We start from the raw sequence: 54,370 nt of genomic DNA on the forward strand, positions 1-54,370 counted from the left end.
TTGCTCGATGTTGTCGGCCAAGGGGTCTGCATTGTCGAAGTCGTCGCCTTCTTCCTGGCGTTCGAGCATCGGATTGGACTCCAGGGCTTCCTGGATTTCCTGTTGCAGGTCGAGGGTCGACAATTGGAGCAGGCGGATGGCCTGTTGCAGCTGAGGTGTCATAGTCAGCTGCTGGCCCATTCTCAGGACTAGCGATGGTTTCATGGCAGGGGCTTAACACCTTATTCGCCGGCGCACATGGCGCCATCCACTACAGGGCGCGTGAGCGCCAAACATAAGCAAATTATATGCCTGAAACCGGTGCGTTTGCCTAGGGGGCGTTCTCAATTAGTTTCCACGGCGATGGGCAAACCAATTTAGAGCGCGCCAATGAGCGGCTGGGCAATAAAAATCATGGGGACTTTTTACTGCCCCTGGTGCTCTGGCAACACGCTCCATGCCTGGATTTACAGGCGGAACTCGTGGCCCAGGTAAACTTCTCTCACCAGTTTGTTGGCAAGAATCGTTTCTGCATCACCTTCAGCGATCAACTGTCCGTCGTTCACGATATAAGCGGTTTCGCAGATATCGAGTGTTTCGCGCACGTTGTGATCGGTGATCAGCACGCCAATGCCTTTGGCCTTGAGGTGATGAATGATTTGCTTGATATCGCCCACCGAAATCGGGTCAACCCCGGCGAACGGCTCGTCGAGGAGGATGAACTTGGGCGCAGTGGCCAAGGCGCGGGCAATTTCGACCCGGCGACGTTCACCACCCGACAGGCTCATGCCCAGGTTGTCGCGGATGTGGTTGATGTGGAACTCCTGCAGCAGGCTTTCCAGCTCTTTGCGCCGACTGGCCTTGTCGAGCTCCTTGCGTGTTTCGAGGATCGCCATGATGTTATCCGCTACAGACAGCTTGCGGAAAATCGAGGCTTCCTGCGGCAAGTAACCAATGCCGGCGCGTGCGCGGCCGTGCATCGGTTCGTGGCTGACATCCAGATCATCGATCAGGACGCGACCCTGATCGGCATGCACCAGGCCGACAATCATGTAGAAGCACGTAGTCTTGCCCGCGCCGTTAGGGCCGAGCAAGCCCACGATTTGCCCGCTGTCGATCGACAGGCTGACATCACGTACTACCTGACGGCTCTTGTAGCTTTTGGCCAGATGCTGGGCTTTCAGAGTTGCCATTACTGGGCCTTCTGCGGGTCGGTTTTCTTCTTGGGCTGGATCACCATGTCGATGCGTGGGCGAGGCGCTGTTACCTGGCTACCATTTGCACGACCGGCGTTGGCGACTTGTTTCACCGTGTCGTAAACGATTTTCTCGCCTTCGGTGGTGTTGCCGTCGTTGATGACTTTGGCCTTGTCGATCAGCACGATGCGATTTTGCGGCGCATGGTACTGAATGGTCACGGCGTAAGCCTGAACCGGTTTAGGATCTGTGGCTTTTTGCAGTTGCTCGAAGTAAGCCAGGTTGCCTACGGAGGTCACCACGTCGATTTCGCCCGCTGCGTTACGGGTGATGGTGACGGTGTTGCCGGTGATTTTCATCGAGCCCTGGGTGATGATCACATCGCCCTTGTAGGTGGCGATGCCTTGCTTGTCATCCAGTTGTGCTTCGTTGGCCTGAATGCGGATAGGTTGCTCGTTGTCGTTCGGCAGAGCCCAGGCGCTCACGCTTCCCAGTGCTGCGCTCAAGCTGAGCAATAAAGGGAGGGTTTTAACGAGACTCATACTGTCCTCTTACGTTGGACAGCAGGTCCATCCTGCCGTCTTTCAAATATGCTTTCATTCCCTTGCCAGTAGTAACGCCGCCAGCACCGTCGATTCTAACGTCTCGCTCGGTCTGCGCATATTGCTTCTGCGGGAATACAGTCATGCGTGTACTGGTAATAATAGTGGTGCGTTTTTTCTCGTCGGTACGGGCTATGCGCACCGAGTCGATCAGCTCGACCTCGGTACCGTCCGGATTGACTTCGCCGCGCTCACTTTTCACGTCCCATGGGTAAGCCGTACCGCGATAAAGCTGCATTTTCGGGTTGGTCAGTTGAGTAACCTCCGAAGCTTTCAAATGTTCAAGCTTCTCGGAGGTCATCTCGTACTGCAGCTTGCCGTCGGGCAGAAACTGTAGGCTGCGTGCGTTGGTTGCGAAATAGTCGATAGCATTTTCGTCAACGGCCACGGTCGGGGCGTCGAGAAAGCGTTCCGGCCTGATATTCCAATAGCCAACTGCTGCAAACAGCGAAGCAATGACCGCGAACAGCAGTATTTGGCGAATCTTTTTGCTCAGCATATAAAGCTCTATAGGTAGGCGGCGTGGGCTGCGTCCAGGCTGCCCTGGGCACGCAGAATCAGCTCGCAGAATTCGCGGGCGGCACCTTCGCCACCACGTGCCTGGGTAACGCCATGGGCGTGCTCGCGAACAAAACTTGCGGCATTGGCTACTGCCATGCCAAGGCCGACGCGACGGATAACCGGCAAGTCAGGCAAATCGTCGCCCAGATAGGCAACCTGTTCATAGCTTAGGTTGAGTTGGCCAAGAAGCTCGTCCAACACCACCAATTTATCTTCCCGGCCCTGATAGAGATACGGGATGCCCAGATTTTGCGCGCGGCGTTCGACTACAGGGGTTTTGCGACCGCTGATAATTGCGGTCTGAACACCGGCCGCCATCAGCATCTTGATGCCTTGGCCGTCGAGGGTGTTGAATGTTTTGAATTCGCTGCCGTCTTCGAGAAAGTACAGGCGGCCGTCGGTCAACACACCGTCAACGTCAAAAATGGCAAGCTTGATGCCCTTGCCGCGCTTGAGAAGATCCTGGGTCATTACATTACTCCTGCGCGTAGCAAATCGTGCATGTTCAAAGCGCCAACCGGGCGGTCTTGCTTGTCGACAACAACCAGTGCGCTGATTTTGTGGTCTTCCATGATCTTCAGGGCTTCGGCTGCCAGCATGTCGGCGCGGGCGGTTTTGCCGTGGGGGGTCATGACAGCATCGATGGTTGCGTTGCGGATATCGATTTCGCGGTCCAGGGTGCGGCGCAAGTCACCGTCAGTGAAAATCCCGGCCAGACGGCCATCTTCTTCAATGACGACAGTCATGCCCAGGCCCTTGTGGGTCATTTCCATCAACGCTTCTTTGAGCAGGGTGCCACGCATGACTTGCGGCAACTCATCGCCAGAGTGCATGACGTTTTCGACCTTGAGCAGCAAACGGCGGCCCAGTGCTCCACCAGGATGGGAGAAGGCAAAGTCTTCGGCCGTAAAACCACGGGCTTCGAGCAGTGCTATGGCCAGTGCGTCGCCCAGCACCAGGGTGGCCGTGGTGGAGGAGGTGGGCGCCAGGTTTAGCGGGCAGGCCTCCTGGGCCACGCTTGCATCAAGGCTCACATCGGCAGCCTTGGCCAAGGGCGACTGCGGATTTCCCGTCATGCTGATCAATTTGATGCCCAGGCGCTTGATCAAAGGCAGCAAGGTGACGATTTCGGCGGTTGAGCCGGAATTGGACAGCGCGAGGATGATGTCATCGCGGGTGATCATGCCCATGTCACCGTGGCTGGCTTCTGCCGGATGGACGAAAAAAGCCGTGGTGCCGGTGCTTGCCAGGGTGGCGGCAATTTTGTTGCCTATGTGCCCTGACTTGCCCATGCCGACCACGACTACCCGGCCTTTACTTGCCAAAATCATCTCGCAAGCGCGTACAAAATCTGCGTCGATATGAGTCAGCAAGCCCTCTACGGCTTCCAGTTCGAGGCGGATGGTACGTTGGGCAGATTGAATCAGGTCGCTGGATTGGCTCATGGTTGAAGTCGGGTAGCCTGAGAAAAGGCAACGATTATAGCGGTTATGTGGCGTTCCCTCACGCTTGATCGCAGTGCTTTATTGCCTGCATAGGTAAAGTGTTCGTGTGTTTACAGAAAAACCGTCTTTATTTCGCTGTATTGAGGCTTAACCGGCACTCCTTCGGTCTTGGGCGGTCACTATGAGCAGTGGTATAGTTCGCCGCCAGTTCGGCCCGCCAGGGAACGCGTGCTTCTTGATAAGAAGTTTGGTGTCCGGGTGAGAGGCAGAGGCTGCATCGCAAGGAGTTTAGATGAGCGCCGATAACGCCTACGCGGTCGAGCTGAAGGGAGTGTCCTTCAAGCGCGGTACGCGCAGCATCTTCAATAATGTCGATATTCGAATTCCCCGTGGCAAGGTCACGGGAATCATGGGCCCGTCGGGCTGCGGCAAAACCACACTATTGCGCCTGATGGGCATGCAACTGCGTCCCAGCAGCGGCGAAGTGTGGGTCAACAATCAAAACCTGCCGACTCTGTCGCGCAGTGATTTGTTTGATGCCCGCAAGCACATGGGTGTGTTGTTTCAGAGTGGTGCGCTGTTCACTGATCTGGATGTATTCGAGAACGTTGCCTTCCCGCTGCGGGTGCATACCCAACTGCCTGAAGAAATGATTCGTGACATCGTGCTGCTGAAATTGCAGGCGGTGGGCTTGCGCGGGGCTATCGATCTGATGCCCGACGAGTTGTCCGGCGGCATGAAGCGTCGGGTGGCCTTGGCGCGCGCGATTGCCCTGGATCCGCAAATCCTGATGTATGACGAACCCTTCGTGGGCCAGGACCCTATTGCAATGGGGGTGCTGGTACGGCTGATTCGTCTGCTTAATGATGCGCTGGGTATCACCAGTATTGTGGTGTCGCACGACCTGGCTGAAACCGCGAGTATCGCTGACTACCTATATGTAGTCGGTGATGGTCAGGTGCTGGGGCAGGGGACGCCTGAAGAATTGATGAACGCCGATAACCCGCGCATTCGTCAGTTCATGACCGGCGATCCGGATGGCCCGGTTCCGTTTCACTTTCCGGCGTCGGACTACCGAACCGATCTACTGGGGAAGCGCTGATGCGCAGACATTCATTAATGGACCGTATCGGCTTGTTTGGTCGAGCCGGAATCGACATCGTCTCGGTGCTGGGGCGGTCGACGATTTTCCTGTTTCATGCACTGCTTGGGCGGGGCGGTCTTGGCGGCGGGTTTGGGTTGCTGATCAAGCAACTGCACTCCGTTGGCGTCATGTCGCTGGTGATCATCGTGGTGTCCGGCATATTCATCGGCATGGTGCTGGCGCTGCAAGGTTTCAGTATTCTGTCCAGCTATGGTTCCGAGCAGGCGGTTGGGCAGATGGTGGCCCTTACTCTGTTGCGTGAGCTGGGGCCGGTGGTGACCGCTTTGCTGTTCGCCGGGCGGGCAGGTTCTGCGTTGACCGCTGAAATCGGCAACATGAAATCGACCGAGCAGTTGTCCAGTCTGGAAATGATTGGGGTCGACCCCCTCAAGTACATCATTGCGCCACGGTTGTGGGCCGGGTTTATTTCCCTGCCTGTGCTGGCGATGATTTTCAGTGTGGTCGGCATTTGGGGCGGTTCATGGGTTGCAGTGGACTGGCTGGGTGTCTATGACGGCTCGTACTGGGCCAATATGCAAAATAGCGTGACCTTCAGTGGTGACGTACTTAACGGGATCATCAAAAGCATCGTCTTTGCTTTTGTGGTGACCTGGATTGCCGTGTTTCAAGGTTATGACTGTGAGCCCACATCAGAGGGGATCAGCCGTGCCACTACCAAGACCGTGGTGTATGCCTCTCTGGCAGTACTCGGGCTGGACTTCATTTTGACTGCCTTGATGTTTGGAGATTTCTGATGCAAAACCGCACCATGGAAATCGGTGTCGGCCTGTTCCTGCTGGCTGGCATCCTGGCTTTGCTACTGCTCGCCCTGCGGGTCAGCGGACTGTCCCCGACCGCCAGTACCGACACCTACAAGCTGTATGCCAATTTTGACAACATTGCCGGCCTGACCGTGCGCGCCAAAGTCACCATGGCGGGCGTGACCATAGGCAAGGTTACGGCGATTGATCTGGACCGTGACAACTACATGGCCCGTGTCACACTGCAGCTCGAAAAAGCGGTGGATAACCTGCCGACCGACTCGACTGCGTCTATTCTCACAGCGGGCCTGCTGGGCGAGAAATACATCGGTTTGAGCGTGGGTGGCGAAGACACTGTGCTCAAGGACGGTGGCACCATTCACGACACTCAGTCGTCGCTGGTCCTTGAAGACCTGATCGGTAAATTCCTGCTCAATACCGTTAGCAAAGACGCCAAATAAGGAGCTTTAAGATGATTTCTCTCTTGCGCCGTGGCCTGTTGGTAATTATGGCTGCAGCCCTCCCTCTGGTGGCGAACGCGGCACCGGGGCAGTCTGCTCACGACATCGTTTCAGACACGACAACCCGGTTGCTGGCTGACCTGGCTGCTAATAAAGAGCAGTACAAGCAAAGCCCGAGCAAGTTCTACGATGCCTTGAACGGTATTGTCGGACCGGTGGTGGATGTCGACGGTATTTCCAAAAGCATCATGACCGTGAAGTACTCGCGCAACGCGACCCCCGCGCAAATGCAACGCTTTCAAGAGAACTTCAAGCGCAGCCTGATGCAGTTCTATGGCAATGCCTTGCTTGAGTTCAACAACAAGGGCATCACCGTTTCGCCCGCCAAGGATGAAAGCGGGGATCGCACCAGTGTCGACATGACCGTCAAAGGCGATAACGGTGCCATTTACCCTCTGTCCTATACCCTTAACAAGGTGAATGGCGAGTGGAAGGTGCGCAACGTGATCATCAATGGCATCAACATCGGCAAGTTGTTCCGTGATCAGTTCGCCGACGCCATGCAGCGCAACGGCAATAATCTGGATAAAACCATCGATAACTGGGCTGGCGAAGTTGCCAAGGCCAAGGAAACTACCGATGCGGCTTCGCCCAAGGCTGCAGGCCAATGAGTGAAGCGGCTGTAACCCTGGCCGGCGAGAGTGAGTTGCGCCTCAGTGGCGTGCTCGATTATCAGACCGGCCCTCGTTTGCGCACAGAAGGCCAGGCCCTGATCAAAAAAGCCTTGGCCAAGGCATTGGTCGTTGACTGCTCGGGTGTCACAAAATCCAGCAGCGTCGGTTTATCGCTGCTGCTGTGTTACATCCGTGATGCGCAAGCCCTGAACAAGCCATTGAGCATTCGTGACATGCCCGAAGACATGCGTGGAATCGCCCAGGTCTCGGGCTTGACCGAGCTGCTGGCACATCATTAATAGCCACGTGTAGAAAAGTCCCCCCGTCAGAGTCCTGTTGTACGGGGTTCGCAGGCGCGGGGCTTTTTTGTATGATGGCCGACCCGCGCGCGTTAGGCGCCGATTGAGGTTGAGCATGCAGGCCGTAGAAGTGAAGAGCTTTCTTGAGGGAAAGCTGCCTGGAACCCAGGTAGAAGTTGAGGGCGAAGGCTGCAACTTTCAGCTGAACGTGATTAGTGACGAACTGGTGGCCCTGAGCCCGGTCAAGCGTCAACAAAGCATCTATGCCCATTTGAACCCGTGGATTGCTGATGGCAGCATCCATGCGGTCACTATGAAATTCTTCAGCAGCGCGGCCTGGGCCGAGCGCACCTGAGCCCCCTGAGCCCATTGGCGTCGAGATTGTTATGGATAAATTGATTATTACCGGCGGTGTTCGTCTAGATGGCGAAATCCGCATTTCCGGGGCGAAGAACTCCGCCCTGCCGATTCTGGCAGCGACCTTGCTGTGCAATGGCCCGGTCACTGTGGCCAACCTGCCGCACTTGCATGACATCACCACCATGATCGAGCTGTTCGGTCGCATGGGCATTGAGCCGGTGATCGATGAGAAGCTCAGCGTCGAAATCAACCCGAACACCATCAAAACCCTGGTTGCGCCGTACGAACTGGTTAAAACCATGCGTGCTTCGATCCTGGTTCTGGGTCCGATGGTTGCGCGCTTCGGTTATGCCGAAGTTGCCTTGCCAGGCGGTTGCGCCATTGGTTCGCGTCCGGTTGACCTGCACATCCGCGGCCTTGAAGCCATGGGCGCAGTGATCGACGTTGAGGGCGGCTACATCAAGGCCAAGGCTCCGGAAGGCGGCTTGCGCGGTGCCAACTTCTTCTTCGATACCGTCAGTGTGACCGGTACTGAAAACATCATGATGGCCGCAGCTCTGGCCAATGGCCGCAGCGTTTTGCAGAACTCTGCTCGCGAGCCTGAAGTCGTCGACCTGGCCAACTTCCTGAACGCCATGGGCGCCAAGGTCAGCGGTGCAGGCACTGACACCATCACCATTGATGGCGTTAAAGAGTTGCACCCAGCAACTTACCGCGTGATGCCGGACCGTATCGAAACCGGTACTTACCTGGTAGCTGCTGCCGTGACCGGCGGCCGCGTGAAGGTCAAGGACACCGATCCGACCATCCTCGAAGCCGTTCTTGAAAAGCTCAAGGAAGCGGGTGCAGAAATCACCACCGGTGAAGACTGGATCGAGCTGAACATGCACGGCAAGCGCCCTAAAGCGGTGAACGTGCGTACGGCTCCGTACCCGGCGTTCCCGACCGACATGCAGGCGCAGTTCATTTCCCTGAACGCCATTGCCGAAGGCACGGGGGCAGTGATCGAGACCATCTTCGAAAACCGCTTCATGCACGTTTACGAGCTGCACCGCATGGGTGCCAAGATCCAGGTCGAAGGCAACACTGCCATCGTCACCGGTACTGAGACCCTTAAAGGCGCACCGGTAATGGCGACTGACCTGCGTGCTTCGGCCAGCCTGGTCATCTCGGCTCTGGTCGCTGAAGGCGATACCCTGATCGACCGCATCTACCACATAGACCGTGGTTACGAGTGCATCGAAGAAAAACTGCAAATGCTGGGCGCCAAAATTCGCCGCGTTCCGGGCTAGTTTTTGCTGTTTGGCATCATGGGCACAGGGATAGTGTCCAGCCGCCAGGTGACGTAATGGCTTGCAAGCGTTACCTTACCTGGCCTCGAATCGTTCAAGTCGAGCCTGATATCAGGCTCGATGCTTGTCCGGCGCCGATTGCGCCCGGGCAAAAGTACCCTGATAAGGACTTACGTTTCCCATGTTGACCATTGCACTGTCCAAGGGCCGTATCCTTGACGACACCCTGCCGCTTCTCGCTGAAGCGGGCATTGTGCCGACCGAGAATCCGGACAAAAGCCGCAAGCTGATTATTCCGACTACCCAGCCCGATGTACGTCTGCTGATCGTACGCGCCACTGACGTGCCGACGTACGTTGAACATGGCGCGGCAGACCTCGGTGTCGCGGGTAAAGACGTGCTGATGGAATACGGTGGCCAGGGCCTTTACGAGCCGCTGGATCTTCAGATTGCCCAGTGCAAGCTGATGACTGCCGGTGCCATCGGTGCCGTTGAGCCAAAAGGCCGTCTGCGCGTTGCCACCAAGTTCGTCAATGTCGCCAAGCGTTATTACGCCGAGCAAGGCCGTCAGGTCGACATCATCAAGCTGTACGGCTCGATGGAACTGGCCCCGCTGATTGGCCTGGCAGACAAGATCATCGACGTTGTCGATACCGGTAACACCTTGCGTGCCAATGGCCTGGAACCTCAGGAATTCATTGCCGCCATCAGCTCCCGCCTGGTGGTTAACAAGGCTTCGATGAAAATGCAGCACGCCCGTATTCAAGCCCTGATCGATACCCTGCGCAAGGCAGTGGAATCCCGACACCGCGGCTGACTCACCTGCGCGACCTTGAGTCGCGCCCATCTATCCGTGTAATAGCCAGAAATTTCAGCGACCTGCGCGGATGGCTTGGTAGTCTTGCTGCCTTCACTGTGTAACATCATCCATTCTAAGCATCCGCCCAATACCGAGGCCCTCGCTATGACCGCTCCCACTGCAATTCGCCGACTCAACGCTGCTGACCCGGATTTCGCGCAGCATCTGGATCATCTGCTGAGCTGGGAAAGTGTGTCTGACGACTCGGTCAACCAGCGTGTGCTCGACATCATCAAAGCCGTGCGCGAGCGTGGCGACGCTGCACTGGTTGAGTTCACCCAACGCTTTGACGGACTGAGCGTCAACTCAATGGCGGACTTGATCCTGCCCCGCGAGCGCCTGGAGCTGGCACTGACCCGCATCACCGCGCCGCAACGTGAAGCGCTGGAAAAAGCCGCACAGCGTGTACGCAGCTATCACGAAAAACAGAAGCAGGACTCCTGGAGCTACACCGAAGCCGACGGCACGGTGCTGGGCCAAAAAGTCACGCCGCTGGACCGTGCGGGTTTGTATGTACCGGGCGGCAAAGCCTCGTACCCGTCGTCGGTGCTGATGAACGCCATTCCTGCCAAAGTTGCAGGCGTTACCGAAGTGGTGATGGTAGTGCCGACCCCCCGTGGTGAAATCAATGAGCTGGTGCTGGCTGCCGCTTGCATTGCGGGCGTTGATCGCGTGTTCACCATCGGCGGCGCGCAAGCTGTTGCGGCACTGGCTTATGGCACAGAAAGCGTCCCGAAAGTCGACAAAGTGGTCGGCCCGGGCAATATCTATGTTGCCACCGCCAAGCGCCACGTGTTTGGTCAAGTCGGTATCGACATGATCGCCGGCCCTTCAGAAATTCTGGTGGTGTGCGACGGCCTGACCGATCCGGACTGGATCGCCATGGACCTGTTCTCCCAGGCCGAGCATGACGAAGACGCGCAAGCGATTCTGGTCAGCCCCGACGCCGAGTTCCTCGACAAGGTCGCGGCCAGCATCGCCAAGCTGCTGCCGACCATGGAGCGGGCCGAAATCATCGAAACCTCGATCAATGGTCGTGGCGCACTGATTCTGGTTAATGACATGCAGCAAGCCATCGATGTTGCCAACCGCATTGCTCCGGAGCACCTGGAGTTGTCGGTGGCTGACCCGCAAGCCTGGCTGCCGCAGATCCGTCACGCTGGCGCGATCTTCATGGGCCGACACACGTCTGAAGCCCTGGGCGATTACTGCGCGGGCCCCAACCACGTATTGCCAACTTCCGGCACGGCACGTTTTTCGTCGCCGCTGGGGGTGTATGACTTCCAGAAGCGCTCCTCGATCATCTTCTGCTCCGAGCAGGGTGCTTCCGACCTGGGCAAGACGGCGTCGATTCTCGCCCGCGGTGAATCGCTGACCGGTCACGCCCGCAGTGCCGAATACCGCATCATCGCCGACGACAAGGGGCAATAAGCATGAGCAAGTTCTGGAGTCCATTCGTTAAGGATCTGGTGCCCTACGTACCGGGTGAGCAACCTAAGCTGACCAAGTTGGTCAAGCTCAACACCAACGAAAACCCTTACGGCCCATCGCCCAAGGCGTTGCTGGCGATGCAGGCCGAGATCAACGACAACCTGCGTTTGTACCCTGACCCGAACAGCGACCTGCTCAAGCAGGCGGTGGCCGATTATTACGGCGTGCAGACCGCTCAGGTGTTTCTGGGCAACGGCTCCGACGAAGTCCTGGCCCATGTGTTCAATGGTCTGTTCCAACACGATAAACCGCTGCTGTTCCCGGATATCAGCTACAGCTTCTATCCGGTTTACTGCGGTTTGTACGGCATCGAATTTGACGCAGTGCCGTTGGATGAGCAGTTCCAGATCCAGCCTGCGGACTATGCCAGGCCTAATGGCGGGATCATCTTCCCGAACCCTAATGCCCCGACCGGCTGCCTGTTGGCGCTGGAGGCCATCGAGCAGATCCTCAAGGCCAGCCCTGATTCAGTGGTTGTGGTGGATGAGGCGTACATCGACTTTGGTGGCGAGACGGCCATCAGTCTGGTGGATCGTTACCCGAACCTGTTGGTGACCCAAACCCTGTCCAAGTCGCGCTCCCTGGCCGGCTTGCGGGTCGGTTTGGCGGTGGGCCATCCGGATTTGATCGAAGCGCTGGAGCGGATCAAGAATAGCTTTAACTCCTACCCGCTGGACCGCGTGGCGATTGCGGGTGCGGCGGCGGCGTTTGCCGACCGTGAATACTTCGAGCACACCTGCAAGCAAGTAATCGACAGTCGCGAACACGTGGTAGGGCAGTTGCAGGCGTTGGGTTTTGAAGTGCTGCCATCGGCGGCGAACTTTATCTTCGCTCGTCACCCGGAGCACGATGCCGCGGCGCTGGCGGCCAAGTTGCGGGAGCAGGGCGTGATCGTGCGCCACTTCAAGCATCTGCGCATTGCTCAGTTCCTGCGTATCAGCATCGGCACGCCAGAGCAGAATGCGGCGTTGATTGAAGGGTTGTCAGATATTTAACGCCCAATAACCACTGTGGGAGCGAGCCTGCTCGCGAAGACGCCCTATCGTGAACGACTTTCGCGAGCAGGCTCGCTCCCACAGTTAATTTACCGCTTACTCTTCTTTCTGCGGCGGCTGCTCCTGCGGCGGGCGCAGGCCCACTTCGGCGGTGAGCTTGAGCTCTTTGCCGTTACGCATGACCTGGATCGTGATCTTGTCCGAAGGTTTGATCCGCGCTACCTGATTCATTGATCGACGACCATCGCTGGCAGGCTCGCCATCGATGCTCAGAATCACGTCCCCCAGTTCAAGGCCGGCTTTTTGCGCCGGGCCACCACGGAAAATGCCCGCGACAACAATTCCCGGGCGTCCACTGAGACCAAACGACTCGGCCAGTTCCTGGGTCAAGGGCTGCACCTCAATCCCCAGCCAGCCGCGAATGACCTGGCCGTGCTCGATTATCGACTTCATGACCTCCATCGCCAGATTGATCGGGATTGCGAAGCCGATGCCTTGCGAGCCGCCTGACTTAGAGAAAATCGCGGTGTTGATCCCGGTCAGGTTGCCGTTGGCATCGACCAGTGCGCCGCCCGAGTTGCCCGGGTTGATCGCGGCATCGGTCTGGATAAAGTCTTCGTAGTTGTTCAGGCCCAGCTGGTTGCGGCCTGTAGCGCTGATGATGCCCATGGTGGTGGTTTGACCCACGCCAAACGGATTACCAATCGCCAGGGCAATGTCACCGATACGCAGAGTGTCCGAGCGGCCGATGGTGATTGCCGGCAGATTCTTGAGGTCTATCTTCAGCACTGCAAGGTCAGTTTCGGGGTCGCTGCCGATGACCCGGGCGTGTGTTTCACGACCGTCCTTTAGCGCCACCACAATCTGGTCTGCACCTGCGACCACGTGGTTATTGGTCAGCAAGTAGCCTTCGGGGCTCATAAGCACCGCCGAACCGAGGCTGGACTCCATGCGTTTTTGCTTGGGCTCGTTGTTACCGAAAAAATGCCTGAACTGCGGGTCTTCAAACAATGGCCTGGCATTTTTGTTCACCACCTTGGTGGTGTACAGGTTGGCCACGGCAGGCGCGGCACGCACCACCGCGTCGGCATAGGTCACCGGCCCCTGCTGTACGTAACTGGTTTGCGGGGCTTGTTGCAGATTAACGTCCAGGCTCGGCAGTCCAACCCATTGCGGGTAACGCTGAATAATCAGCAAAGCGATAAGCACGCCAGCCAGCAATGGCCAGCCAAAAAAACGCAAAGCCTTAAACATTGAACTCAGTCCTGAAGGTTGCAGAGCCATTCTGACGGCCCATAATGGCGCCATTATACGAGGGCCGCCCGGCTCTGAACGCTATATTTAGGAGTCTTTTATGGCTGTCGCTCTTAGCACGCTGGTAGAAGAAGCAAATCGTTACCTCAATTGCGCCGCCATCAGTGATTACTGCCCCAACGGTCTGCAGGTCGAAGGTCGCCCCCAAGTGATGCGCATCGTCAGTGGCGTGACCGCCAGCCAGGCTTTGCTGGATGCCGCCGTCGAAGCCCAGGCTGATCTGGTGCTCGTGCATCATGGTTACTTCTGGAAGGGTGAAGATCCCTGCGTGACCGGGATGAAGCAGCGTCGCCTCAAAACCCTGCTCAAGCACGACATCAGCCTGCTGGCGTATCACTTGCCACTGGATCTGCATCCCGAGGTGGGCAACAACGTGCAACTGGCGCGGCAACTGGATATCACCGTCGAAGGCCCGCTTGATCCTGGTAATTCGAAAGTGGTGGGGTTGGTGGGCTCTTTGGCCGAACCTGTGACCGCCCGTGATTTTGCGCGCCGTGTGCAAGAGGCGCTCGGGCGTGAGCCGCTGCTGATTGAAGGCAGTGAAATGATCCGCCGCGTGGGCTGGTGCACCGGTGGCGGGCAGGGTTACATCGATCAGGCGGTGCTGGCGGGCGTTGACCTGTACCTGAGCGGCGAAGCCTCGGAGCAGACCTTCCACAGTGCCCGGGAAAACGACATCAGCTTTATTGCCGCCGGGCACCACGCGACCGAGCGCTATGGCGTGCAGGCATTGGGTGACTACCTGGCGCGGCGCTTTGCCGTTGAGCACTTGTTTATCGATTGCCCAAATCCGATCTGAATCCTAAACGCGTGGGAACGAGCCTGCTCGCGAAGAGGTCATCAGTTGCATCGCTTTCGCGAGCAGGCTCGCTCCCACAGGCAATTACAGCCCAAACTCCGGGGTCTATTCTTAGACCGTTTCGATCTAGTTGGGGTCATCTATATAAGGGGGCGCTGTGCTAGCATTCCCCGCTCGAACACGGCCCGCAGGCCGTTCATAAGATAGCTTTCGTGAGTAGCCATGGTCGACAAACTGACGCATCTGAAACAGCTGGAGGCGGAAAGCATCCACATCATCCGCGAGGTGGCCGCCGAGTTCGATAACCCGGTGATGCTGTACTCGATCGGTAAAGACTCCGCCGTGATGCTGCACCTTGCACGCAAGGCATTTTTCCCTGGCAAGCTGCCGTTTCCGGTGATGCATGTCGACACTCGCTGGAAATTCCAGGAGATGTACAGCTTTCGGGACAAGATGGTCGCCGAGCTGGGTCTGGACCTGATCACTCACGTTAACCCGGACGGCGTGGCTCAAGGGATCAACCCTTTCACCCACGGCAGTGCCAAGCACACCGACATCATGAAAACCGAGGGCCTTAAGCAGGCTCTGGACAAGTACGGCTTCGATGCCGCCTTTGGTGGCGCCCGTCGCGACGAAGAAAAGTCCCGTGCCAAAGAGCGCGTGTACTCCTTCCGTGACAGCAAGCACCGCTGGGATCCGAAAAACCAGCGCCCCGAGTTGTGGAACGTCTACAACGGCAACGTCAACAAGGGCGAGTCGATCCGGGTTTTCCCGCTGTCGAACTGGACCGAGCTCGATATCTGGCAATACATCTATCTCGAAGGCATCCCGATTGTGCCGCTGTACTTTGCGGCCGAACGCGACGTGATCGAGAAGAACGGCACGCTGATCATGATCGACGACGAACGCATCCTTGAGCACCTGTCTGATGAAGACAAGGCTCGAATCGTCAAGAAAAAGGTCCGCTTCCGTACCCTGGGATGCTACCCGCTGACGGGAGCTGTGGAGTCAGAGGCTGAAACCCTGACCGACATCATCCAGGAAATGCTCCTGACGCGAACTTCCGAGCGCCAGGGCCGAGTCATCGACCACGATGGCGCAGGCTCAATGGAAGATAAAAAACGTCAAGGTTATTTCTAAGGGGTTGTCATGTCGCATGTATCTGATTTGATCAGCGAGGACATCCTCGCCTACCTGGGCCAGCACGAGCGCAAAGAGATGTTGCGCTTCCTGACCTGCGGCAACGTCGACGACGGCAAAAGCACCCTGATCGGGCGCCTGCTGCACGACTCCAAGATGATTTACGAAGACCATCTGGAAGCCATAACCCGCGATTCGAAAAAAAGCGGCACCACGGGCGACGATATCGACCTGGCACTGCTGGTAGACGGTCTGCAAGCCGAGCGCGAGCAGGGCATTACCATTGACGTGGCGTATCGCTATTTTTCTACCGCCAAGCGCAAATTCATCATTGCCGACACCCCCGGCCATGAGCAGTACACCCGCAACATGGCCACCGGCGCGTCCACCTGTGACCTGGCGATCATTCTGGTCGATGCCCGTTACGGCGTGCAGACCCAGACCCGTCGCCACAGCTTTATTGCCTCGTTGTTGGGCATCAAGCATATCGTTGTGGCCATCAACAAGATGGACCTCAAGGGTTTTGACGAAGGTGTGTTCGAGTCGATCAAGGCCGACTACCTGAAGTTTGCCGAGGGCTTGAAGCTCAAGCCGACCAGCCTGCACTTTGTGCCGATGTCAGCCCTCAAGGGCGACAACGTGGTCAACAAGTCCGAGCGCTCGCCGTGGTACACCGGCCAGTCGCTGATGGAAATCCTTGAAACCGTGGAAGTGGCGGCCGACCGCAACCTCACCGACCTGCGCTTCCCGGTGCAGTACGTGAACCGTCCGAACCTCAACTTCCGTGGTTTTGCCGGCACCCTGGCCAGCGGCATTGTGCACAAGGGCGATGAAATCGTTGTGCTGCCGTCGGGCAAGAGCAGCCGTGTCAAATCCATCGTGACCTTTGAGGGTGAGCTGGAGCACGCAGGCCCCGGGCAGGCAGTTACGCTGACCATGGAAGACGAGATCGATATCTCCCGTGGCGACCTGTTGGTGCATGCCGACAACGTGCCGCTGGTGACTGACAACTTCGAAGCCATGCTGGTGTGGATGGCTGAAGAGCCGATGCTGCCGGGCAAGAAGTACGACATCAAGCGCGCGACCAGCTACGTACCGGGTTCGATTGCCAGCATCGTCAACAAAGTCGATGTGAACACCCTGGAAGAAGGTCCGGCCAGCGCTTTGCAGCTGAACGAAATCGGCAAGGTCAAAATCAGCCTCGACGCGCCAATTGCGCTGGATGGTTATGACAGCAACCGCACCACCGGTTCGTTCATCATCATCGACCGCCTGACCAATGGCACCGTCGGTGCCGGCATGATCGTTGCCCAGCCGTTGAGTCATGGCAGCGCAACCCATCACGGCAAACTGGCGCACGTGGCTGTTGAAGAGCGTGCCCAGCGTTTTGGTCAGCAACCGGCCACCGTGTTGTTCAGCGGCCTGTCGGGTGCTGGTAAAAGCACCTTGGCCTATGCGGTTGAACGCAAGTTGTTCGATATGGGGCGTGCGGTATTTGTACTGGATGGCCAGAACCTGCGCCATGACCTGAACAAGGGCCTGCCACAGGATCGTGCCGGGCGCACTGAAAACTGGCGTCGTGCGGCTCACGTGGCGCGTCAGTTCAACGAAGCCGGTCTACTGACACTGGCCGCCTTCGTGGCCCCGGATGCCGAAGGCCGTGAACAGGCCAAGGCGCTGATTGGCAGCGACCGCCTGGTGACCGTTTATGTTCAGGCCTCCCCGGCCGTGTGCGCCGAGCGTGACCCGCAAGGGCTTTATGCAGCGGGTGGTGACAACATTCCGGGTGAATCCTTCCCGTATGACGTGCCGTTAGATGCCGACCTAGTGGTCGATACCCAATCGCTGTCGCTGGAAGAGAGCGTCAAGTTGGTCCTGGACCTGTTGCGTCAACGCGGCGCGATTTAAGCCGCACTAAAAAGCCCGCCACCGAGAGATCGGTGGCGGGTTTTTTATTGGGTTTCAGATGCCGGAAATGCCCCTGTGGGAGCGGGCTTGCTCGCGATGGTATCAATCCGGTTCTTCAGCCAAACCGGGGCGCCTGCATCGCGAGCAAGCCCGCTTCCACAAGATCCAGAGACATCAGGTGTTGGGAAACTCGCGATGCAAGTCCTCTAGCAGCCGGTCTTTGTCTTCCCACAACTGATTGATCCAGCCCTGAAACGCCAGCCGGTACTCGGGGTCCTGATCGTAGTTTTTACCCAGAAACTCAGCCGGGATCTGCACCTCTTCAAACACCACGACCACGTCCTTCACATTGCCGCACAGCAAGTCCCAATACCCTGGACGCCCGCCCGGGTAGTGAATGGTCACGTTGACGATCGATTGCAGTTGTTCACCCATCGCATCCAGCACAAAGGCGATGCCGCCGGCCTTGGGCTTGAGCAGGTAGCGAAACGGCGAATTCTGCTGCGCGTGCTTGGCCTCGGTAAACCGCGTGCCTTCTACGAAGTTGAAGATCCCCACGGACTTATTCTTGAACTTTGCGCAGGTTTTACGAGTGGTCGCCAGGTCCGCGCCTTTTTTCTCCGGGTGCTTGGCCAGGTAGGCTTTGGAGTAACGCTTCATGAACGGAAAGCCCAGCGCCCACCACGCCAGGCCAATGACCGGCACCCATATCAGTTCTTGCTTGAGGAAAAACTTCAGCGGGCGGATACGTTTGTTGAGCACGTATTGCAGCACCATGATGTCGACCCAGCTCTGGTGGTTGCTGGTCACCAGATACGAGTGCTCATAGTCCAGCCCTTCAAGGCCCTTGATGTGCCAGCGGGTCTTGCGCAGCAAGTCCATCCAGCGATTGTTATTGGCGATCCAGGCTTCATGGATACGGCGCATCAATTCGTCGGTTACCCGCTGGGCTGCCGAGAATGGCAGGCACAGTTTGAAAATCGCGACGATAAACAATGGCGTGCAACACACGATGGTGTTGAGCGCCAGCAGCAGCGAAGCAATGACGCCGCGTAACGGTGCAGGCAAGAAGTCCAGCATTTAAATATCCATAGGTCGGTTGGCGGCTTGAATCGCCGTGAGAGCGATGGTGTAGACAATGTCGTCCACCTGAGCGCCGCGTGGCAGATCGTTCACCGGCTTGCGTAGGCCTTGCAGCATCGGCCCAAGGCTGACGCAATCGGCGCTGCGTTGTACGGCTTTGTGGGTGGTGTTGCCGGTATTCAGGTCCGGGAACACGAAAACCGTGGCCCGGCCGGCCACCTTGCTGTTGGGGGCCAGTTGCCTGGCGACCACTTCGTTGGCGGCGGCATCGTATTGCAGCGGGCCGTCGATCAGCAGTGAGTGCTGGGCTTCGTGAGCCAGCAAAGTGGCTTCACGGACTTTTTCGACTTCCTCGCCACTGGCGGACTCACCGCTCGAGTAGCTGATCATTGCCACCCGCGGGGTGATGCCGAACGCTGCGGCAGAGTCGGCGCTTTGCAGGGCGATTTCGGCCAGTTCGGTGGCCGAGGGGTGCGGGTTCATCACGCAGTCGCCGTACACCAGCACCTGTTCGGGGAACAGCATAAAGAACACCGACGACACCAGCGTGCAGCCCGGTGCCGTTTTGATCAACTGCAGGGCAGGGCGGATGGTGTTGGCGGTGGAGTGGATAACCCCTGACACCAGACCGTCGACCTCATCCAGCGCCAGCATCATGGTGCCAATCACCACCGGGTCTTCCAGCTGTTGCTCCGCCATGGGGGCGTTGATGCTTTTGGTTTTGCGCAGGGCCACCATGGGTTCGACGTAGCGGGCGCGGATCAGGTCCGGGTCGAGAATCTCCAGGCCCTCGGGCAGTTCGAAACCGTGGGCCTTGGCCACCGCGTGGACTTCTTCGGGCTTGGCCAACAATACACAGCGGGCGATGCCGCGAGCCTGGCATATGGCTGCCGCCTGCACGGTCAGCGGCTCGCTGCCTTCGGGCAACACGATGCGCTTGTTGGCTTGCTGGGCGCGCTGGATCAGTTGATAGCGGAAGACGGCAGGGGTCAGGCGCATTTCCCGTGGCGTGCCACAGCGCTGATGCAACCAATGGGCGTCGAGGTGGCTGGCGACAAAGTCGGTGATGATCTCCGCACGCTCGCGGTCATCGATCGGAATTTCCTTGTTCAGACCATTGAGGCGGTTGGCCGTGTCGTACGACCCCGTGCTCACCGACAGCACGGGCAGCCCTGCTTGCAATGCCCCACGGCAAAGCTCCATCAGGCGCGGATCGGGCTGGGTGTCGCTGGTCAGCAGCAGACCCGCCAACGGAACCCCGTTCATCGCGGCCAGGCTGACGGCCAGGATGATGTCGTCGCGATCACCGGGGGTGACGACCAGCACGCCTGGTTTGAGTAGTTGCAGAGTGTTGAGCACGGTGCGGGCGCACAAAATGATTTTCGACATGCGTCGGGTTTCATAATCTCCGGCATTGAGCACCTGGGCGCCAAGCAGTTCGGCGACATCCCGGGTGCGCGGGGCGTTGAGTTCAGGCTGATACGGAATGCAGCCCAGCAGCTTGAAATCGCCGCTACGCAGCAAGGGCGAATGCTCTTTAAGGCGTGCCGAGAAAACTTCCATGCTTTCGTCGGTGCGCACCTTGTTGAGGATCACACCGAGCACTTTCGGGTCCTTGGGCCCGCCAAACAGCTGTGCCTGCAACTCAACCCGGCCGGAAAGCTCGGTCAGCACTTCGTTTTCAGGTGCCGAGACCAGGATCACTTCTGCATCCAGGCTCTTTGCCAGGTGCAAGTTGACCCGTGCCGCATAGCTGGCGGTACGGGTGGGCACCATGCCTTCTACGATCAGAACGTCCTTGCCGATGGCGGCCTGTTGATAGAGGTTGATGATCTCTTCGAGCAGCTCATCCAGTTGGCCGTCACCGAGCATGCGCTCCACATGCGCCAGCCCCAGCGGGGTAGGCGGCTTGAGGCCATGGGTGCGGGCAATCAGCTCGGTAGAGCGTTCAGGGCCAAGATCGCCCGGATGCGGCTGGGCAATGGGCTTGAAAAACCCGACTTTCAACCCGGCGCGCTCCAGGGTGCGAACCAGGCCCAGGCTAATGGAGGTCAGACCCACACCAAAGTCGGTGGGAGCGATAAAGAAAGTTTGCATGCGAGCTTCCTGACGTGGCAGTGCAAGGGCAACACCCTTTAAGCGGGCTTGTGCCTGAATCAATTGCCAAGATTAGCGCTATCCGCGTCTTGAGCACACCAGCCACAGTCAAAGGGCTGGCCTATTTTTGCCTGGCGTTGCTCAGGGTCAAGCACCCAGGGTCTTGATTGCCAGGGCGGTTGGTGACGGTGGTGTTGGGTATGGCCGCAGGAGAGCACGGCAACCCAGTGCTCCTCTTCATCCTGACGCCAGCCAATGATCGTTGAAGTTTTCAAAATTATCCGTTGGTCTTGGTTGTGTTCGCTTTCGGGCGATTGCTTGGTTAAACTTGCGAACTCATTATTTTTTTGCAAAAGGTCTCGCCCCATGACGATCGCCGCCAATAAGGCTGTCTCCATCGACTATACCCTGACCAATGACGCTGGTGAGGTCATCGACAGTTCTGCCGGCGGCGCGCCGCTGGTCTACCTGCAAGGTGCAGGTAACATCATTCCGGGTCTGGAAAAGGCTCTGATCGGTAAGGCTGTTGGTGATGAGCTGGACGTCAGCGTTGAACCTGAAGACGCTTACGGCGAGTACTCCGCTGAGCTGGTAAGCACGTTGAGCGCCAGCATGTTCGAAGGCGTTGACCAACTGGAAGTTGGCATGCAGTTCCACGCTTCGGCGCCGGACGGCCAAATGCAGATCGTGACCATCCGTGATCTGGACGGCGACGACGTGACCGTTGATGGTAACCACCCACTGGCTGGTCAGCGTCTGAACTTCAAGGTCAAGGTAGTTGCTATTCGTGACGCAAGCGAAGAAGAAATCGCTCACGGCCACGTACACGGTGAAGGCGGTCACCAGCACTGATAAGTGCTGCTACGCTCACGTGTGAACTTGCCAGGAAGGCGCCTACGGGCGCCTTTTTTTATCCTGGTCGATTACTGCAATCGGTGCATCGGACGATTGTTTGAATGTAGATACAGAAATCCTGGAGTCCGTCATGAGTGCTTTTCACGAACTTATCCTAGATGCGCTGGATGGCAAGCCGCTCCCACTGGAAACCTTTAAAGGCAAGGTGGTGCTGGTAGTGAACGTGGCCTCCAAGTGCGGCTTGACCCCTCAATATGCAGCACTGGAAAACCTGTATCAGCAATTCAAGGGCCAGGGTTTCAGCGTTTTAGGTGTGCCCTGCAATCAGTTCGCCGGGCAAGAGCCGGGTACCGAACAGCAAATCCAGGCGTTTTGCAGCCTCAACTACGGGGTCAGTTTCCCTCTGAGCAGCAAGCTTGAGGTCAACGGGCCTGACCGTCACCAGCTCTATCGATTGCTGGCAGGCGAGGGGGCCGAGTTTGAGGGGGAGATCACCTGGAACTTCGAGAAGTTTTTGGTCGGCAAGGATGGCCGGGTGTTGGCGAGATTCTCGCCGCGCACCGCGCCGGACGATGCCACGGTGATTCAGGCGATTGAAAAATCCCTGGCTTAAGGTTTTTTTACCACGACGTGAATGGGCACCGGGGCTGCACACATGGAGCCCTGGCAAGCTCGCTGCAGCTGGCTTTCGAACTGTTCGACAATCCCTGACCAGCTTTGGCGGCTGGCATGACGACGAGCATTGAGGCGCAGGGTGCGTAAGGTCTCCGGGTCTTCGAGAAGCCAGCAGGCGGCTTCGATCCATGCGTATTCGTCCCCCGGCATGGCCAACACTCCGTTGTAACCGTGTCGGATATGCAGGCCCGCAGCGGCCTCGTCATAGGCAACCACGCCCAAGCCAGAGGCCTGTGCTTCGAGCACCACATTGCCAAATGTCTCGCTCAGGCTCGGGAATAAAAACACATCCCCGCACGCGTAATGACTGGCCAGGGCTTGCCCTGACTGCTGGCCGCAAAATATCGCTTCAGGCAATGAGGCTTCCAGCGTCGAGCGTTTTGAACCGTCGCCCACCACGATCAACTTGAAGCGGCGCGCGGGATATCGGGCTTGCAGCGCATCAAGACAGCGCTTGAGAGCGCCCAGATTTTTTTCCGGTGCCAGACGCCCCACATATAACAGCGCAATATCGTTTTCTCCCAGCCCCCAGCTGCGGCGCAACGCGTCCTGGCGTTTTGCAGGGCTGAACAACTGGCTGTCGACGCCGCGAGGGAGCAGTTCCAGTCGTTCAAAATGCCTGCGCGCAAGCTCCACGCGCTGGCTGGTACTGGGGACCAGAGTCAAGGCCGAGCGATTGTGGAACCAGCGCAAATAGTGCGTCAGTGCGCGGGTGAACAGGGTCAGGCCGTGTTGACGCAAGTACTGCTGGAAGTTGGTATGAAACCCCGTGACCGCAGTAATCCCCAAGCGACGCGCAACCCGCAGTGCACATAAGCCCAACGGTCCCTCAGTGGCGATGTAAACCACATCCGGAGGTTGTTGGCGCCAGCGTTTGGTCAAGCGATGGGTGGAGGTCAGGCCCCATTGCAGGCCGGGATAACCGGGGAGCGGCAGACCCCGGCACAGCATCAGCTCATCGTTGCTGCGCTGGCCACCATCGTCGGCCTGGCGCGGGCGTACCAGTTCCACGCGATGATTGCGCGCGCGCAAGCCATCACACAGCTGGCCAAGAGTATTGGCGACACCATTGATTTCAGGGGCGAAGGTTTCGGTGATCAGGGCGATATGCAGGGCTGTGGTCATGACCCCAGTGTGTCGGGGGGTCATGACGCCCATGTGTCACGGTGATGATGGATTTATGAAGCCGTTAGCGGGACGCCAGCGCTTCTTCGCCCCGCTCGCGCACCCAGAACAGCGTCGCTCCGGCCACGGCGGCCGGCATCATCAGGATATTGACCACAGGGATCAACAGCACCAGATAGACGATGCCGCCAAAACTCATGCTCTGCCAGCGCTTCTCGCGTAGCCAGGCGAGCATCTCGTTCCAGCCCAGCTTGTGGTTGTCGGCCGGGTAGTCGATGTACTGGATAGCCATCATCCAGATCCCGAACAGTAGCCACAGCGGCGCCGCGATCAGGTTGAGCACCGGTATGAACGAAAGGATCAACAGCGCAATGGCCCGTGGCAGGAAGTAGCCCAGCTTGCGCATTTCACGGGCCAGGGTGCGGGGCACCATCGCCATCAGTTCACCCCAGCTGAAGGGCGGTGAGTTATCGACCCCGCGTACTACGGCCTCGACTTTTTCCGATAGAAAACCGTTAAACGGCGCGGCAATGATGTTGGCCAGCATGGTGAAGGTAAAAAACACCATCAACGCCACCAGGACCACGAACAGCGGCCACAATACGTAGTTGAGAAAGCTGAGCCAGCTGGGCAGCGACGGCATCAGGGTATCGACCCAGAGGCTGAACTGATGCCCGGCGAAGTAAATCAATCCGACGAACAGCACCAGATTGATCAGCAACGGCAGCAGCACGAACAAGCGCAGGCCAGGGCTGAGAACCAACTTTAGGCCTTCACGCAGGTACTGCGGGCCAGAGAGAACGGGGGCGGGCATAGAGTGCTCCGAGCAGTGGAAAACCGGGCGACCTTAACGGCTTTAGCTGTAGGACGAAAGCCTTGTCGCAGTATCGACAATAACTGTAACAAAGCCGTCTAAAATCGAATTCGCCTACATAGAGACCTGCTATGAGCTGGATTGTTAATGCGTATTTCCTTACTCTCTTCGGCCTCTATAAGCTTCACCCATATTTTTCAGGATCTGCGTGTATCAGGCATAGCCTGGGCAGGTTTACGGTTTCTTTTTATTCCAGCCGGTAATGCGGCATTCCGACCCGGTTTCACTGCGGGCGGTCATAGGAGTGAGTCATGTCTGAAGTACGTCATTCGCGTGTGATTATTCTGGGTTCCGGCCCTGCCGGTTACAGCGCCGCGGTCTACGCGGCCCGCGCCAACCTCAAGCCACTGCTGATTACGGGCATGCAGGCTGGCGGTCAATTGACCACCACCACTGAAGTTGACAACTGGCCGGGTGATGTACACGGCCTGACCGGTCCGGCCTTGATGGACCGCATGCGTGAGCACGCCGAGCGTTTCGAGACTGAAATCGTTTTCGACCACATCAATGAAGTGGATCTGAAAAACAAGCCGTTCACCCTCAAGGGCGACAGCGGCACGTTCACCTGCGATTCGTTGATCATCGCCACCGGCGCCAGCGCCCGTTACCTAGGGCTGCCGTCTGAAGAAGCGTTCATGGGCAAGGGCGTTTCCGCCTGTGCAACCTGTGACGGTTTCTTCTATCGCAACAAGCCGGTTGCCGTGGTAGGTGGTGGTAACACCGCCGTTGAAGAGGCGCTGTACCTGGCCAACATCGCCAGCAAAGTGACCCTGGTTCACCGTCGCGAAACCTTCCGCGCCGAGAAGATCCTGATCGACAAACTGCACGCACGTGTAGCTGAAGGCAAGATCGAACTCAAGCTGAACGCGACCCTGGACGAAGTGCTGGGCGATAACATGGGTGTGACCGGTGCGCGCCTGAAAAACAACGACGGCAGCTTTGACGAGCTGAAAGTGGACGGCGTCTTCATTGCCATCGGCCACACGCCGAACACTTCGTTGTTCGAAGGCCAGCTGGAGCTTAAAGACGGCTACATGGTTGTGCAGGGCGGCCGTGAAGGTAACGCGACTGCCACCAGCATCGAAGGCGTGTTTGCCGCCGGCGACGTGGCTGACCACGTGTACCGTCAGGCCATCACCTCGGCGGGTGCCGGCTGCATGGCTGCGCTGGACGCTGAACGCTACCTGGACGGCCTGCAGAACGCCCAGTTCTGATAGCCCATCCCAACAAAAAAACCGGCCGAGGCCGGTTTTTTTGTGTCTAGGAGTAAGAGATCCCGTAGCAGCTGCCGAAGGAACGAGGCAGCTGCTACGAAATTATCGATTTTGGCTTACGCCTTGCGCGTCAGCGGCTGTGCGTCGAATTTCACGCCGGCCAGGCCGTGGGCAATCAGCGCACGGATATTGCTGTGGTCTGTACCTTCAGGCGTGGCAAGCACCGAACGGTAATGCTCGCCAAACGCCAACAGCGCCTGCTGATCACTCAAACCTTCCAGCAACGCCAGGCCCAGGGTCTTGCACGAACCTTCATTCTGCCCCGCAGCGTTTTCAACGCCGCCGTTGTTGAAGCCTTGCGGCAGGTAATCGTAGTGCGCTGCGATAAATGCCAGGGTGTCGGCGAAGAGATGTTCGCCGCTGTTGAGGCTGGCGCGCAGGGTGTTCAAATCAGTCATTACTTTTTTCCTTGGGCAAACGCCGCGGTTTGTTCGGCGCTGGCTTCTTTCTGGTAGTGGGATTTCCACTCGGCATACGGCATGCCGTACACCGCTTCACGGGCGTCATCGAGGCTGATGTCGATCTGGCGCTCGTCCGCGGCGGCCTTGTACCACTTGGACAGGCAGTTGCGGCAAAAACCCGAGAGGTTCATCAGGTCAATGTTTTGCACGTCCTTGCGGCTGTCGAGGTGGGCGACCAGACGACGAAATGCGGCGGCTTCGAGTTCGAGTTGTTCTTGGGGGGTCATGGGGTTCACCGAGGTTAGGAAGTTGCAGCCTGGCGGCTTGCCGCCAGCGTGATCGACACCGATTCGGCAAAGCGCAGCGCGTGCGGCTTGTCGACTTCGACTTCGGCATACAGCACGGCCGTGTTGGCCATTACCAGATCCAGCAGTTCTTGGGTCAGGCGCTCCAGCAGGGCGAAGCGGTTTTCTTCGACGTGCTGGATCACGGCCTTGGTGATGGTGCGGTAATTGAGCGCGTGGTCGATGTCGTTATCACGCACCGCCTCCTGTGCCGCGTAGAGAATGGTGAGGTTGATCAACACATCCTGCTTGTTGAGGATTTCTTCCTCATTGATACCGATATACGTGCGCAGGCACAGGTCCTTGACGCGAATACGGGCCATTCCTGGCTGAAGTTGTGGCATTACGACTTACTCCGTCCAATCAATTGCAAGAACTCCATACGGGTGCTCGATTCGCGAAATTCGCCCAGCATGACCGAGGTGTTCATGGTCGAATTCTGTTTTTCTACACCGCGCATCATCATGCACATGTGTTGAGCTTCAATCACCACAGCAACGCCGGCAGCCTGGGTGACGCTCTGGATGGCATCGGCGATTTCCCGGGTGAGGTTTTCCTGGATTTGCAGGCGACGGGCATACATGTCGACGATGCGGGCGATTTTCGACAGCCCCAGCACTTTTCCGGTCGGGATGTATGCCACGTGGGCCTTGCCAATAAACGGCAGCAGATGATGCTCGCAGAGTGAATACAGCTCGATATTGGCCACGATCACCATTTCGTCGCTGTCAGAGGCGAACAAGGCGCCGTTGACGAGGGTCTCCAGGCTCTGTTCATAGCCATGACACAGGTACTGCATGGCTTTGGCTGCGCGCTTGGGGGTGTCGAGCAAACCTTCGCGGTCAGGGTCTTCGCCGATATCAATGAGGATTTCGCGGTAATGCCCGGGCAGTGATGCGCTCATGAAAATACTTCCTCGCGGGGGCGGCTTATTTAAGATGCCGGCCGCCATTGACGGTCAGGGTAGTGCCAGTCACATGGGGGTTGTCCAGCAGATAACGCAGGCTCTGGTAGATCACCTCTGCGCCGGGTTCTATGCCCAGCGCGGATTTGGCCAGCGCTTTGGTGCGGTACGCCGCATCGTCGTCAGGGTTGAATAACAGCATGGCCGGGGCGATACCGTTGACTTTGATCTGTGGCGCCAGTTTAGCCGCGAATGACAGGGTCAGGCTGTCGAGCCCGGCTTTGGTGGCGCAATAGGCAATGTGCTTGCTGCTGCCCTTGCGTGTCACATCGTCGCTGATATGCACGATATCCGCCGCAGTTGAGCGCTGGAGCAGCTCGCTGCAATGCAGGTTGATCAGGTAAGGCGCGAGCATGTGCACGCTGAACATGTGCGTAAAGGCGTCGGCTTCAGTCTGCGGGGTTTCTGCCAGCCAGGCCGAGGCGTTATGAACAATGGCCCGCAAGCAGTCGGTGTGCTCTTTAAGCTGGCGGATAAAGTCCAGAATACCGGCCTCGGTCGAGAAGTCGGCAAACATCGCAATAGCGCCCAGGTCACGCAGGGTTTGTACGCCAGGTTTTTCGCTGCGATAGGTAAAAATCACCGGATAGCCGTCTGCCAGCAGTTGCTGTGCGCAGTGCAAACCTACGCGCTGGCCGGCACCCGTGATCAGGATTGGAGCAGAAGAAGTGGGCATGACGGACTCGGTGCAGGAACGCCGGAAACAGTCGCGGCGCAATGGCAAAACTATACCAGCGTCCGCGACGTAAAGCCCAAGCCCGAGCTTAGTTGCGGTGTGTCGCAATTGCGCTGCGCAGGGGTTTGTCTGGCGAGCGGTGCAGCCAGTTGGCCAGCAAGCGGGTAGACAGCGGAATAAACAGATAAACCATCAGCGGTGTCAACGCCAGGGTGCTGACCAGTACCCGGGGCAGCAGGCTCAATTCGCTCAATAAAGGGGCGCATACAAAGTTGAACAACAACGACACGGGGAAGAAGGCCAGCCAGATGGCAACGGCTTGCTTCCAGCGCGGTGGCCTTTGCCCGGCAGCGCCAAACCAGCCGTCGATTCCGCTGACGCGGTGCTCTGAAGGGTTGGCAAACAAGTCACTGCCGCGCAGCAACCAGGCCTTGCGCGACACTGAATGCTCCCAGGCATGCAATGTCGCTTCATCGGCAAAGCGAAAGATGATTTGAAACTCATCGTCGCCCGGTGGCGGGGCCAACACGCCGGAACCCAGGTATCCGTAAAAGTCCGTGGCCAGTTGTTCGCCTTCATGCAACCAGGCAATCAATTCCTGATAGCGGCCCTTGGCGACGCGGCGCGCAACCATCAACGTGACAGGGGAGGTAGACATCGTGTATCTCCATGAGGCTAATGCTGCCCGGGTAGGGCAGACACAAAACACAGCGCCGGGGTGGTGGGCTGAGTGATGAAAAACAAGCAAGTATCGTTCCGCAATACAGCCCTTCCAGCTTGCGTAGCAGCCATAGGCAGTTGCTTGGGGAGCGGGGGCGCTCATGGGAAATGGAGCGTAGAATGCGCCGATCTACTGCAAACTGTGTCCTACCAATGCCCGTGATTACTGAAGCTGAGCCCATTACACAGGCTGATGACTGCCAAGGTCTCTACCCGATCCGGGAAGTGGCCAGGCTCACCGGCATCAACCCGGTAACCCTGCGTGCGTGGGAGCGGCGTTATGGTTTGATCGAACCAAAACGCACCGAAAGTGGGCATCGGCTGTACTCAGTGACCGATATTGAGTCAATTCGCCTGATCTTGGGCTGGCTTGAGCGTGGGGTTGCCGTCAGCAAAGTCGCGCAATTACTTGCAAACACGAAGCCCGCTGACAATCCGCAGCCCGAGGCCAGCGAGTATGGCGAATGGCAAAGCCGTATCAGCGGTGCGCTCACGGCCTTCAATGAGTCGGAGCTGGAACGCCTCTATGGTCAGATTTATTCCAGTTACCCGGTCGAAGTGGTGTTTCAGGGGATCTTCCTGCCCCTGTGGCAACAGTTGTCAAAAGTTCAGGATGTGTTTGGCCGGACCAGCGAATGGCTGATGCTGGACGGGTTCTTGCGCGGGCGGGTGCAGCATCGTCTGCAATTGCAGGCGGCGGATGCCAGGCAGTGTGTGATGGTGGTGGCAATGCCTGAGCTGTGCCGCGAGCTGGAATTGTTGGTGGCGGGCTTGCTGTTGACCCGCAATGATCGGGTGGTCAGGGTTTTGGCCATCGGCCAACCCCTGGAAGAGTTGTCACTGGTCTGCGAAAAACTCGAACCTGAGGCGGTTGTACTGTATGCCAGTCATGCACTGGGGACGGCGCACCATCGGCGACTGATGCGGCTGGCGCAGACCCTGGATTGCTCGGTGTCATTGGCCGGGGCCGGCTCGAATGTGGCTCAGGAGGCGCTGGCGGGTTCATCCATTGGTTGCCTGGGCAGCGAGGCACTGTTGATGAACCAGCGATTGGACGCTGATCTCAAGGCAACACTGGGCAGTTGATCAAGGTCAGCCGTGCAGGCCTGGATGCGTCAGGCGGTGTTGGTGCAGCATGTATTGGCGCAACCGCTCGGTTTCACCTTTGTCACGCTGACTTAGCCGGTAGGCGTAAAGGCCCAGCTCGGTTTTGCGTTCCAGGGTGCCGCGCAAGGCAATTCGCTCGTATCCGCCGGGGTTGAACCACTGGGAAAACTGGCGGGGCGGCTCGCTGTCGTGACGCATTTCAACCAGAACCCCTTTGAACGAGACTTCAGTGATCCACAGATGACCGGCTTTGCCCCTGATGTTTTCAAGGGGGACCGGTTCTGGCAGCGTCAGGCGCCAAGGGCGAGCTTTTGGCCCGTCTTCGAAGATGCTTGGAGCACCGAGTTGCAGATGCTGAGCATGGAATTCGTCCTCAACCAGACGCAGTGGAAAACTCATTTGCTGGTTGGCGAATTGCGCATGGATAGTGACTTGCTCATGGGCCGCCAGGCGTGTCAGCAGATCACGAATTTGCGACATGCCATTGACCATCAGGCTGGACGACGCATCCCGTCTGTTAAGCAGAGGGTTTTGGTGCATCGTTTGGATGAAATCCAGCTCGTCCTGAGTCAAAAGGGCATCGTGGGACATGATGGGGCTCAAAAAAGGTCTGAAAAAATCGGGATAGCGAGGATCAGACCGCTTTTTTTACGTTTTGTTTAATCCGCTCGTCGCCTTGAGCGCTTGCAGTTCAGCCTGTACAACGGCCAGTTGGGCTTCGAGCTGCGCGACCCGCTGCTCTGCCTTGACCTGTTGGGTGACATTCTTCTGCACACCAATAAAGTAGGTCAGCTTGTCGTTCTCGTTGAACACTGGCGTGATCGACAGCTCATTCCAGAAGTGCGTGCCATCCTTGCGATAGTTGCGCAGTACCTGGCGAGTTGGCTTGCCGCTGGCAATGGCTTCGCGGATCAACTGCAGGCCACGCTGGTCGCGGTCGCCAGCCTGCAAAAAGCGGCAGTCCTGATACAGGATGTCATCGCGGCTGTAGCCGGTGAGGGCTTCAAAGGCGTCGTTAACATAAATCAGGATGTTGTCTTCGCCCTCTTGTTCGGCAACCACAATGCCGTCCTGGGACGCGTCTACCATGCGCTGCAACAAGCGGGCGTTGATCATCGTGCAATTCTCTTTAGTTGTACGGATTGATGCATCTTAAGGCATTGGTACGAGAGCGGTGCCGCACCTGTTAATATCCCAGCCTTTTAGTCAGTTACAGGATCAGATTGATGAAAGTCGCCATCCTTTGCGGCTCGGTATACGGCACTGCTGAAGAAGTCGCCCGTAATGCCAAGCAACTGCTCACTGATGCCGGTTTTGAGGTGTTTCTCAATTCCCGCGCCACCCTTGCCGATATTCAGGCGTTCGCTCCGCAGGCTTTATTGGCTGTGACCTCGACCACGGGGATGGGTGAGCTGCCTGACAACCTTGTGGCGTTGTACAGCGCCATTCGTGACCAGCTGCCTGGCGCGTGGCGCGGCTTGCCGGGTGCGGTGATCGCCTTGGGTGACGAGAGCTACGGCGATACCTTCTGCGGTGGCGGCGAGCAACTGCGCGAGCTGTTTGGCGAGCTTGGCGTTCGCGAAGTACTGCCGATGTTGCGTCTGGATTCCAGCGTTACGGTGACCCCGGAAGAAGATTCAGAGCCCTGGATTGCAGACTTGATCAAAGCCCTGAGCCAGTAACTGGGCGTTCACGCAGCAGCTCAAGCCACGCTTGGGCTGCCCGTGACAAATACGCGCCATCGCGCCAGATAAATGCGATGTCCCAGCGCAGGTAATCCGGTGCTACCAGCTTGACCCGAACCACGCCGGGGCGCACTAGCCCGCGGGCAACCACGCTGGGCAGCAACACCACGCCCTGGCCTGCTGCTACCAGCGCCACCAAAAAATCCGCCTGACCACTGCGCCCGCCTTCCTTGGGAGTAAAGCCCGCTTGCTGGCAGGCCTTCAGAACGCGATCGTTGAGCACAAAGCTGCGCTGATAGAGCAAAAACGGCGTGTCGGCCAATTGTTCAAGGCGCACGCAGGGGCCTTCTGCCAGCGGATGATCAGCCGGGATCAAAACGTCCAGAGGTTCGTCACAAAACGGCTGGTAAGCAAATGCAGGGTTCTTCGGAGTCAGGCTACCGCCCAGTTCAAGTTCTCCACTTAAAACAGCCTTTTCAATATTCAAGCTGCCTTCCTCCAGCAGCTGCACTTGAATATTGGGATAGCGCCGCCGGTATTCAGCAAACAGCCCGGCAAACAGCGTATTGCTGCCCAGTAGCGGCAGGCCAACTCGCAACTCACCCCGGGTCAGATGGCTCAAGTCGTCAAGCTCGCTCAGTAATTCATTGTGCAAACGCAGCATGGCCTCGGCTCGCTGTAGCACCACCTTGCCTGCTGATGTCAGCCGCACCTGTGAGCCCAAGCGGTCGAACAGAGGTGTGCCGAGGCTGTGCTCAAGCTGTGCAACTTGTTTGCTTACCGCTGACTGACTGATGTGCAGGCCGCTGGCAGCCTGGGTAAAGCCTCCCAGGCGTGCGACTTCGACAAAGGTGCGCAGGTGTTTGAATTCCATTGAAGCGATTCCATTTTGGAATGGTTATAAGTCTTACAATTCGTTTTCGGGATGGTAACAGGCTCTTTAAACTGACGGCCTGTCTGAAATGGAAGCATCATGAAACGCTTCGATGTGAAACGCTTGGGTCGGCTGATCAGTGAGCTGGCGGTGTTGTTGGCGCTCTACTTCTTGGGCTGCCAGCTCGCGGCCTGGTGGCACTTGCCAATACCGGGTGGTGTGGTGGGCATGACGCTGTTGCTGCTGGCGTTTGCCCTGGGCTGGGTCAGGCCAGCAACCCTGCAGCTGGGGGCCGGCGTGCTGATGGCTGAAATGCTGTTGTTCTTTATTCCCGCGTTGATGAGCCTGCTCGACTACGGCGTGATCGTGCGTGATGACGGCTGGCGCATCCTGCTGGTGATCGGCGTCAGCACACTGCTGGTGATGGTCGTCACGGCGTTTACCGTAGAGGCGGTATGCCGCTGGAGGGTGCGCCATGAAGCTTGAGCTGATGCCCATGTTCTGGCTGTTGTTCACCCTGGTGACGTACGGTTTTAGCCGCTGGTTGTATCGGCGCACCGGTCGCTATCTGCTGTCGCCGCTGATTCTGGTGCCTGCCTTGCTGCTTGCCGTGGCCGTGCCGTTGCACACCGCCTATGCCGAATATTCAAGCAACACCCATTGGCTGATGCTGGTTCTGGGACCGGTGACAGTCGCGTTCGCCGTGCCGATCTGGCAGCAGCGCAGGTTGCTGGCTCGGCATTGGGTGGCTTTGTTGCTGGGAATGCTGGCCGGCAGCGCGGCGTCCATCGGCAGTTCGTTTTGGTTGGCCAGGGCGCTGTCACTCGACACTGCGCTCACGATGTCATTGGTGCCACGCTCCATCACCACCCCGTTTGCCATGCCGTTGGCGCAAAATTTGGGGGGCGTACCGGAGCTTACGGCTGTGTTTGTAATGTTTACCGGGGTATTCGGCGCGTTGCTGGGAGGGATCTTGCTCAAGTGGTTGCCGCTGCGCAGCAGCCTGGCACGGGGGGCGCTGTTCGGCATCGGTGCCCATGGTGCTGGCGTGAGCCGTGCCCGGGAAGTGGGGAGTGAAGAAGGGTCGGTGGCAGGATTGGTGATGGTGCTGACCGGCATCCTCAACTTGTTCGCCGCGCCGCTGCTGACGATGGTGTTCCACTTTTAGAAGCGCCACACAAGCTCGCTCCCTGGGTTTAGTGCGGGCATAAAAAAGGCCGCTGTAAACAGCGGCCAAGGAAGACGTTCATCAAGGAGCTACAAATCAACGTCAGGGTAAATCGGGGTGCAGAGTCGGTGCGACTCGATGCGTTGGACGTGTGTCCGTGCTGGAAAGTTCGACAAGAATAAGGACTTGCCCGCTGCGGAGTAAGGCCGCTTTGCGACAATCTCTTTTACAGCTTCGACAACAGTTGTGGCGAAAAAATGGCTGTAGCTCAAAGGGTTACCTGTCCGATGAGCAGGTCATAACTATGCAGTTCATGCCCCGGCTATTGGCCGTGTTGAATGCACCTTCACATAGTTTCTCCCGGCCTGTGCAGCACGATGTTCCGCAGGCCGGGAGCAATAACAGGAGGTACATCATGAGCACTACGGACAAGCGCGCGTTCGGTTCAGACACGTTCACCCTTAAACCGAGCCCTGAAGTCTTCGAGCGGGTGCGCTCATTTCTGAATGAGCAGCTGCGACACCATGCAATAGACTGCGAAAGTATTTATCTCAACACGATCAACAACATCGTTGATCAGGTCCTGACCTTTAGCCAGAACCTGCTGGGCCTGGGTATGGACACGCTGGAGTGGGGCACGGTCCAGTCCCACAACGACTGGGAAACAGGCGTGTTCTCTAAACCCAGTACGTTCCAGGACAGCCACCGAATGCATCAGTTCGCCATCGAGTACATCGAGCAGTTGATGAGAGATCTGCTCGATGAAGCCAAATACAAATGGATGGTTTGAAGCCGCTGATCGTCAGCCTGGCTGATAACCCATTCGCCAGCTGATGGCCTGGCTGGCAGCCAGCAAACGCTTGGCTGCCGGCCCGGTTTCATCGGCATGGAACAGCGATGTGGGGCCCACCACGGTCAGTACGCCTGCAACCTTGGCGGTTGCATCGAATACCGGGGCCGACAGTGCATCGACGCCCGGCATCAGCAAACCGTGCACAAAGTGCAAGCCGCGCTGACGGATTTGCTCACAAAGCCGGGTGTAGGCCTCGGGTTTTTCCAGCGGGTGAACCAGATCGGTTTTTAATTCCAGTTCGCGCAAGTCGGCTGTTTCTCGATCCGGCAAAAAAGCGTTGAACACCAGCCCCGTGGATGAACTCAGCAAGGGTAAAACCGAGCCTAGCTGGGTTACCACCGTGATTGCCCGCACCGCCGGTTCGATATGCACCACCGTGGCCCCTTGATTGCCCCACACGGCCAGAAAACAGGTTTCGTTCAAGTCATCACGCAACTCGGCCAGGGGCAGGGCGGCAACCTTCAGAACATCCATGCTGTTGAGCGCGGCCAGGCCCACTCGCAAAGCCTCACGCCCCAGGCCGTAATGGTTGGTGGCGACATTCTGCTCGGCAAACCCGCTGGCAATAAGCGCCTGTAAATAGCGATGCACCTTGCTGGCGGGCATCTGTACGTGCTCGGCCAGACGCGACAGCGAAGTCGAAGGTGACAGCTCGGCCAAGGCCTTGAGGATGTCTGTACCGACCTCGGCCGACCGCACTTTTTGTTTGCCGGCACTGTCATTGCTGCTACGGGGCTTTTCCATGGTGGTGCTTATATCTCGGGACGAATGGGCGTCTTTATAGCTTGACGCTTAATACCAATCAAATTACGTTATGCGTAATTGAATTACGATAAAAATAACGCAGCGACGCGCAGACTGTTTCACAGCAACGCGCAGTCCACTGTTTTCTCCACTCTGGAGGCTCCATGAACCTCGACGCGTCTTCGCCAGTCCTTGGCTATCAATCCGGGTTTGGCAATGAATTCAGCAGCGAAGCACTGCCCGGCGCCTTGCCGGTCGGCCAGAACTCTCCGCAAAAAGCCCCGTACGGTCTCTACGCCGAATTATTGTCCGGCACGGCGTTCACCATGGTCCGTAGCGAGTCTCGGCGCACCTGGATGTACCGCATCCAGCCATCCGCCAACCATCCCGCTTTCGTCAAGCTTGAACGGCAATTGGCCGGCGGCCCACTGGGTCCGGTGACGCCTAATCGCTTGCGTTGGAATCCGCTGCCGATCCCTGTCGAGGCCACTGATTTCATTGATGGTCTGGTGGGCATGGTGGCCAATAGCGGGGCGGAAAAACCCTCGGGCATCAGCATTTACCATTACCGTGCCAACACCTCGATGCAGCGTGTGTTTTTCAATGCCGATGGCGAGCTGCTGGTGGTGCCTGAGCAGGGTCGCTTGCGTATTTGTACGGAGCTGGGGCGTCTGGATCTGGAGCCTCTGGAAATTGCGGTCATTCCTCGTGGGCTGAAGTTTCGGGTTGAATTGCTCGATCCGCAGGCCCGTGGCTATGTCGCCGAAAACCACGGCGCGCCGTTGCGCCTTCCTGACCTGGGGCCGATTGGCAGCAATGGCCTGGCCAACCCCCGTGACTTCCTGGCGCCGGTCGCCCATTACGAGGACGACCAGAGCCGTACGACACTGGTGCAAAAATTTCTCGGCGAGCTGTGGGGTTGCGAACTGGATCACTCGCCGCTGAACGTGGTCGCGTGGCACGGCAATAACGTGCCGTACAAATACGACCTGCGCCGTTTCAACACCCTCGGTACGGTCAGCTTCGACCATCCCGATCCGTCCATCTTTACCGTCCTGACCTCGCCAACCAGCGTGCCGGGCCTGGCCAATCTGGACTTCGTGATTTTCCCGCCGCGCTGGATGGTGGCTGAAAACACTTTCCGGCCACCGTGGTTCCATCGCAACCTGATGAACGAATTCATGGGCCTGATCCAGGGCAGCTACGATGCCAAGGCCGAAGGTTTCTTGCCGGGTGGTGCCTCGCTGCACAGCTGCATGAGCGCCCATGGCCCGGATGGCGAAACCTGTACCAAAGCGATTGCGGCCGAGCTGCAACCGAGCAAAATCGATAACACCATGGCCTTTATGTTTGAGACCAGTCAGGTGTTGCGTCCTAGCCGGTTTGCACTTGAGTGCGCGCAACTGCAATCGAATTACGACGCTTGCTGGGCCTCGCTGCCCGCAACCTTCACCCCGAATCGGAGATAACCCATGACCCAGTCCACTTCCACCCGCAGCTGGATTGCCTCCGCAAACGGTCACAGCGACTTCCCGCTGCAAAACCTGCCGATGGGCATTTTCAGTATTGATGGGTCTGCCCCGCGTAGCGGAGTTGCCATTGGCGATGCCATTTTTGATCTCGAAGCCGGGCTGGCGGCCGGTCTGTTTGAAGGTCAGGCGAAGGCCGCGGTAGAAGCGTCGTTGGGCGGCGCGTTGAATGCTTACTTTGCGTTGGGTCGCAGCGCTCGGGTTGCTCTGCGCGAACGCCTGCTTGAGCTGCTGGGCGAAGGCAGCACCCTGCGCGGAAAAATCGAAGCTCAGGGCGCAACATTGCTGCCACTGGCGGCCGATTGTCAGCTGCATTTGCCTGCCAAGATCGGCGACTACACCGACTTTTATGTCGGCATCGAGCACGCCAAAAACGTCGGTAAACTGTTCCGTCCCGACAACCCGCTGCTGCCCAACTATAAATATGTGCCCATTGGCTATCATGGCCGTGCTTCGACCATCCGTGCGTCGGGTGCCGAAGTCCGTCGTCCCAAGGGTCAAACCTTGCCAGCGGGTCAGACCGAGCCGACTTTTGGTCCATGCGCGCGCCTGGATTATGAGCTGGAGCTGGGGATCTGGATTGGCCAGGGCAATGACATGGGGGATGCGATCCCCGTCAGCGAAGCAGGCGAGCATATCGCCGGTTTCTGCTTGCTCAACGACTGGTCGGCCCGGGATATCCAGGCCTGGGAATACCAGCCGCTGGGCCCGTTTCTGTCCAAGAGCTTTATTACCAGCATCTCGCCGTGGGTGGTCACCGCTGAAGCGCTGGAGCCGTTCCGCCGTGCGCAACCGGCCCGACCTGAAGGTGATCCGCAGCCGCTTGCGTATCTGCTCGACCCCAAGGATCAGGCCAATGGCGCCCTGGATATTGAACTTGAAGTGCTGCTGTTGACCGAGTCGATGCGCAAGCAAAATCTGCCCGCCCATCGCCTGGGGTTGAGCAATAGCCTGAACATGTACTGGACCGCTGCACAACTGGTGGCTCACCACAGCGTCAATGGCTGCCAATTGCAGTCAGGTGACCTGTTCGGTTCGGGGACTCTGTCGGGCCCTGACCGCTCGCAGCTGGGCAGCCTGCTGGAAATCACCGAAGGCGGCAAACTCCCGATCGAGCTGGCTTCGGGCGAGGAGCGCAAGTTTTTGGAGGACGGTGATGAAATCATCCTGCGTGCTCGCTGTACTCGCGAAGGCTATGCCTCCATTGGTTTCGGCGAGTGCCGGGGCAAGGTTGTCGCCGCGCGTTAAAAGGAGCGGGTCATGGAACTCTTTACCTATTACCGCTCCACGTCTTCTTACCGGGTGCGGATCGCGCTGGCGCTCAAGGGACTGGATTATCAGGCAGTGCCGGTCAACCTGATTGCGCCACTTGGCGGTGAACACCGCCAGGCGCCATATCTGGCGATCAACCCGCAAGGCCGCGTGCCGGCCTTGCGCACCGATGAGGGCCGCGTGCTGACCCAGTCGCCGGCGATCATTGAATATCTTGAAGAGCGTTACCCGCAGGTAGCGCTGCTGTCCCCGGACCTTACCGTCCGCGCTCACGAACGGGCGGTGGCGGCCCTGGTGGCCTGCGATATTCACCCGTTGCACAACGTCAGCGTGCTCAATCAACTGCGTCAATTGGGGCAGAGCGAAGAGCAAGTGGTGCAGTGGATCAGTCACTGGATCACCCAAGGGCTGGGTGCCATTGAGCAATTGATCGGTGACAGCGGATATTGCTTCGGGTCGCAGCCCGGGTTGGCGGATGTGTACCTGATCCCGCAGTTATACGCCGCGCAGCGTTTTGGCGTGCCAATGGCGGCGTACCCGCGCATTGCCCGTGTGGCAGCGCTGGCTGAGCAACACCCGGCGTTTATCCTGGCGCATCCGGCCAATCAGCCTGATACACCTGCCTGAACTCACTGTGGGAGCGGGCTTGCTCGCGATTGAATCAACGCGGTCTTGCTGGATAACCTCGTTGCCTGTATCGCGAGCAAGCCCGCTCCCACAGAATCCGATCCCGCCGGGATATGTCCGAAACCCCAAAAACTGCACAGGCTTATTCCTGCGCACTTCAGCGAATTTTCTGGCGCCGCCTATACTGGCGATTACCCATAATCGTTCGAGGGCCTGATGATGTTTGCTCTCATGCAAAGCGCTCAGCTGGAGTCGTTGCACCTAAGCGTAGACCCCGTTACAGGCCTCAAAGCCGTGATTGCCATTCATAACACTCATCTGGGGCCAGCGTTGGGCGGTTGCCGTTATCTGGCGTATCCCAACGACGAAAGTGCTGTGAACGATGCCATTCATCTGGCTCAAGACATGAGCTACAAGGCGGCTCTGGCCGGTCTGGCAGTCGGGGGTGGGCAGGCTGTGGTCATTCGTGCGGCCCATGTCGAGAGTCGTGCCGAGCTGTTTGAGGCGTTTGGCCGCTGCGTGGATCAGCTGGACGGGCGCTATATCACCGCCATCGACAGTGGCACCTCTACCGCCGATATGGATTGCATCGCCCAACATACTCGACACGTCACCAGCACCAGTGCTGCAGGCGACCCGTCGCCCCATACGGCAATGGGTGTGTTTGCCGGAATTCGCAGCACCGCCTCGTCGCGCTTGGGCAGCGACAATCTGGAAGGCCTGCGGGTGGCCGTGCAAGGCTTGGGCAAGGTTGGTTACGCGTTGGCCGAGCAGCTGCATGCTGCGGGTGCCGAATTATTGGTCTGCGATACCGACCCCGGCAAAGTGCGCCTGGCCATGGAGCAGCTCGGGGCGCATCCCATCGCGTGCGAAGCCTTGCTGAGCACGCCCTGTGACATTCTTGCGCCGTGCGGTCTGGGTGGCGTGTTGAACTGGCACAGTGTGGCGCAACTGCGTTGCTCGGCTGTGGCCGGGTGTGCGAATAACCAGCTGACTAACCTGCAAGTGGCCGATCAGCTCGAACGGCGGGGGATTTTGTATGCGCCCGATTACGTCATCAATTCCGGCGGGTTGATCTATATGGCCCTGACCCATGAAGGCGCAACGCCCGAGGCCATCAATGAGCAGTTATTACGGATCAGCCAGCGATTGACCGGCATCTACGCCCACGCCCAGGCTGAAAAGCGATCGCCAGCACGGGTTTCAGATGAGCTGGCGCACCGGTTGTTGTATCCGAAGGATTAGGTGCTCTGTCAGCCATGACCTTGCTGCAGCTGGCACAGGTCCTGAGCATTGCCAAAGCGTGTTTCAAACTCCACCAGCCCCGCATGCACCTGTTGCAGCGTTTCAATCTGGCTCATCACGGACAGTTTTTTGCGGGCAATTGCGTCGCTCACCACCTCCCATGGGAGCGCCTGGCCACGGTGTTCATCAAGAATGGCCTGCATTTCTTTGAGTTTGAAACCCAATTGCTGCGCGCACTTGATAAACATCAACAGCTCAACGCTTTGCTCGCAGTAGACACGATAGGCACCCCGGCGTTGCGGCGGCGGTAACAGGCCTATCTCTTCGTAGTGACGAATGCTTTTGATGGTGGTACCAGACAGCTGGGCGGCTTTGCCGATGTACATGAAAAATCCTTTTTCAATGGTCGCCGGCGAGGCTGACGCTCAGCGGTTCGCGAGCGCGCGGGCTTGCTGCAGCCATGTGGTTTTTTGTGCGGGTGTGGCGTCGAGTATCGGGCCAAACGTCAAGGTTGCGAGGGGTTTTATGCCACAAAACGCCAAGGTGGTTTTGCGTATTTGATGCAGCCCTGGCATGCGGTACACCCATTTGTAGTACCAAGGGGGCGTGTCCATCGTTACCAGTAGGTGCGCGCTGCGACCTTTAAGGAGCTTGTCGGGGAATGCCTTGCCCTTGCGGTATTGAAAGGCGAAGCCGGGCAGCAGGATGCGGTCGAAAAAACCTTTCATCAAAGCGGGGATTCCGCCCCACCAGATCGGATAGACCAGAACCAGGTGCTCGGCCCAGAGGATGTCTGCCTGAGCGTTGAGCAAGTCTGGCTCCAGTGCCTGGATCTGCCTGTAACCCTCATGCAGTACCGGATCGAAGCGCAGGGTACCTAACTGCATGACACGTACGTCATGGTTGGCACTCTTGGCCGCCTCAACATAGCTGTCTGCCAGTGCGCCACAAAAACTGTCGGTGCCGGGGTGACCCAGGATCACCAGTACTCGCTTGCTCATCGTGACGCCAACCTGAAAGGGGGCCTTTGAGGGTAGGGTCTGCCCCGTAGGGGAGAGTCAAGCGAGGACGTGGTGCATTTATTCGCTGTCGACCAGCAACTCGGACAGGGCGTCCGGCTGGCTCTTGAAGGCCTTGGCAAAAACATCGCGATTTTTCGCCATGTAGATGCCGGCTTCTTCGACCTGTTGCTCGCTCAGGGACGGCACAGCTTTTTGCAACACTTCGGCCAGCAATTCTGCCAGTTCCAGCATTTTGTCATGACGGTCAGCTTCGGCTTTATCCATGAACAAACGCTCCAGATCTCGGCTGCTGCGGTATACCACTTCGACGGCCATTTACCACCTCATATGCCTTCACGTAAATTATCTTGCGATTACTGTATTTATATACAGCGAAAAGGATAAGCCAAACACCCGGATTTGAATAGCGGCTTTTTCACTCTAGCTGCAATTGGTAGGCGCAACGGTCCCCTGACGTGTCTAATAGCCGCCCGCCATCATCTCACCAACGGTCGCTGGCCTTTTTTCTGCATGTAAAAAGCGTCATGTGCGTCGCGGATGATCCGTTCGAGTCGATTCAAGGAGCTGCATCGTGAGAGTTAACAAAGCTGAGAAGCTACGTCGCCAGGTTCATGAACTGGCCGAATCGATGGGCAATCTGTTCGTCGAAACCTTCCATTACCTGGCGTTGTTTGCCATTGGTGCGGTCACTGCCTGGGCAGCAGTGATGGAATTTCTGGGAATGGTGGAGAAGGGCAACATCACGATTGATGACATCCTGCTGCTGTTTATCTACCTGGGACTGGGCGCCATGGTAGGCATTTATTTCAAAACCAATCATATGCCCGTGCGCTTCCTGATTTACGTGGCGATCACGGCGCTGACCCGCTTGCTGATTTCCAACGTGTCCCATCACAACCCGCCGGACATGGGCGTGGTGTATCTGACCGGGGCAATCCTGTTGCTGGCGTTTGCCATTTTGGTGGTGCGCTATGCGTCTTCGCAGTTCCCGTCGGTGAAGATCGAGAATCCTCATCGCAAGACCGGCGCCGGTTCCGGGGAGCATCCCGAAGTGGAGAAGGGCGAGCTATAAACGTCCTCATGAAAAAGGGCGGGCTTACCGAAGTAAGCCCGCCCTTTTTTATGCGTCCTGGACGCTGTATCAGCTGTTTAATTCGAGTTCTTTTTCTTTTTCCAAAAACTCTTCTTCCAGCAAAGCGTCAACGCTCTGCTTAGGTTCATTTGCCTCAAACCCTTCCGGGGCCAGGGCTGCAGTGCGTTTGCCACGCAGCTTGCCGAACAGGTGTTCCAGAGCGTGCTCCAGCTTTTCAGCTGCACCCTCCACAGCCTGGGTCAGCGAATCAGCGTCGTGGGATACGAGAATCGGCTGGTGTCCTTTAGGTCGAGCCTCCATTTTGCAGCGTTTGTCCTTTGGACCGGACTTGCCACCATTTTCATCGCTGAGATGGACCTCAACCCGGGTCAGATCTTCCAAATGGCGTTCGAGCGTTACTTCAACAGTAGCGGTGACCCAGTCTTGGGTGCGTTTGTCACTGTCGATATGTTTATCGGAAAAGACGTGAGTAAGCATAGTTCTTCCCTTATATAAGCGTGCTCGTGTGAGGTCTGACGGCCTCGAGTGTTCAAAGGTTCATCGTCATTGCTCAGTTACAGTGTTTGGGCCGATGAGCAAATATTTCAAGCACTATTTTCAGGAAGTCTTGCAAGTCGTGATCGGCGTCAGCCTTTGCCGGGAAGAAAAGCCCGCATGTGCGGGCTTTGATCGATTTATATCAAAATGCGACTGAAGTCTGGACGTAGAGGGTGCGCGGTTCGCCCACGTATTTCCCCTTGTTGTTATCGTCAAACGAGCGTGTGTAGTACTCGTGATTGAGGATGTTTTTCACGCCCACTGCCACGTTCAGGTCAGACAGTTGAGGGCCGAAGTCATAGCCCACGCGGCTGTTGAAAACCATGTAGCCAGGGATCAAGCCGTTGCTGCCGTCGGCGCTTTCTGCACGGGTGTTGGCGTTATCGGCGAACTGGTTGCTCTGGAAGGTTGTGTCCAGATTGGCTTTCCACTGGCCTTCGGTATAACCGACGCCGATGCTGCCTTTGTTTTTCGAGGAGAACGGCACGCGATTGCCTTTGTTCGGACCCTCTTCGCGGATAGTCGCGTCAACATAGGCGTAGGTGGCGTATACGTCGAAACCGGCCAGTACGGGGCTCAGGCCATCCAGCGCGTAGTTGACGCTGGCCTCGATGCCCTGATGCCGTGTCTTGCCCCGTGCGATCACGGTATCGGTGGTTTGGTTGCTGTCGTACTGATTGTTGAAATTGATGAGAAATGCGCCGATCTCCGCGCTCAAGTTGCCATTGTCGTAGCGGGTGCCGATTTCCCAGGTGCGCGCTTTCTCCGGTTTTACTTCGCCGCCGGTAACGCGGTTGGGCATCTGGCTGTACTGCACGCTCCCGAAGGAACCTTCGGTATTGGCATAGAGATTCCAGCTGTCTGTGACGTGGTACATCACGTTCAGGGCAGGCAGCGGCGTGTTGTAGTCGCCCTTGTATTTGACATGGGTCAGCAGGTTGGTTTGCTGCTGCTCGATCATCTCGTAGCGAATGCCGGGGGTGAGCGTCCACTTGCCGATGTCGATCTTGTCGTCGATAAAGAACGCATGGGCCTCAGTGGCGCCCCGTGTATCGCGGTCATTGCGGCTATTGGAGGTGGGCAGTTCGTTGGCTGAAATCGGTGTGCGGTAGCGCAGTTCGTGGCCGGCTTCGTTGATGTAGCGGTAGCCCGCGCCCACTTCGTGGCTGGTATTGCCCAGATCAAAGCCCTGGGCTATGCGTGTTTCAACCCCGCGCACCCAGTATTCCCGCGGCGACAGCGAGAGGAAAGTGCCTTGGTCCAGGTAACCGCTGCGCAGGGTTTTCGTGAAGAAGCTGTTGACCGTGAATTCACGGCGGTCTTCCTGATAGCGATAGCCGAAGTTGACCAGGGTACGGCGCCCCCAGAACTTGTCGTTCGGGCGGGTCGATTGATAGGGGTCAGCCTTGTAGGCCGCAGTGCTCAGGCCGCCGGGCATATCAGCTTCGCCATCGTAGTACTGGGCCATGGCATGCAGGCTGTTGGCTTCGTCGATCTGGTAATTACCCTTGAGGATCAAGTCGTCGATGCGCGTGTCGCTGTGTTCGCGCCAGTCGCCGCCGCGGGTGCCGGAGTACAGCAAGGCGCCACCCAGGCCATTGTCAGCGGTACCACCGGCCAGCAGGTTGGCGGTTTTCTTGAAGCCATCCTGGGTGGATGACGGGCTGGTCTCGGTCTGGAAACCGGCCTTGACGGTAGGTTCATCAGGAATAGCGCGAGTCACGAAGTTGACGATACCGCCGACGTTTTGCGGGCCATACCGCACTGCGCCGCCGCCGCGAACCACGTCTACCGCGTCCATGTTACCCATGCTGATCGGGGCAAACGATAACTGCGGCTGACCGTAGGGGGCGAAAGGCACGGGGATGCCGTCCATCAACACCGTCGAGCGGGTCGCCAGCCGAGGGTTCAGCCCGCGAATACCGAAGTTGAGGGCCATATCATGGCTGCCGGTGCCGTTGTTTTCCGGGGCATTGACGCCGGGAATGCGATTGAGTACTTCGCGGGCAGTGGTGGCCCCCTGGCGTTCGAACTCTTCGCGGCGGATTACATCACGTGCGCCGGGGTGTTCGAACACATCGGCCTGCGCCGCCTCTCCCAGCCAGTCACCGACCACGCTGGAGGTTCCCAATTCAATGCTGGCGGGTGCCGTCGAGGCGGTCACCGGCTGCAGGCTGAACGCCCCCTGACCTTCGGCGCGGGCTTGCAGCCCTGTGCCTTCCAGCAAGGCTTGCAGGCCTTGTTCGGGCTCGTAAGTGCCTTCCAGGCCCTTGCTCTGAATGCCGCTGGCGGTGGCGGAGCTGAAGGAAATCAGCACGCCGGCTTCACGGCCGAACTGGTTCAGGGCGTTTTCCAGTGAGGCGGGGGCGATGTGATAAGCCTTGGCGTCGGCAAAGGCCGCCGCGCTAAAACTCAAACTGGCACCCAGCAGCAAGCGGGCTAAAGACGTGAGACGCAAAGGCTGAGCAGACATGAACGAATCCTGGAAAGGTAAAAATCGAAGTGGCTTACCTCCTCTGTCACGCCAGATTCGAAAACAGCTCACATTGTTTGAAATTTAAATCGCCCCTGTAGCCGCTGCCGCAGGTTTTGTTTATGCCTTTGCTTCTACCGTCACCCAGTACCGGGTAAAGCGCCTGATCCGCACCGGCAAACTGACAGCAAGCAGGTCCAGCACGCGCTCGCTGTTGTCTACCGGATAGGTGCCTGAAATCAGCAGGTCGGCCACGTTCGGGTCACAGTTGAGCTGGCCGCGACGATACCGCCCCAGCTCGGCCAAAAAGTCGGCCAGGCGCATGTGGGCGGCGACCAGCATGCCGTCGGTCCAGGCGCCACTTCCCGCATCCAGTGGGCGCGGCGGGTTCCAGGCCTGACGGTTAAAGCTCAGTTGCTGATGAGGCTGGATCCACAGCGGGCTACCCGAATGCGCGGTTGGCATGAGCCCGACCTGGCCATCAAACACCGCGACCTCCGTGCGATCGCTGAATTGGCGCACATTCAAGCGTGCGGCCTGGGGCTGCAAAACTCCGTGGGCTGTCAGTACCTGTAAAGGCCGTGGGTCTTGAGCCGCGGTCAGGAGCATCTCGCCTTCGAGCAAGCGAATCACACGCTGCTGGCCGTTAAACCTCACATCTACCGAGCTGGCGGTGTTGAGCTGGACTTGGCTGCCATCGTGCAATTGCAGTGTGCGTCGCTGACCCACCGGGCTGCTGAAGTCTGCCAGCAGCGGGGTGATGGGCAATTGATCGCGCACACCATAGGTCAGGGCCGTGCCAGCGCCCAACAGCAGCAATAATTTAAGGGCCTGGCGGCGACTGTTGCTTTTGGGCGCATTCAAGGCCGCGTGGGCCAGTGGTGACGATAAACCGCGTAAACGCTGGTTTATCCGTTGAATATGCTCCCACGCCCGCTGGTGTTCGCTGTGCGCCTGCAGCCATTGCTCCCATGCCTGCTGACGCCCTGGGCTGAGCCCGCCATCCTGCATTTCGATCAACCAGCTCACGGCCTGCTCGGCGACGGCTGAACCGATGTCGGGCGGGTGGTTGAACGCGCCGCTCACAGGGCGAAATAGCAGCGCAGGGCTGCCTTGGTTAAATGACGTTTGACGGTGGCAACCGAAATACCCAGTCGGGCGCCGATGTCGGCGTGGCTGAGGCCGTCAATCTGTGCCAGCAAAAAGGCGCGTTTGACTGGGCAGGGCAAGCCGTCGAGTAACTGATCCAACTCCATCAGGGTTTGCAGGATAATTGCCCGCTCTTCTTCGCTGGGGACCACCTGTTCGGGTATTTCGGCGAGCGCTTGCAGATAAGCCCGCTCCAGATCCTGGCGGCGGTAGTGATTGAACAGAACGCGTTTGGCGACAACGGTCAAAAAAGCCCGGGGCTCGGCCAGGGTCGGGGTTTCGCGGGCGGTCAGCAGCCGCATAAAGGTGTCTTGCGCCAGGTCTGCGGCACTTTGCGGGCAGCCCAGCTTGCGCCGCAACCAGCCTGTAAGCCAGCTGTGGTGGTTCTGGTAAAGAACCTCGACGGTATTTGACTGCGGCAACGACCACTCCAGCTGCGCTGAAAACGCTTTAGAGAACAAGAATTGTTCGCATTGTAGGGGTGGGTGATTGCATTGAGCAATCACCACTGATCAATGACAACAGCGCACCCCGTCATCTGCTTTTGCATATGAGAATATTTATCATTAGTATCGCTTTCCTTTTTGACCTGCGCGCCGATGTCCATGATCCCACCTGAACTTGAGAATGGTCCTAGCAGTGAGGCTCGCCATGGACGCGCGCATTTTTTGCAGGTGTTTTTATCCCAGCGTCCGCAAATGGAAGCGCTGGTGAACCGCCGCGTCGGATGCCGGGCAACGGCAGCTGATCTGGTTCAGGACTTGTTTCTGCGTTTTTGGCGGCGGCCACTGGTGCAGGTCGAAGAGCTCAGCACGTATTTGCTGCGCTGCGCGGGCAACATTGCCATCGATCACCTGCGCAGCGAAGGCACGCGCGGGCGGATCAGCCATCACTGGCAGCCCGAGCCGGACGCCAATTGCTGCGAGCCCCAAGCGGCACTTGAGGCGGGTAATGACTTGCGCCAAGTCGAGGCCGCCTTGCGCAGCCTGCCCGAGCGCACGCGGCATATCTTTTTGCTCAACCGGATTCACGGTCGTACCTATGCCGAGATCGCCAAGGTCATGGGGCTGTCCCAAAGTGCGGTTGAAAAACATATGATGCGCGCCCTTGAGGCCTGCAAGGCCAGTTTGCGTGAGCCGCCATCAGGGACAGCGTTGTGATCAGTCGTACGAGAATTCCCGTCACCCCCGAGCAAGAACGCACAGCGTTGGAGTGGCTCAGTGTGCTGCACGATCAGCCTAATAGCGGTGACCAGGCCACTTTCAGCCGCTGGCTGAAGGCCGATCCCGCCCACGCCGAGGCCTACGCCCAGGCCCAAGTGGTGTGGGAGTTGAGCGAAGTGGCGGGTAGCACTTTGGCTGACGAAGAAGCGCTGGTCATGCAGCGTTACCTGACCGCGATGAACACCTCCCGACTCAGCCGCGTCAGGTATTGGTCCGGCGGGCTGGCCGTTGCTGCATGTTTGCTGATGATGGTCGGCGTGTTTGCCGGTTGGCAGCCAGCGCGATGGCTGGACGATCTGGGCGCAGATTATGTGAGCGCGCCAGGGCAAGTACGCACGGTGGTTTTGGCCGATAAAACCAGGGTTACGCTCGATGCCGACAGCGCCATTGCGGTGAACTTCAGTGCGGGCGAACGGCATGTTCAATTGCGCCGTGGGGTGGCCTTTTTTCACGTCACCCACACCGGTGATCCCTTTGTGGTCGATGCCCAGGGCGGTGAAGCGCGGGTGCTGGGCACGGAGTTCGAGGTGCGTCTGCAACCCGCTGGTGCGCAAGTCACGGTGCTGTCCGGGCGGGTAGGGGTCAAGGCAAGCAAGGACGGGGCCCAGCAGATTCTGATCGCCGATCAGCAAATGGCCTATGACGCTGGAGTGACCGACGCAGTGCACCGTGTTGACAGTCAGGCCCAACTGGGTTGGCGCTCGGGCTGGCTGACCTACTACAAAACGCCGTTGGTCGATGTCGTGGCAGACCTGAAGCGCTATTACCCAGGTCAGATCGTGCTGCTCAATAGCAAGTTGGGCACAAGGCGTATCAGCGGCAGTTTCCCCAGCAAGGACCCGCAAGCGGTGCTCAATTCGTTGCAAGGTGTACTGGGGTTTGAGCAGCACAGCGTGTTTGGGCTGATTGTGTTGCGTTGATGCCTGCTCCCACGCCCGCAATTATTTTTCAGCATCAGGTGAGGTAAACCTCGGGCCCAACCGTGTAGTGCTTGAAAATGCGAAAAATTCGTATTCCCCATCAGGTCGGCACACAGGTCATGAGCATGAAGTCCAGGGCAAATTCGGTGAAACAGTGGTTGGGGGCTTCTGCTTTAGTGATGGCCGGGTTGGCACTCAACCCGCTTTACGCAGCAATGGCCGCCGAGGGGGCTCAGCAACAGGCCGGCGCCCTGTTCGATTTCAATCAGCCGGCCAAACCGCTGCCCCAGGCCCTCAACGACTTCTCCCGTTTGACCGGTCTGAGCGTGGTCTATACCGACGAAGCCCCCTTCGGCCTGCAAGCCCCTGCCATCAAGGGCCGCATGAGTGCAGATCAGGCCTTGCAGCAGATGCTCGCTCAGTCGGGTTTCACTGTGCGACGCACCGACGCCAACACCTTCGCCCTCGAACCCCAGCCCACGGCAGGCGCCTTGAACCTGGGCGCCACCAGCATCACGTCGCAGGTTTCCAATGACACCAGCTATCAGCCTCCGGTGAATACCTCGGTCATGCGCGGTACGGGCTCGACCATGGAAGTCCCGCAAACCATCAACGTGGTGGCTGCCCAGGTGATTCGCGATCAGGCGCCGCGCAATCTGGATGACGCACTGAACAACGTCAGCGGCATCACCCAGGGCAACACGCTGGGCAGCACCCAGGACTCGGTGATGAAACGCGGTTTTGGTGACAACCGTGACGGTTCGATCATGCGCGATGGCATGCCGCTGGTGCAGGGACGTGCGATGAATGCCACCACGGAGCGGGTTGAAGTGCTCAAGGGCCCGGCCTCGCTGCTCTACGGGATTCAAGACCCGGGCGGTGTGGTCAACGTGGTCAGTAAAAAACCGCAGCTGGAGCAATACAACGCGCTCACCGTGCGTGGCTCAACCTATGGCTCGGGCAAAAACGGCAGCGGCGGCAGTCTGGACAGTACCGGCCCGTTGGGTGATTCAGGGCTGGCTTACCGGATGATCATTGACCATGAAGACGAAGATTACTGGCGCAACTTCGGTGTGCATCGCGAGACGCTGATTGCGCCGTCGCTGGCCTGGTATGGCGACAACACCCAAGTGCTGCTGGCTTACGAACATCGTGAATTCCTGACCCCTTTTGACCGGGGCACGGCGATTAATCCGGCCACCAACCATCCACTGGATATCCCGGCCACGCGCCGTCTGGATGAGCCGTTCAACAATATGGAAGGTCGCTCCGACCTGTATCGCCTTGAAGTCGATCACGACCTCAACGACGACTGGAAAGCCCATTTCGGCTACAGCTGGAATCGCGAAACCTACGACGCCAGCCAGGTGCGCGTCACCAAGGTCAACCCGGACGGCACCCTGACCCGAAAAATGGACGGCACCAAAGGCGCCATCACCACCGACCGTTTTTCCACCATCAGCCTGCAAGGCAAGGTCCAGGTGGCGGGCATGCAGCATGACCTGGTGTTTGGCGTGGATGACGAATACCGCAAAATCTACCGCGCCGAGCTGATCCGCCAGGACAGCCAGTCCACCTTCAATTACGAGAACCCGGTGTATGGCAATGAAGTTGCCGGCACCACCGTCAGCGCCAGTGACAGCAACCAGACCGACTTGCTACGCAGCGATTCGCTGTTTGCCCAGGACTCCATCCACCTCACCGATCAATGGATTCTGGTGGCGGGTGCGCGCTTTCAGAAGTACGACCAGCTGGCAGGCAAAGCCATTCCGTTCAAGACCAACACGGATACCAACGGCGTGAAATGGATCCCCCGTGCTGGCCTGGTGTACCGCTACACCGATGAACTGTCGTTCTATGGCAGCTACACCGAATCGTTCAAGCCCAACTCCACCATCGCGCCCCTGACAGGGGGTGTGGTACTGGATTCGGCGATTGCGCCAGAGGAATCAAAGTCCTGGGAGCTTGGTGCAAAACTCGATATGCCTGGGCGTATCACCGGCAGCGTGGCGCTGTTCGACATCAAAAAGCGCAACGTACTGGTATCGACGACCGAGGCCGGCAATACCGTCTACTCGGCCGCCGGTGAAGTTCGCTCACGTGGGCTTGAACTGGACGTCAGCGGCCAGTTGAGTGAGCAGTGGAGTGTGATCGGCAGCTATGCCTACACCGATGCCGAAGTGACCAAGGACACGAAATACGAGGGTATGCGTTTGCAGAACGTGGCCAAAAACTCCGGCTCGCTGTCGGCGGTGTATGACGTTGGGAATATCGTAGGCGGTGACAAGCTGCGCATTGGCGCCGGTGCCCGTTACGTGGGTGAGCGGGCGGGTGATGCTCTGAACGACTTCGACCTGCCGGGTTACACCGTAGCCGATGCATTCGCCACCTACGACACCCGGATCGAAGGGCAGAAGGTCAAGTTCCAGCTCAACGTCAAAAACCTATTCGACCGTACTTACTACACCTCGGCGGCCAGCCGGACCTTTGTCTCGATCGGGGATTCACGGCAGGTGACGTTCTCCAGCACGTTGGAGTTTTAAGGGCCGAAACCTGTGGCTTGCCAACGATTCAGGCGTTGAGGTGTGTGAGGCACATTGAAGCATGCCATCACCAGCAGGCTGGTTCCCACAGTAATCGAGCCCTGCTCAATTTTTGTGGGACGGGCTTGTTCAGCGTATGGCGCCGCTTTACTCCTACAAAAAAAGAAGAGGTTTCTATCAAGTAATTCAAAGTTGCTGGGCTTGAGTTAACGGGCACCGTCTTGATCAATAGCTTTGATCTTAAGGTGTCGCGTGACTCAACCCACCCAATGAAGGCAACTCACCAATGAAACCACTGCACGTAGTGTTGGCTGTACTGATCACGGCAATCTGGGGCGTCAATTTCTCAGTGATCAAGCTGGGGTTGGCAACCGTAGATCCGTTCATCCTGGCGGGTATCCGCTTCAGTCTCTGTGCGTTACCGGCGATCTTTTTCATTCGCAAGCCTGATGTGCCCTGGCGCTTTATCATCGGTTACGGACTGGTGTTCGGCATCGGTTTGTGGGGGGTGGTAAATCTTGGGATAAAAGCCGGGCTCTCAGCTGGAATCGCATCGCTGGTACTGCAGTTCAGCGCGTTTTTCACCATCTTGATGGGGGGGTGGGTGTTCAAGGAGTCGCTGACACGTTTTCAGGTATTGGGCATGCTGATAGCCCTGCTCGGACTCTTGTGCATCATCATGATCAGCGATGGCTCGATCAGCCTGCCAGGCGTGCTTCTGGTGCTGGTCGGCGCAGCCTCTTGGAGCGTCGCCAATATCATTAACAAAAAGGCATGCACTAAAGATGTCTTCGGCTTTCTGGTCTGGTCCAGCGCCTTCTCGCCGATCCCGTTGTTCGCCCTCGATTATGCGGTTAATGGCAGCGCCGGCTATACCGCATTTGTTAATCAGGTAGACACAACTGCCGTACTGTCGATTCTGTTTCAGGTCTACCCAAATACTCTGTTCGCTTATTGGATCTGGAACTCGCTGCTCAAGACCTACCCGGTTTCAACCGTAGCACCACTATCGCTGTTGGTGCCTATCTTCGGCATGCTCGGTTCAGTCCTCATCTTCAACGAGAGTGTGCCGTTTAGCAAAATACTGGCGGTGGTTTTAATTGTGCTCGGCCTGGCTGTAGGCCTTTATGGACAACGCATTTTCAATGCTCTGGCCAGGCGTCCTGAACGAGCTTGAACGGGTTACCTGAACGCCGCCCGATACTCCCCCGGCGTACTGCCCAGGCTTTGCTTGAAACGGTTGGCGAAGTGGCTGGCGCTGGCAAAGCCGCAGGCCAGTGCCACGTCGCCCAGTGCCAGGGCGCTGTGGCGCAGCAAGTCGCGGGCGCGGGCCAGGCGGCGAGCCAACAGATACTGGTGGGGCGGCACGCCGAAGCTTTCGCGAAACATGCGCGCAAAGTGATAAGGCGACAGCGCGCACTGGGCTGCCAGTTGGCCGATGCTCAAGGGCTCGGCCAGCTGGTGTTCGATGTAGTCGACCAGTTGGCGCCGTTGATAGGCCGCCAGCCCGCCTTTGAGTTGTAGCCCGTCACGCAAGCCCACTTGAGTCAGCACGGCATGGTCGAGCAGGGCGCTGGCCAGGCTGCTGGTCAGCAAGCGTTCGCCGGGTTCGTCCCAGTTCATGCCGATCAGTTGGTGGAAACGGCGGGTCTGCTGCTCGTCATCCTGAAAGGTGATTTCACGCAACTGCAGTTCCCGGGGGTCGCGATCGAGCAGGGTGATGCAGCTCAACGCAAACTGCTCCTGGCTGACATACACGTGGGCCAGACGAATCTCACCATTGATGATCCACGCCGATTGATGCCCGGCGGGCAGCACGCAGAGCTTGCCCGGCGCGCCTCTGGCCCCAGGCGTTTCACGACGAAAGGTGCCCGTGCCACCGGAGATGTAGCACGACAGCGTGTGGTGAGTCGGTGCTTCATAGTCCCGGGTGTCGTGGTGATTGCTCCACATGGCCGCGGACATGCCTTCCCCCAGCTCGGCACTGTGTTCCAGGCGAGCATTGGGCGAGCGGCCCATGGCTTGAAAGACTTGTAGGGTTTGCAGTGTGTGCATAGTCAGTTCTCCAACGCCTTGCATCCTACTCCGTAGCGCCCGGGCTGCCAGCCCCGGGCCAACAAAAGCGCAAGAATCTGCAAGTGCGCGCACAGGCTCGGGCACAGACTGAAAGCCATTGTCTGGAGTGCGCCATGAATCTTTTTTTGTATGTAATGACCGTACTGATCTGGGGGACCACGTGGATCGCCCTGAAGCTGCAACTGGGAGTGGTAGCGATTCCAGTGTCCATCGTGTATCGCTTTGGTCTGGCGGCGCTGGTGTTGTTTGTTGTGCTGCTGCTCAGCCGCAAATTGCAGGTGATGAACAGGCGCGGGCATCTGATTTGCCTGGCTCAGGGCCTGTGTTTGTTTTGCGTCAACTTCATGTGTTTTTTGACGGCCAGCCAGTGGGTGACCACGGGGCTGATCGCGGTGGTGTTTTCCACAGCCACGTTGTGGAACGCGCTGAATGCGCGGATTTTCTTCAAGCAAAAAATCGCCCGTAACGTCATTGCCGGTGGTGCCTTGGGGATGTTTGGGTTGGGCTTGCTGTTCTGGCCGGAATTAAGCGGGCATACCGCTACGCCACATATCCTGCTCGGATTGGGCCTGGCGCTGATCGGCACCCTGTGTTTTTCGGCGGGCAATATGCTGTCGAGCTTGCAGCAGAAGGCAGGCCTCAAGCCGCTGACCACCAACGCCTGGGGCATGCTCTATGGCGCCAGCATGCTGGCGATGTACTGCGTGTTCAATGGCATCCCGTTCGAGATGGAGTGGAACACGCGCTACATCGGCTCATTGCTGTATCTGGTGATACCGGGGTCGGTGATCGGTTTTACCGCGTACCTGACGCTGGTCGGGCGCATGGGCCCGGAGCGCGCCGCTTATTGCACAGTGCTGTTCCCGTTGGTGGCCCTCAATGTGTCGGCGTTTGTTGAAGGCTACCAGTGGACGGCTCCAGCTTTGGCCGGGCTGGTACTGGTGATGCTGGGCAACGTGCTGGTGTTTCGCAAGCCCAAACCGGTGGCACTGAACGCCAAGCTGGCGTGAGCCTCCCCCCCCGTGGGAGCGGGCTTGCTCGCGATCGGATCGCCGAGGTGTGACTGATACACCGCGTCGCTGTCATCGCGAGCAAGCCCGCTCCCACAACAGGCCTTGCGTCAGCCCTTGAACACCTGCGGGTTGACCAGGTCTTGCGGGCGCTCACCCAGCAGGGCGCTGCGCAGGTTTGCCAGCGCACGGTTGGCCATTGCTTCACGGGTTTCATGGGTGGCCGATCCGATGTGGGGCAAGGTAACGGCATTCTTGAGCTGGAACAGCGGTGAATCGCTCAGGGGCTCTTTCTCATAAACGTCCAGGCCCACGCCACGAATGGTGCCGTTTTGCAGGGCTTCGATCAGGGCCGGCTCGTCGACCACCGGACCACGGGAGATGTTCACCAGGATGGCACTTTTCTTCATCAGCCCCAGTTCGCGATGGCTGATCAGGTGTTTGGTCTTCTCGCTGAGCGGCACCACCAGGCAGACAAAATCTGCCTCGGCCAGCAGTTGGTCCAGGCTGCGAAACTGAGCACCCAGCTCTTGCTCAAGCTCGGTCTTACGGCTGTTGCCGCTGTACAGGATTGGCATGTTGAACCCCAATCGACCCCGGCGAGCAACGGCTGCCCCGATATTGCCCATGCCGACGATCCCCAGGGTTTTGCCGTACACATCGCTGCCGAACAAGGCGGGCGGCACGCTGGCTTGCCACTGGCCGGCCTTGGTCCACGCGTCCAGCTCCGCAACCCGGCGGGCGCTGCTCATGATCAGGGTAAAGCCCAGGTCAGCGGTGCTTTCGGTGAGTACGTCCGGGGTGTTGGTGAGCATGATGCCGCGCTCGTTGAAATAGTCGACATCGTAGTTG

The 54,370-nt window shown here is 58.1% G+C and carries 62 protein-coding genes (2 of these 62 only partly in view); 31 read left to right on the top strand and 31 right to left on the bottom strand.

Translation table 11 applies throughout. The features are described from left to right. The 6 genes from TU76_RS06605 to TU76_RS06630 all read right to left on the bottom strand — a co-directional run. Positions 1–204: the 5' end (the start) of an RNA polymerase factor sigma-54 gene (locus TU76_RS06605; RefSeq protein ID WP_019825026.1), read on the bottom strand. It extends 1,290 nt beyond the left edge of the window; the window shows 204 of its 1,494 coding nt (coding positions 1–204); it begins with the start codon at positions 202–204; the stop codon falls past the left edge of the window. 242 nt (positions 205–446) lie between these two features. After that, positions 447–1,172, bottom strand: a complete 726-nt coding sequence (lptB, locus tag TU76_RS06610) for an LPS export ABC transporter ATP-binding protein (RefSeq protein WP_019825024.1) — start codon at positions 1,170–1,172, stop codon at positions 447–449. Next, the gene (lptA, locus tag TU76_RS06615) at positions 1,172–1,717 is read right to left on the bottom strand and encodes a lipopolysaccharide transport periplasmic protein LptA (protein ID WP_019825022.1); all 546 of its coding nucleotides are present in this window, start codon (positions 1,715–1,717) and stop codon (positions 1,172–1,174) included. The genes lptB and lptA overlap by 1 nt, the downstream gene beginning before the upstream one ends. Then, a complete protein-coding gene (gene lptC / locus TU76_RS06620) occupies positions 1,704–2,276 on the bottom strand; it encodes an LPS export ABC transporter periplasmic protein LptC (protein WP_019825020.1) in 573 nt (190 codons plus the stop codon). Before lptC ends, lptA begins: the two co-directional genes overlap by 14 nt. 8 nt (positions 2,277–2,284) lie before the next feature. Beyond that, positions 2,285–2,809, bottom strand: a complete 525-nt coding sequence (locus TU76_RS06625) for a KdsC family phosphatase (RefSeq protein WP_019825018.1) — start codon at positions 2,807–2,809, stop codon at positions 2,285–2,287. After that, the gene (locus TU76_RS06630) at positions 2,809–3,783 is read right to left on the bottom strand and encodes a KpsF/GutQ family sugar-phosphate isomerase (protein ID WP_019825016.1); all 975 of its coding nucleotides are present in this window, start codon (positions 3,781–3,783) and stop codon (positions 2,809–2,811) included. Before TU76_RS06630 ends, TU76_RS06625 begins: the two co-directional genes overlap by 1 nt. A 292-nt stretch (positions 3,784–4,075) precedes the next feature. Here TU76_RS06630 and TU76_RS06635 point away from each other — a divergent pair, with 292 nt between their 5' ends. The 10 genes from TU76_RS06635 (at position 4,076) to hisC (ending at position 12,119) form a co-directional block, all read left to right on the top strand. After that, positions 4,076–4,885 carry an ATP-binding cassette domain-containing protein gene (locus TU76_RS06635; RefSeq protein ID WP_046809022.1) on the top strand — a complete coding sequence of 270 codons (810 nt, stop codon included), beginning with the start codon at positions 4,076–4,078 and terminating at the stop codon, positions 4,883–4,885. Continuing rightward, on the top strand, positions 4,885–5,682 hold the full coding sequence (gene mlaE, locus TU76_RS06640) for a lipid asymmetry maintenance ABC transporter permease subunit MlaE (protein WP_019825012.1): 798 nt from the start codon (positions 4,885–4,887) through the stop codon (positions 5,680–5,682). The genes TU76_RS06635 and mlaE overlap by 1 nt, the downstream gene beginning before the upstream one ends. Continuing rightward, the gene (gene mlaD, locus TU76_RS06645) at positions 5,682–6,149 is read left to right on the top strand and encodes an outer membrane lipid asymmetry maintenance protein MlaD (RefSeq protein WP_019825010.1); all 468 of its coding nucleotides are present in this window, start codon (positions 5,682–5,684) and stop codon (positions 6,147–6,149) included. The genes mlaE and mlaD overlap by 1 nt, the downstream gene beginning before the upstream one ends. Positions 6,150–6,160: 11 nt before the next feature. After that, positions 6,161–6,820, top strand: a complete 660-nt coding sequence (locus TU76_RS06650) for an MlaC/ttg2D family ABC transporter substrate-binding protein (protein WP_019825008.1) — start codon at positions 6,161–6,163, stop codon at positions 6,818–6,820. Next, on the top strand, positions 6,817–7,122 hold the full coding sequence (locus TU76_RS06655) for an STAS domain-containing protein (protein ID WP_048351320.1): 306 nt from the start codon (positions 6,817–6,819) through the stop codon (positions 7,120–7,122). The genes TU76_RS06650 and TU76_RS06655 overlap by 4 nt, the downstream gene beginning before the upstream one ends. Positions 7,123–7,237: 115 nt before the next feature. After that, the gene (locus tag TU76_RS06660) at positions 7,238–7,477 is read left to right on the top strand and encodes a BolA family protein (RefSeq protein WP_003439919.1); all 240 of its coding nucleotides are present in this window, start codon (positions 7,238–7,240) and stop codon (positions 7,475–7,477) included. 31 nt (positions 7,478–7,508) lie between these two features. Beyond that, the gene (gene murA, locus TU76_RS06665) at positions 7,509–8,774 is read left to right on the top strand and encodes a UDP-N-acetylglucosamine 1-carboxyvinyltransferase (RefSeq protein ID WP_019825002.1); all 1,266 of its coding nucleotides are present in this window, start codon (positions 7,509–7,511) and stop codon (positions 8,772–8,774) included. A gap of 181 nt (positions 8,775–8,955) precedes the next feature. Next, positions 8,956–9,591, top strand: coding sequence for an ATP phosphoribosyltransferase (gene hisG, locus TU76_RS06670; protein ID WP_019825000.1), 636 nt, complete (start codon positions 8,956–8,958; stop codon positions 9,589–9,591). A gap of 147 nt (positions 9,592–9,738) precedes the next feature. After that, positions 9,739–11,064: a histidinol dehydrogenase gene (hisD, locus tag TU76_RS06675; protein ID WP_019824998.1), complete on the top strand. Its 1,326-nt coding sequence runs from the start codon at positions 9,739–9,741 to the stop codon at positions 11,062–11,064. A gap of 2 nt (positions 11,065–11,066) precedes the next feature. Further along, positions 11,067–12,119 (top strand): histidinol-phosphate transaminase, encoded by a 1,053-nt coding sequence (gene hisC, locus TU76_RS06680; RefSeq protein WP_048351321.1) that lies wholly within the window; start codon positions 11,067–11,069, stop codon positions 12,117–12,119. Between the two features lie 96 nt (positions 12,120–12,215). Here the strand turns inward: hisC and algW are convergent, their stop codons facing one another. Beyond that, on the bottom strand, positions 12,216–13,373 hold the full coding sequence (algW, locus tag TU76_RS06685) for a Do family serine endopeptidase AlgW (protein WP_019824995.1): 1,158 nt from the start codon (positions 13,371–13,373) through the stop codon (positions 12,216–12,218). A 100-nt stretch (positions 13,374–13,473) separates the two neighbouring features. Between algW and TU76_RS06690 the strand changes: the two genes are divergently transcribed. The 3 genes from TU76_RS06690 (at position 13,474) to cysN (ending at position 17,280) form a co-directional block, all read left to right on the top strand. Continuing rightward, positions 13,474–14,232 carry a Nif3-like dinuclear metal center hexameric protein gene (locus TU76_RS06690; protein WP_019824992.1) on the top strand — a complete coding sequence of 253 codons (759 nt, stop codon included), beginning with the start codon at positions 13,474–13,476 and terminating at the stop codon, positions 14,230–14,232. Between the two features lie 222 nt (positions 14,233–14,454). Then, entirely contained in the window at positions 14,455–15,372 is a 918-nt protein-coding gene (cysD, locus tag TU76_RS06695) for a sulfate adenylyltransferase subunit CysD (RefSeq protein ID WP_019824990.1), read from the top strand. A 9-nt stretch (positions 15,373–15,381) separates the two neighbouring features. After that, a complete protein-coding gene (gene cysN, locus TU76_RS06700) occupies positions 15,382–17,280 on the top strand; it encodes a sulfate adenylyltransferase subunit CysN (protein WP_019824988.1) in 1,899 nt (632 codons plus the stop codon). Positions 17,281–17,454: 174 nt separating this feature from the next. On the opposite strand, the gene TU76_RS06705 is transcribed toward cysN, so the two are convergent. The 3 genes from TU76_RS06705 to TU76_RS06715 are packed head-to-tail and all read right to left on the bottom strand — an operon-like array spanning position 17,455 to position 20,858. Next, complete coding sequence (locus tag TU76_RS06705) at positions 17,455–18,360, bottom strand: acyltransferase (protein ID WP_048351322.1); 906 nt, start codon at positions 18,358–18,360, stop codon at positions 17,455–17,457. Next, complete coding sequence (gene pta / locus TU76_RS06710) at positions 18,361–20,460, bottom strand: phosphate acetyltransferase (RefSeq protein ID WP_019824981.1); 2,100 nt, start codon at positions 20,458–20,460, stop codon at positions 18,361–18,363. 59 nt (positions 20,461–20,519) lie between these two features. Further along, positions 20,520–20,858, bottom strand: coding sequence for a DUF3565 domain-containing protein (locus TU76_RS06715; RefSeq protein ID WP_019824980.1), 339 nt, complete (start codon positions 20,856–20,858; stop codon positions 20,520–20,522). Between TU76_RS06715 and TU76_RS06720 the strand changes: the two genes are divergently transcribed. Both TU76_RS06720 and TU76_RS06725 read left to right on the top strand, forming a co-directional pair. Continuing rightward, positions 20,827–21,312 (top strand): FKBP-type peptidyl-prolyl cis-trans isomerase, encoded by a 486-nt coding sequence (locus TU76_RS06720; protein WP_019824979.1) that lies wholly within the window; start codon positions 20,827–20,829, stop codon positions 21,310–21,312. The genes TU76_RS06715 and TU76_RS06720 overlap by 32 nt on opposite strands. 133 nt (positions 21,313–21,445) lie before the next feature. Next, positions 21,446–21,928 carry a glutathione peroxidase gene (locus TU76_RS06725; RefSeq protein ID WP_019824978.1) on the top strand — a complete coding sequence of 161 codons (483 nt, stop codon included), beginning with the start codon at positions 21,446–21,448 and terminating at the stop codon, positions 21,926–21,928. Here TU76_RS06725 and TU76_RS06730 read toward each other — a convergent pair. Together TU76_RS06730 and cysZ are read right to left on the bottom strand one after the other, a co-directional pair. Further along, positions 21,925–23,115 (bottom strand): glycosyltransferase family 4 protein, encoded by a 1,191-nt coding sequence (locus TU76_RS06730; RefSeq protein WP_019824976.1) that lies wholly within the window; start codon positions 23,113–23,115, stop codon positions 21,925–21,927. The genes TU76_RS06725 and TU76_RS06730 overlap by 4 nt on opposite strands. Before the next feature lie 64 nt (positions 23,116–23,179). Beyond that, a complete protein-coding gene (cysZ, locus tag TU76_RS06735; RefSeq protein WP_046810022.1) occupies positions 23,180–23,929 on the bottom strand; it encodes a sulfate transporter CysZ in 750 nt (249 codons plus the stop codon). 311 nt (positions 23,930–24,240) lie between these two features. Between cysZ and trxB the strand changes: the two genes are divergently transcribed. After that, positions 24,241–25,203 carry a thioredoxin-disulfide reductase gene (gene trxB, locus TU76_RS06740; RefSeq protein WP_019824972.1) on the top strand — a complete coding sequence of 321 codons (963 nt, stop codon included), beginning with the start codon at positions 24,241–24,243 and terminating at the stop codon, positions 25,201–25,203. Positions 25,204–25,319: 116 nt separating this feature from the next. On the opposite strand, the gene TU76_RS06745 is transcribed toward trxB, so the two are convergent. From TU76_RS06745 to TU76_RS06770, 6 genes are all read right to left on the bottom strand, one after another. Next, positions 25,320–25,661: a HopJ type III effector protein gene (locus TU76_RS06745; RefSeq protein WP_048351323.1), complete on the bottom strand. Its 342-nt coding sequence runs from the start codon at positions 25,659–25,661 to the stop codon at positions 25,320–25,322. Next, positions 25,661–25,951 (bottom strand): DUF1244 domain-containing protein, encoded by a 291-nt coding sequence (locus tag TU76_RS06750; RefSeq protein WP_019824969.1) that lies wholly within the window; start codon positions 25,949–25,951, stop codon positions 25,661–25,663. Before TU76_RS06750 ends, TU76_RS06745 begins: the two co-directional genes overlap by 1 nt. A 14-nt stretch (positions 25,952–25,965) precedes the next feature. Then, positions 25,966–26,352: a dihydroneopterin triphosphate 2'-epimerase gene (gene folX / locus TU76_RS06755; RefSeq protein WP_019824968.1), complete on the bottom strand. Its 387-nt coding sequence runs from the start codon at positions 26,350–26,352 to the stop codon at positions 25,966–25,968. Then, positions 26,352–26,912: a GTP cyclohydrolase I FolE gene (gene folE / locus TU76_RS06760; protein ID WP_019824967.1), complete on the bottom strand. Its 561-nt coding sequence runs from the start codon at positions 26,910–26,912 to the stop codon at positions 26,352–26,354. The genes folX and folE overlap by 1 nt, the downstream gene beginning before the upstream one ends. 25 nt (positions 26,913–26,937) lie before the next feature. Next, the gene (folM, locus tag TU76_RS06765; protein WP_019824965.1) at positions 26,938–27,648 is read right to left on the bottom strand and encodes a dihydromonapterin reductase; all 711 of its coding nucleotides are present in this window, start codon (positions 27,646–27,648) and stop codon (positions 26,938–26,940) included. Positions 27,649–27,736: 88 nt separating this feature from the next. Next, entirely contained in the window at positions 27,737–28,306 is a 570-nt protein-coding gene (locus tag TU76_RS06770) for a putative antibiotic biosynthesis monooxygenase (RefSeq protein ID WP_048351324.1), read from the bottom strand. A gap of 215 nt (positions 28,307–28,521) precedes the next feature. Here TU76_RS06770 and TU76_RS06775 point away from each other — a divergent pair, with 215 nt between their 5' ends. Then, complete coding sequence (locus TU76_RS06775) at positions 28,522–29,454, top strand: MerR family transcriptional regulator (RefSeq protein ID WP_019824962.1); 933 nt, start codon at positions 28,522–28,524, stop codon at positions 29,452–29,454. A 6-nt stretch (positions 29,455–29,460) separates the two neighbouring features. Here the strand turns inward: TU76_RS06775 and TU76_RS06780 are convergent, their stop codons facing one another. Next, entirely contained in the window at positions 29,461–30,066 is a 606-nt protein-coding gene (locus TU76_RS06780; RefSeq protein WP_046810018.1) for a hypothetical protein, read from the bottom strand. 57 nt (positions 30,067–30,123) lie between these two features. Then, a complete protein-coding gene (locus tag TU76_RS06785) occupies positions 30,124–30,591 on the bottom strand; it encodes a PAS domain-containing protein (RefSeq protein ID WP_048351325.1) in 468 nt (155 codons plus the stop codon). 110 nt (positions 30,592–30,701) lie between these two features. Here TU76_RS06785 and TU76_RS06790 point away from each other — a divergent pair, with 110 nt between their 5' ends. Continuing rightward, a complete protein-coding gene (locus TU76_RS06790) occupies positions 30,702–31,157 on the top strand; it encodes a flavodoxin (protein WP_019824959.1) in 456 nt (151 codons plus the stop codon). On the opposite strand, the gene TU76_RS06795 is transcribed toward TU76_RS06790, so the two are convergent. Beyond that, positions 31,138–32,034, bottom strand: a complete 897-nt coding sequence (locus TU76_RS06795) for a LysR family transcriptional regulator (protein ID WP_048351326.1) — start codon at positions 32,032–32,034, stop codon at positions 31,138–31,140. The two genes, TU76_RS06790 and TU76_RS06795, sit on opposite strands and share 20 nt — an antisense overlap. Before the next feature lie 99 nt (positions 32,035–32,133). Between TU76_RS06795 and TU76_RS06800 the strand changes: the two genes are divergently transcribed. The 3 genes from TU76_RS06800 to TU76_RS06810 all read left to right on the top strand — a co-directional run bounded on the left by TU76_RS06800 (position 32,134) and on the right by TU76_RS06810 (position 33,992). Then, a complete protein-coding gene (locus TU76_RS06800) occupies positions 32,134–32,520 on the top strand; it encodes a CidA/LrgA family protein (RefSeq protein WP_048351327.1) in 387 nt (128 codons plus the stop codon). Beyond that, positions 32,510–33,202: an LrgB family protein gene (locus TU76_RS06805; RefSeq protein WP_046810017.1), complete on the top strand. Its 693-nt coding sequence runs from the start codon at positions 32,510–32,512 to the stop codon at positions 33,200–33,202. The genes TU76_RS06800 and TU76_RS06805 overlap by 11 nt, the downstream gene beginning before the upstream one ends. Positions 33,203–33,617: 415 nt before the next feature. Next, a complete protein-coding gene (locus tag TU76_RS06810) occupies positions 33,618–33,992 on the top strand; it encodes a hypothetical protein (RefSeq protein WP_048351328.1) in 375 nt (124 codons plus the stop codon). A 12-nt stretch (positions 33,993–34,004) separates the two neighbouring features. On the opposite strand, the gene TU76_RS06815 is transcribed toward TU76_RS06810, so the two are convergent. Continuing rightward, positions 34,005–34,799 (bottom strand): IclR family transcriptional regulator, encoded by a 795-nt coding sequence (locus TU76_RS06815; protein WP_019824952.1) that lies wholly within the window; start codon positions 34,797–34,799, stop codon positions 34,005–34,007. Positions 34,800–34,963: 164 nt separating this feature from the next. Between TU76_RS06815 and hmgA the strand changes: the two genes are divergently transcribed. The 4 genes from hmgA to TU76_RS06835 all read left to right on the top strand — a co-directional run bounded on the left by hmgA (position 34,964) and on the right by TU76_RS06835 (position 39,472). Further along, positions 34,964–36,268 carry a homogentisate 1,2-dioxygenase gene (hmgA, locus tag TU76_RS06820; protein ID WP_048351329.1) on the top strand — a complete coding sequence of 435 codons (1,305 nt, stop codon included), beginning with the start codon at positions 34,964–34,966 and terminating at the stop codon, positions 36,266–36,268. A gap of 3 nt (positions 36,269–36,271) precedes the next feature. Next, a complete protein-coding gene (gene fahA, locus TU76_RS06825; RefSeq protein ID WP_048351330.1) occupies positions 36,272–37,576 on the top strand; it encodes a fumarylacetoacetase in 1,305 nt (434 codons plus the stop codon). Positions 37,577–37,588: 12 nt separating this feature from the next. Next, entirely contained in the window at positions 37,589–38,227 is a 639-nt protein-coding gene (gene maiA, locus TU76_RS06830) for a maleylacetoacetate isomerase (RefSeq protein ID WP_019824946.1), read from the top strand. A 219-nt stretch (positions 38,228–38,446) separates the two neighbouring features. Further along, the gene (locus TU76_RS06835) at positions 38,447–39,472 is read left to right on the top strand and encodes a Leu/Phe/Val dehydrogenase (protein WP_048351508.1); all 1,026 of its coding nucleotides are present in this window, start codon (positions 38,447–38,449) and stop codon (positions 39,470–39,472) included. An 8-nt stretch (positions 39,473–39,480) separates the two neighbouring features. Here the strand turns inward: TU76_RS06835 and TU76_RS06840 are convergent, their stop codons facing one another. The 3 genes from TU76_RS06840 to TU76_RS06850 all read right to left on the bottom strand — a co-directional run bounded on the left by TU76_RS06840 (position 39,481) and on the right by TU76_RS06850 (position 40,809). Further along, positions 39,481–39,858 carry a MerR family transcriptional regulator gene (locus TU76_RS06840; RefSeq protein ID WP_019824942.1) on the bottom strand — a complete coding sequence of 126 codons (378 nt, stop codon included), beginning with the start codon at positions 39,856–39,858 and terminating at the stop codon, positions 39,481–39,483. Positions 39,859–39,897: 39 nt separating this feature from the next. Beyond that, positions 39,898–40,473 carry an NAD(P)H-dependent oxidoreductase gene (locus tag TU76_RS06845; RefSeq protein ID WP_019824940.1) on the bottom strand — a complete coding sequence of 192 codons (576 nt, stop codon included), beginning with the start codon at positions 40,471–40,473 and terminating at the stop codon, positions 39,898–39,900. A gap of 78 nt (positions 40,474–40,551) precedes the next feature. Further along, complete coding sequence (locus TU76_RS06850; RefSeq protein ID WP_019410845.1) at positions 40,552–40,809, bottom strand: YebG family protein; 258 nt, start codon at positions 40,807–40,809, stop codon at positions 40,552–40,554. A 256-nt stretch (positions 40,810–41,065) separates the two neighbouring features. On the opposite strand from TU76_RS06850, the gene TU76_RS06855 reads away from it, so the two are divergent. Next, the gene (locus TU76_RS06855) at positions 41,066–41,566 is read left to right on the top strand and encodes a phosphate-starvation-inducible protein PsiE (protein WP_048351331.1); all 501 of its coding nucleotides are present in this window, start codon (positions 41,066–41,068) and stop codon (positions 41,564–41,566) included. A 69-nt stretch (positions 41,567–41,635) separates the two neighbouring features. Here TU76_RS06855 and TU76_RS06860 read toward each other — a convergent pair whose 3' ends face one another. The 4 genes from TU76_RS06860 to TU76_RS06875 all read right to left on the bottom strand — a co-directional run bounded on the left by TU76_RS06860 (position 41,636) and on the right by TU76_RS06875 (position 46,168). Beyond that, on the bottom strand, positions 41,636–42,064 hold the full coding sequence (locus TU76_RS06860) for an HPF/RaiA family ribosome-associated protein (RefSeq protein ID WP_019824935.1): 429 nt from the start codon (positions 42,062–42,064) through the stop codon (positions 41,636–41,638). A gap of 202 nt (positions 42,065–42,266) precedes the next feature. Beyond that, positions 42,267–44,597: a TonB-dependent Fe(3+) dicitrate receptor FecA gene (fecA, locus tag TU76_RS06865; RefSeq protein ID WP_048351332.1), complete on the bottom strand. Its 2,331-nt coding sequence runs from the start codon at positions 44,595–44,597 to the stop codon at positions 42,267–42,269. 120 nt (positions 44,598–44,717) lie between these two features. Further along, on the bottom strand, positions 44,718–45,683 hold the full coding sequence (locus TU76_RS06870; protein ID WP_048351333.1) for a FecR domain-containing protein: 966 nt from the start codon (positions 45,681–45,683) through the stop codon (positions 44,718–44,720). After that, a complete protein-coding gene (locus tag TU76_RS06875) occupies positions 45,680–46,168 on the bottom strand; it encodes a sigma-70 family RNA polymerase sigma factor (protein WP_048351334.1) in 489 nt (162 codons plus the stop codon). The genes TU76_RS06870 and TU76_RS06875 overlap by 4 nt, the downstream gene beginning before the upstream one ends. A 177-nt stretch (positions 46,169–46,345) precedes the next feature. Between TU76_RS06875 and TU76_RS06880 the strand changes: the two genes are divergently transcribed. The 4 genes from TU76_RS06880 (at position 46,346) to TU76_RS06895 (ending at position 51,609) form a co-directional block, all read left to right on the top strand. Then, positions 46,346–46,906 (top strand): RNA polymerase sigma factor, encoded by a 561-nt coding sequence (locus TU76_RS06880; protein WP_173667406.1) that lies wholly within the window; start codon positions 46,346–46,348, stop codon positions 46,904–46,906. Beyond that, positions 46,903–47,889: a FecR family protein gene (locus TU76_RS06885; RefSeq protein ID WP_048351335.1), complete on the top strand. Its 987-nt coding sequence runs from the start codon at positions 46,903–46,905 to the stop codon at positions 47,887–47,889. The genes TU76_RS06880 and TU76_RS06885 overlap by 4 nt, the downstream gene beginning before the upstream one ends. Before the next feature lie 125 nt (positions 47,890–48,014). Beyond that, complete coding sequence (locus tag TU76_RS06890) at positions 48,015–50,432, top strand: TonB-dependent siderophore receptor (protein WP_048351336.1); 2,418 nt, start codon at positions 48,015–48,017, stop codon at positions 50,430–50,432. A 286-nt stretch (positions 50,433–50,718) separates the two neighbouring features. Continuing rightward, on the top strand, positions 50,719–51,609 hold the full coding sequence (locus TU76_RS06895) for an EamA family transporter (protein WP_019824912.1): 891 nt from the start codon (positions 50,719–50,721) through the stop codon (positions 51,607–51,609). A gap of 5 nt (positions 51,610–51,614) precedes the next feature. Here the strand turns inward: TU76_RS06895 and TU76_RS06900 are convergent, their stop codons facing one another. Next, positions 51,615–52,487: an AraC family transcriptional regulator gene (locus TU76_RS06900; RefSeq protein WP_048351337.1), complete on the bottom strand. Its 873-nt coding sequence runs from the start codon at positions 52,485–52,487 to the stop codon at positions 51,615–51,617. Positions 52,488–52,621: 134 nt separating this feature from the next. Between TU76_RS06900 and TU76_RS06905 the strand changes: the two genes are divergently transcribed. Continuing rightward, a complete protein-coding gene (locus tag TU76_RS06905; RefSeq protein ID WP_048351338.1) occupies positions 52,622–53,518 on the top strand; it encodes a DMT family transporter in 897 nt (298 codons plus the stop codon). Positions 53,519–53,628: 110 nt separating this feature from the next. Here TU76_RS06905 and TU76_RS06910 read toward each other — a convergent pair whose 3' ends face one another. Continuing rightward, a protein-coding gene (locus tag TU76_RS06910; RefSeq protein ID WP_048351339.1) for a 2-hydroxyacid dehydrogenase crosses the window boundary here: on the bottom strand, positions 53,629–54,370 show its 3' portion. It continues 248 nt past the right edge of the window; 742 of the gene's 990 nt are visible here — the last part of the coding sequence; its start codon lies off the right edge, out of view — the gene reads right to left on this strand; its stop codon occupies positions 53,629–53,631.

The sequence above is a fragment of the Pseudomonas psychrophila genome, from assembly GCF_001043005.1.
In the GTDB taxonomy this organism is placed as follows: domain Bacteria; phylum Pseudomonadota; class Gammaproteobacteria; order Pseudomonadales; family Pseudomonadaceae; genus Aquipseudomonas; species Aquipseudomonas psychrophila.

Bases quoted from the DNA above. Each gene is read 5' to 3' on its own strand.
- lptB (WP_019825024.1), bottom strand. From the start codon at position 1,172: ATGGCAACTCTGAAAGCCCAGCATCTGGCCAAAAGCTACAAGAGCCGT.
- lptA (WP_019825022.1), bottom strand. From the start codon at position 1,717: ATGAGTCTCGTTAAAACCCTCCCTTTATTGCTCAGCTTGAGCGCAGCA.
- lptC (WP_019825020.1), bottom strand. From the start codon at position 2,276: ATGCTGAGCAAAAAGATTCGCCAAATACTGCTGTTCGCGGTCATTGCT.
- TU76_RS06625 (WP_019825018.1), bottom strand. From the start codon at position 2,809: ATGACCCAGGATCTTCTCAAGCGCGGCAAGGGCATCAAGCTTGCCATT.
- TU76_RS06630 (WP_019825016.1), bottom strand. From the start codon at position 3,783: ATGAGCCAATCCAGCGACCTGATTCAATCTGCCCAACGTACCATCCGC.
- TU76_RS06635 (WP_046809022.1), top strand. From the start codon at position 4,076: ATGAGCGCCGATAACGCCTACGCGGTCGAGCTGAAGGGAGTGTCCTTC.
- mlaE (WP_019825012.1), top strand. From the start codon at position 4,885: ATGCGCAGACATTCATTAATGGACCGTATCGGCTTGTTTGGTCGAGCC.
- mlaD (WP_019825010.1), top strand. From the start codon at position 5,682: ATGCAAAACCGCACCATGGAAATCGGTGTCGGCCTGTTCCTGCTGGCT.
- TU76_RS06650 (WP_019825008.1), top strand. From the start codon at position 6,161: ATGATTTCTCTCTTGCGCCGTGGCCTGTTGGTAATTATGGCTGCAGCC.
- TU76_RS06655 (WP_048351320.1), top strand. From the start codon at position 6,817: ATGAGTGAAGCGGCTGTAACCCTGGCCGGCGAGAGTGAGTTGCGCCTC.
- TU76_RS06660 (WP_003439919.1), top strand. From the start codon at position 7,238: ATGCAGGCCGTAGAAGTGAAGAGCTTTCTTGAGGGAAAGCTGCCTGGA.
- murA (WP_019825002.1), top strand. From the start codon at position 7,509: ATGGATAAATTGATTATTACCGGCGGTGTTCGTCTAGATGGCGAAATC.
- hisG (WP_019825000.1), top strand. From the start codon at position 8,956: ATGTTGACCATTGCACTGTCCAAGGGCCGTATCCTTGACGACACCCTG.
- hisD (WP_019824998.1), top strand. From the start codon at position 9,739: ATGACCGCTCCCACTGCAATTCGCCGACTCAACGCTGCTGACCCGGAT.
- hisC (WP_048351321.1), top strand. From the start codon at position 11,067: ATGAGCAAGTTCTGGAGTCCATTCGTTAAGGATCTGGTGCCCTACGTA.
- algW (WP_019824995.1), bottom strand. From the start codon at position 13,373: ATGTTTAAGGCTTTGCGTTTTTTTGGCTGGCCATTGCTGGCTGGCGTG.
- TU76_RS06690 (WP_019824992.1), top strand. From the start codon at position 13,474: ATGGCTGTCGCTCTTAGCACGCTGGTAGAAGAAGCAAATCGTTACCTC.
- cysD (WP_019824990.1), top strand. From the start codon at position 14,455: ATGGTCGACAAACTGACGCATCTGAAACAGCTGGAGGCGGAAAGCATC.
- cysN (WP_019824988.1), top strand. From the start codon at position 15,382: ATGTCGCATGTATCTGATTTGATCAGCGAGGACATCCTCGCCTACCTG.
- TU76_RS06705 (WP_048351322.1), bottom strand. From the start codon at position 18,360: ATGCTGGACTTCTTGCCTGCACCGTTACGCGGCGTCATTGCTTCGCTG.
- pta (WP_019824981.1), bottom strand. From the start codon at position 20,460: ATGCAAACTTTCTTTATCGCTCCCACCGACTTTGGTGTGGGTCTGACC.
- TU76_RS06720 (WP_019824979.1), top strand. From the start codon at position 20,827: ATGACGATCGCCGCCAATAAGGCTGTCTCCATCGACTATACCCTGACC.
- TU76_RS06715 (WP_019824980.1), bottom strand. From the start codon at position 20,858: ATGGAGACAGCCTTATTGGCGGCGATCGTCATGGGGCGAGACCTTTTG.
- TU76_RS06725 (WP_019824978.1), top strand. From the start codon at position 21,446: ATGAGTGCTTTTCACGAACTTATCCTAGATGCGCTGGATGGCAAGCCG.
- TU76_RS06730 (WP_019824976.1), bottom strand. From the start codon at position 23,115: ATGACCACAGCCCTGCATATCGCCCTGATCACCGAAACCTTCGCCCCT.
- cysZ (WP_046810022.1), bottom strand. From the start codon at position 23,929: ATGCCCGCCCCCGTTCTCTCTGGCCCGCAGTACCTGCGTGAAGGCCTA.
- trxB (WP_019824972.1), top strand. From the start codon at position 24,241: ATGTCTGAAGTACGTCATTCGCGTGTGATTATTCTGGGTTCCGGCCCT.
- TU76_RS06745 (WP_048351323.1), bottom strand. From the start codon at position 25,661: ATGACTGATTTGAACACCCTGCGCGCCAGCCTCAACAGCGGCGAACAT.
- TU76_RS06750 (WP_019824969.1), bottom strand. From the start codon at position 25,951: ATGACCCCCCAAGAACAACTCGAACTCGAAGCCGCCGCATTTCGTCGT.
- folX (WP_019824968.1), bottom strand. From the start codon at position 26,352: ATGCCACAACTTCAGCCAGGAATGGCCCGTATTCGCGTCAAGGACCTG.
- folE (WP_019824967.1), bottom strand. From the start codon at position 26,912: ATGAGCGCATCACTGCCCGGGCATTACCGCGAAATCCTCATTGATATC.
- folM (WP_019824965.1), bottom strand. From the start codon at position 27,648: ATGCCCACTTCTTCTGCTCCAATCCTGATCACGGGTGCCGGCCAGCGC.
- TU76_RS06770 (WP_048351324.1), bottom strand. From the start codon at position 28,306: ATGTCTACCTCCCCTGTCACGTTGATGGTTGCGCGCCGCGTCGCCAAG.
- TU76_RS06775 (WP_019824962.1), top strand. From the start codon at position 28,522: ATGCCCGTGATTACTGAAGCTGAGCCCATTACACAGGCTGATGACTGC.
- TU76_RS06780 (WP_046810018.1), bottom strand. From the start codon at position 30,066: ATGTCCCACGATGCCCTTTTGACTCAGGACGAGCTGGATTTCATCCAA.
- TU76_RS06785 (WP_048351325.1), bottom strand. From the start codon at position 30,591: ATGATCAACGCCCGCTTGTTGCAGCGCATGGTAGACGCGTCCCAGGAC.
- TU76_RS06790 (WP_019824959.1), top strand. From the start codon at position 30,702: ATGAAAGTCGCCATCCTTTGCGGCTCGGTATACGGCACTGCTGAAGAA.
- TU76_RS06795 (WP_048351326.1), bottom strand. From the start codon at position 32,034: ATGGAATTCAAACACCTGCGCACCTTTGTCGAAGTCGCACGCCTGGGA.
- TU76_RS06800 (WP_048351327.1), top strand. From the start codon at position 32,134: ATGAAACGCTTCGATGTGAAACGCTTGGGTCGGCTGATCAGTGAGCTG.
- TU76_RS06805 (WP_046810017.1), top strand. From the start codon at position 32,510: ATGAAGCTTGAGCTGATGCCCATGTTCTGGCTGTTGTTCACCCTGGTG.
- TU76_RS06810 (WP_048351328.1), top strand. From the start codon at position 33,618: ATGAGCACTACGGACAAGCGCGCGTTCGGTTCAGACACGTTCACCCTT.
- TU76_RS06815 (WP_019824952.1), bottom strand. From the start codon at position 34,799: ATGGAAAAGCCCCGTAGCAGCAATGACAGTGCCGGCAAACAAAAAGTG.
- hmgA (WP_048351329.1), top strand. From the start codon at position 34,964: ATGAACCTCGACGCGTCTTCGCCAGTCCTTGGCTATCAATCCGGGTTT.
- fahA (WP_048351330.1), top strand. From the start codon at position 36,272: ATGACCCAGTCCACTTCCACCCGCAGCTGGATTGCCTCCGCAAACGGT.
- maiA (WP_019824946.1), top strand. From the start codon at position 37,589: ATGGAACTCTTTACCTATTACCGCTCCACGTCTTCTTACCGGGTGCGG.
- TU76_RS06835 (WP_048351508.1), top strand. From the start codon at position 38,447: ATGTTTGCTCTCATGCAAAGCGCTCAGCTGGAGTCGTTGCACCTAAGC.
- TU76_RS06840 (WP_019824942.1), bottom strand. From the start codon at position 39,858: ATGTACATCGGCAAAGCCGCCCAGCTGTCTGGTACCACCATCAAAAGC.
- TU76_RS06845 (WP_019824940.1), bottom strand. From the start codon at position 40,473: ATGAGCAAGCGAGTACTGGTGATCCTGGGTCACCCCGGCACCGACAGT.
- TU76_RS06850 (WP_019410845.1), bottom strand. From the start codon at position 40,809: ATGGCCGTCGAAGTGGTATACCGCAGCAGCCGAGATCTGGAGCGTTTG.
- TU76_RS06860 (WP_019824935.1), bottom strand. From the start codon at position 42,064: ATGCTTACTCACGTCTTTTCCGATAAACATATCGACAGTGACAAACGC.
- fecA (WP_048351332.1), bottom strand. From the start codon at position 44,597: ATGTCTGCTCAGCCTTTGCGTCTCACGTCTTTAGCCCGCTTGCTGCTG.
- TU76_RS06880 (WP_173667406.1), top strand. From the start codon at position 46,346: ATGTCCATGATCCCACCTGAACTTGAGAATGGTCCTAGCAGTGAGGCT.
- TU76_RS06890 (WP_048351336.1), top strand. From the start codon at position 48,015: ATGAAGTCCAGGGCAAATTCGGTGAAACAGTGGTTGGGGGCTTCTGCT.
- TU76_RS06895 (WP_019824912.1), top strand. From the start codon at position 50,719: ATGAAACCACTGCACGTAGTGTTGGCTGTACTGATCACGGCAATCTGG.
- TU76_RS06900 (WP_048351337.1), bottom strand. From the start codon at position 52,487: ATGCACACACTGCAAACCCTACAAGTCTTTCAAGCCATGGGCCGCTCG.
- TU76_RS06905 (WP_048351338.1), top strand. From the start codon at position 52,622: ATGAATCTTTTTTTGTATGTAATGACCGTACTGATCTGGGGGACCACG.